Genomic DNA, 43303 nt, shown 5'->3' with positions numbered 1-43303 from the left:
TCGGATAATGGCTTTACGTACTTCACGCAGGCTCCTCGTAGAGGCTTTGACATTAACATCGTAATATCACTTATCCGATTTCGTTCATCATATCAACTTTGTTTGAAAATATTTGCTTGGGTACTTATGTTCTCCTGGCGGCGGCTCTCGGCTTTCTTTTCCAGCGAATGCCCACCGCTTACCTCCCCAGTGAAGATCAGGGGATCATGTTTGTTCAGGCAGCGATGCCTGAGGGTTCAACTCTGGAGCAGACCGAGCAGGTCATGAATCAAGTACGAAACCATTTTCTGGTGGATGAAAAGGAAGCGGTAGGCTCCTGCTTCACGCTTGCCGGCCGGAGCTTTTCAGGAACAGGGCAGAACGTGGGGCTGGCATTCGTTCAGCTGAAGGACTGGAACTTGCGCCGCAGGGCCGACCTGAAAGTCAATGCCCTGGTGAAACGCGCCATGGGAAAGTTCTCTCAGATTCGTAATGCCAGGGTATTCGCCTTCCCACCGCCGGCAGTCCTGGAGCTCGGACAGGCGGGTGGATTCGACTTCCAGCTGCAGGACCGGAGCGGACTGGGTCATGAAGCCTTGATGGCGGCCCGCAACCAGTTGCTCGGCATGGCCTCCAAGGATCCGAGGCTGACCCGTGTGCGCCCCAACGGCCTGGAGGATGTCCCCCAATACCGCATCGATGTGGATTGGCAAAAGGCCGGTGCATTGGGGGTTCCCATTGATTCTATTCACACGACCATCTCTGCGGCATTTGGCGGCGCCTATGTCAATGACTTCATCCAGGGAGGGCGAGTCAAACGGGTATACGTTCAGGCCGACGCCCCGTATCGCATGCTGCCAAAAGATCTGGAACGCCTTTATGTCCGCAATGGTGCCGGCACAATGACCCCTTTCACCTCTTTCGCCACCGGCCACTGGTTTTATGGATCGCCGAGGCTGGAGCGTTTCAACAGCTTTCCATCATTGAACATCTGGGGTGAACCGGCGCCGGGGAAGAGCTCGGGGGAGGCGATGCAGGCCATGGAAGAAATCGCCTCGAAATTGCCCCGGGGCATCGGGTTTGACTGGACAGGCCTCTCCTACCAGGAACGGATGTCGAAGTCCCAGGCTCCGCTGCTGTACGCCTTTTCCATGATCGTGATTTTTCTGTGCCTTGCAGCCCTTTATGAGAGCTGGACGCTTCCCATTTCCATCATGCTGACTCTGCCGCTGGGGGTGATCGGCAGCATTGCGGCCGCATCACTCCGTGGATTCCCCAACGATGTCTATTGCCAGATCGGGCTCCTCACCGTCCTCGGTCTGACGACAAAAAACGCCATCTTGATCGTTCAGTTCGCCATGGACAAGGTCAAGGAAGGCATGGGACTGATCGAAGCCACGCTGGAAGGTTCCAGGCTGAGGCTTCGCCCGATTGTCATGACATCACTTGCCTTCGGCTTCGGTGTTCTTCCCCTGGCGCTCGCCACCGGTGCCGGTGCGGGAGCGCAAACGGCCATCGGCACCGGCGTTCTGGGCGGGATGCTGGCCGCCACCTTCCTGGCGACTCCATTCATACCGCTGTTCTACGTGGTCGTGGTCCAGCTGTTCGGACGGATGTCTGGAACTACGCTGCCCGTGTCTCCATGCCGATTTTTGACCCTCGCGCCTGGTCGGCCCTCAAAGTGACCAAGGTACAGCGGGAGCTCGCGGTCTCACAATATGAAGGGGTGATCCAGGCGGCTTTCAGGGATGTGGCCGATGCCCTCGCCTTCAAGGGCACCGTGGGGACCAGCTCCTGGCACAGGAGTCTCTCGTGGAAGCTACCGAGGAAACCTACCAGCTCTCGTTCGCCAGGTACGAAAAGGGCACCGACACCTATCTGAGCGTGCTGGATGCTCAGCGCTCGCTCTATTCGGCGCAGCAGGGGCTCATCAACATTCGCCTGGCCAAGGCCGGCAACGCGGTGCGGCTTTACGCGGTCCTGGGCGGCGGGGCGGATTAGGGTGCGGCGATTTGCCGGCGATCTGCTTTTTTCTCTGGCTCGGTGCGGCGCCGTTTGTGCTATATTTTTAAACTATGAATCGCCGGCACATCCACCGTAAGCGTTTTGCCGCCTACCCCAAAAATAAGCGAGTCGAAAAGCGATGGATCAACACATGAACAAGCTACGCATTGCCATTGCCGCATGGGAGCCGGGCCGCGCCAAGACCGGCCTGGGAGCTCAGATCGGAGGTCTGGGAGTCATCATCGAGGAGCTGCCCGCGGAGCTCATCAAGGCCGCCGCCAGGCAGGGAATAAAGCTGGAAATCGAAGTCCTCACCCCCTGCTTCGCTCAGTACGACAGGACCCGTTTGAAGAAGCTTAGCGGTCGCTATCCGGCTAAATTGTCGGACATAACCTTCGAATTCGACGCCTACGAGCATGTCTTTGACGACGGGATCAAACAGGTTTACTTCTGGGACGAAGGGCAGCTGAACTGGACCACGTCCAGCGCCATCTATCCCCAGGATCCACAGATGGCCCTGCGTCTTTACGCATCCGTTTCTCAGGCCATGGCCGGGTACATCCGGGGGCACTCTTTCGACACCATTCACCTCCATGACTACCACGTGGGGCTCCTGCCCTTCTACCTGGGAGACGACATCCTCGAGAAAACCCCCATCCACCTGACCATTCACAACGCCACCTACCAGGGGATCACCCCCCTGGTGGACGGCGGCTACAGTTCCCTCGACCGGATCGCTCTGCCCGGCAGGGACCTCTTCCACCAGTATTTCGACTTTTTCGACAACCTCAACCTCATGAAAGCCTGCATGCTCAAGGTGCACCAGTGCGGGGGGAAGATCACAACGGTCAGCGGCGACATTGCCGGGACGTGGGGATATGCGGCGGAGCTCCGGCAGAACCACGCGGAAATCTACAGCAGGGCCTTCATGCAGAAGGGCAGCGCGCCGGGCGAAGTCTTCGTGCCCAACCTCCACCTGAACCTTTTTGAAAAACTCCCCATTGCCGGCATTACCAACGGCATGAGCGACCGAAACCGGCCGGAGAACCTTCCCGAGCTCAAGAGCGAAGTGTTGAATGCTTTGCAGGAGCAGCAGAAAAAGGCCGGCAGGGAGGAGCCGCTCTTCAGGAACCCTGTCACCCAGAGAGAAATGCTGACGCGTGACCACTCCTTCAATGCGGAGCAGATGGAAGTCAAAGGGGAGTTGAAGCGGCTGCTCCACCTGGAAGCTTTCGGCTCCGAGCCCGAGGGTGACCCTATCCTCCTGACGGCGGTAGGCCGCCTCGTGGACCAAAAAAACCTGGGCCTGGTGGCCTCCATCGTGGAGCGGACGCTCTGGTACGACCCCCAGGCGAAATTCATCATCCTGGCTTCCGCCACCTCAGGCGATCCCGCCGGTATGGCCGACGAAGCGGAGTTCGCCCATCTCGCCTACTGGTACCGGGACCGGGTTTTCTTCCATAACACGTTCAACCTGCCCCTTTCCAAGCTCATCCTGGCGGGGGGCGATTTCTGCCTCATCCCCTCGCGCTTCGAACCGTGCGGCCTCGTGGACTACGAGGCCAGCCTCCTGGGCAACATCGTCATCGGCAGAGCGACGGGCGGCCTGACGAAGGTGAGCCACTGCGCCTATCTCTACGATTGGCTCGACATTTCGGACCGCATGGGCGAAGCCGGCGCCTTCTTCAGCAGAATCACGGCAGCTATCGACAATTACCGGCGCCACCCGGAATGGCACAGGACGCTCATACGCACCGCCATGGACATCGACGCCTCCTGGGACACGTCCGCCGCTCAATATCTGGGCATGTACCGCTATGGGTTTCTCATGAAGCAGTGGCACGCAAAGCGGAAAAGCCTCATCTCAGACTTCACCGGATCGTTGGGCAAGAACCTGGAGACTTTCGCGGCATTTTTCATTCCCGGCAAGGAAGAGTATGGCGACGCCTTCGACTGGCAGTTGAAAAAAGCTTTGACGGCTGGCACAAGGGTATAGAGCATCACCCAGGTAAAGAAGTCTCACTTGAAGGGAGGGAGGATATGAACCTCGAAGTCTTCGAACAGATGGAAGCCCCCGAGCTGCGCAGCTACGTGGAATTCCTGCTGTGGCATTACAGAGTTGTGGACGCTTTCTGGTTCATTCGAACAGAGGAGAGATTCGACCTGTCAACGGCCGAAAGCATCAACCAGGAAGTGTGGGGAAAGGTGGCGGGCATGGCAGCCCGGGCCATCAGGGAACGTTTCTCCATCCGTGAAGGCGGACTGTCGGGTTTTCTGAAAGCATTGAAGCTCTTTCCCTGGACACCCCTGGTGGGCTACGACATTCGGGAGATGCCCGAGGGCATCCTCCTCACCGCTCCCCACTGCCCCCCTCAAGAGGCCCGTATCAAACGAGGGATCGGCGAATACAGCTGCAGGGAAATGCATTACGATGAGTTCTCGGCCTTCGCCAGGGAAATCGATCCCGCCATCCGTGTGGAATGCCTCTACGCACCGCCCGATCCCCACCCGGACGACCATTTTTGCAAATGGCGGTTTACAGTGTAGCGTTTCCTCAACAATAATGGGGGGTTTAGGGTTTGCTTCCAGCCACTTACACCCCCCTATCCCCCTCAAGGGCGGAATCGGATTAGCCACGTCACGCTAATCTGCGATGAACCAGAATTTCCTCCGCAAGCACCCAGTCTTCCAGCTTGTCCACATCGACAGCCGCCTCAGGTTGGGGCATCCAGACGACTCCCGCACGAGCACCCATGAGGGTGGAAAGGCGGGCAAGGCCCTCCTGGAGGGTCAGGCGCCCCAGCAGATAGCGCAGAATCGCCCCGAAGCCCAGCGCCTTGACTATTTTCAGGGGATGCTTGCGCTGCTCCTCCACCCTCCGCCAGAATGTCGCCGCCTGTCTGCCCCTGGGCGTGAGAAAGGCAAAGAGATTGCACCCACAGTAGCCTCCGTCGCGCAGGCGGGTGACGGTGCGACGGCTCCCGGGAAAGGCCGATGCGACGAGATCGGAGTGCGCCAGACCTGCAACGACGTCACAGCTGGATGCCATGGCCTCGAGACAAAAGCCGTCCACCATTTGGGGGGTCAGCAGCGCATGGTCGGCGGTGGTCACCAGCACGGGCTCATTCTGAGGCAGCGCGTTGCAGGCAGCCCGGGTGCTCAAGCTCGGTGACGATTCGTTCTCTACCCAACGGACTTTTCCTGAAGCAATCAACCCGTCGAGCTCCGGTTCCCGACCGCGAAGGCGAGAGGAGGAGCCGCAGACCAGGCGGGCATCGATGCTCGATGCCTGCTCCAGGGCATGGAGCACCCGCAGGATCATGGGGCGCCCACCCACCGGCACCAGGGCTTTACAGTCGACTCCCGCCGCCCCGGCGACGGGGTCCTCAGGCCCTCGGTCCCCCGCGAGGACAACGGCAGCGAATTTCCCGCACGGATCGATCATATCTCTCTCAGGCCAGGTCTTTCTGATAGATGCGATAGCGCTTATAAGGCTCTCCACCGATGGATTCGATGATGCTGCACATGCCCTTGTTGCTCTCCAGGATCCAGGACAGCTCGACATCTTCAATGCCGTGACGACGTCCCGCTTTCTGCAGGGAGGTGATCATCATCAACGCCAGCGCGGCGCCCATCCGGCTTCCCTGGAAACGCCGCCGCACGCCCATCAGGGGCACACGGGCGCTCTTCACGCCTCTGACCTTGAGACGCCACAACAACTTGAGCCATCCCAGCGGCAGGAGTCGCCCGTTCAGATCCCTGATGGCCTCGTTGAGGTTTGGGAAGAGCAGCATCATGGCAGCCGGTTCACCATCGACCTCGGCAATGCGGACAAATTCGGGGGGCACAAGGAGCTTGAGATTCCTGCCCATCTCGGAGAATTCCTCCGCCGTGAAGGGCAAAAACCCCCAGTTGTTCGACCACGCATCTTCGAAGATGTTCTGGATGATGGCCAGATCTTGGGAGAATTGCCCAGGATGGAGCGGACGAAGGTGCACGCGCGCCGCAAAGCGGCGCATCAGCGCCTCCAGATGGGGCGGCGTCGCAAAGTCGTACCGTATGCGGTACGCCAGGAGATCCTGGGCACCGGTGAACCCCAGTTCTTCCATGCGCGTGGAATAACAAGGCAGGGCATGCCCCATCATAATCACCGGCGGAGTGTCGAAGCCCTCCACGAGCAGACCGCATTCCTCGTTGATGGAAAGGTTGAAGGGCCCAAGGATGCTCCGCATCCCCTGCCGGCGCAGCCAGCCCTGGGCTGCCTCGAAAAGACCGTGAAAAACCGCCTCATCGTCCCGCGCCTCCAGCAGGCCGAAAAAGCCTGTTCCATCGCCGTAGCGCTGCAGGTGCAGGCGGTCTACCTGGGCACTGATGCGCCCCACGGTCTCTCTCCCGCGCCGGGCGATCCAGGCACGGAAATCCGCGTGGCGGAAATAGGGATTGCCTTTGGACAGGTGATGCCTGCGCTCGAGGAGTAAAGGCGGGACCCAGGCTGGATCGTGCCCGTAAAGAGCCCAGGGAAGGCGCAGGAAATCGCGGAGATCTTTCTCCCGGTGCACCGGAATGATTTCAACCGGTTGGATGATCAAACGCGCTCCTCTGAAGACTCTTTCAGGCCAGTGCACCGCACCGACTGCTCTTTTGTCTTCCAGCAATGCCGCGCACCACGTCCTCGGCATGCTCCAAATCGGCGGGGCAATCCACCTCCCCCCAGGCCAGTCCCTGAATGCAGCAGGTCCAGACGGGCTTCAGCTGCGCCAGTTCATCGATGACCGAAAGGTACCAGCGCTTCAGAGCCGTCGGTTCACGCAGAGCTTCCTCCACGCTCCTGCGGAACAGGCCGGGCCCTTCCCCGCGGAACAGGAGCATGCCGATGGATTCCGCCTGGACCCGGTCGGAGGGAAGGTTTTTGCCGATGCGCACCAAGCGCTCGCCGTCAAGGATCACCTTCATATCGTCCGCGTCATAACGGTTCTTGCGATCGATGGTGACTGTGATGGGATATGGCGGTGAGTCAAGGAGCTTCTCCAGCACCGGAAACTCAAAGAGTGTATCGCCGTTGAGGAGGATGAAATCCTCCCGCATCTCTTCCCGGGCAATCCAGCAGCTCGCCAGGTTATCGGACACCGAAGAAAAGGGATTGAACAGGGTACGGATGCGGCCCTGGCCATACCGTAACTCCAGGAGCTTTTCGGCCTTGTCGGCCCCATAACCGAGAACGACGCAGATGTCTTCGACACCGCATCCAAGCAGCTCATCAATCTGCCATTCGATCATCGACTGACCGTAAAGGGTGATGGCGCATTTGGGTCGATCAGCAGTCAGGGGAAGCAGCCTCTTGCCCTGACCGGCACTGAGAATCAACGCTTTCAAGCTTTTTCGATCTCCACTTGGGTTCTTGGCAGCCGGCAGTCTTGTCGTATACCATCCGGCATGATAGGATACGCTGGATTTTTTTAAATAAAGAAAATACTGGCAGGGGTCAAGAAGAATTCCGGTCCCACTATCCCTTGTGCTCCTTGCGGGCACACGATTCGACACGAGCGACATTGATCCTGGAACGATACATAATTCGGGAGATTTCCACGCCCCTGGTGGGTATCTGCGCGGTATTGATCATGATCTTCGCCGGATACAGCGCCGTCAAATTCCTCAACGATGCCGTCAACGGCCTGCTCTCGGGCGGAACGGTCGTCAAGCTGGTCGCCCTCAAGGTGATCATCGCCTTTGAAGTCCTGCTTCCGGTGACACTCTACCTGGCCGTCGTCCTCGCCCTGGGCCGACTCTACGCCGACTCCGAGATCACCGCCATGGAAGCCTGCGGTTTCAGCCACAAACGGATCATCCTCTCCATTCTGCTCCTCGCTCTGCCTCTGTCCCTGGGCGTGACGGGGCTTTCTCTCTATGCCCGCCCCTGGGCTTACCAGAAATTCTATGCGTTAGAGTCCGGAGCCCGGGATGCCTTCGATTTCGCTAAGGTGGAGGCCGGCCGATTCTACGAAATGGATGAGCACCTGGTTTTTTTTGCCGAAGCGTTTGACCAGGCAACAGGCCAAGCCCACCATGTGTGGATCTGGGAGCTCCGGTCCAGCAGGCGGAAGGTCACCTGCGCCCGGAATGCTTACCAGATCAACGGCCCTGGGGAGGGGCAGCGGTCCATAGTCATGCAAAACGGCCACCACTACGTATTGAATTTGAAGACAGGCGCCGACAGTGTCGTCCGCTTCCAGGAAAACATCCTTCACCTTGAGCCCAGTCGGACCCCCCCCCCCAATACCGGCGCAAGGCCGCACCGACCGTCGAGCTGGCCCGATCCCCAGGTCCCGAGGATACGGCGGAGTTTCAGTGGCGTCTTTCCACCGGCCTTACGACCGTCCTGATGTGCCTGCTGGCAATTCCCCTCGGCCGCGCCGCTCCACGGGGCAGTAAGTACGGCAAGGTCACCGCAGCCATCATCCTCTTTTTTGTCTTTTACCACCTCAGCCTCATTGCCAAGACCTGGGTGGAAAAACAGATGGTGGGCACTCCGCCGGGAATCTGGTGGGTCACCCTCCTGCTGGCGGTCCTTGTGCTCGCGCTGCTCCCCGATCCATCCCCCCTGCGGCGCAGCATCCTGCGCCGCTTTCGACTCCGAAAGAGGATAGAGGCATGAAGATCCTCGATCGCTATCTCGCCGGGAGATTTTTCAGCAGCTGGCTCAGCGTGAACCTGGTCCTGGCGGGGCTCTTCAGCTTCCTGGAACTGGCCAGGCAGCTGGACGACGTCGGCAAGGGGCGCTATGCCGTGCGCGACGCCCTGCTGTACGTGGCCCTCACCCTGCCCGGGCGCATGATGGATCTGGCCCCGCCCTGCACTCTGATCGCCTGCATCATCGCCCTGGGCCTGCTGGCCAGGAACCTCGAGCTCCTCGCTTTGAGGACGAGCGGAATTTCCATGCAGCGCGTCGGCTGGGCCTTTGCACGGCCCGCCCTCCTCATGGTGCTCTCGCTCCTGGTGGGGGCTCAGTTCATCATCCCCATCCTGGAGCAGGCGGCATGGACCCTGCGAGAGACGGCCCTGGCGGAGTCGGGAACGATGCTGCCTCATGGAGGCTTCTGGACCCGCGATGAAAAGCGATTCGTCAACCTGCGCTCAGCCCGGGACACCGGACTGCAGGACGTCGACATCTATGAACTGGATGACCAGGGGCAACTGAGCGCATACATCCATGCCCGGGAAACGCATATCGATGCGGAGGGAAACTGGTCACTTCACGAGGTGCAGCGGAAGGTCATCACCGATCGGGGAACCTCGGCCGGCGAAATGCCCCAGCTCGTTCTTTCCGATCTCCTCACCAGCAAACAGGCCGCCTTGCTGGCTATGCCTCCTCAAACCCTTTCTCTCACGGAACTGCTCACCCTCATCACCAATCTCCAGAAAAGAGAGCAGAATGCCGAACGCTACCGGCTGGCCCTTTGGCAAAAGTTGAGCCTTCCGGTCATGGCGGCGGCAATGATCGTCATCTCCCTGCCCTTCGTGTGCGGACCAACCCGCGGCGGCAGCCTCGGCAGGAACATCATGGTGGGCTCCATCATGGGCGTGGCGATCTTCTTTCTCAACCAGATCCTGGGCTACACCGGCCTGATCCTAAACATTTCCCCCTTCTGGACGACTCTGTTCCCCGCAGCCGCCGTTTTGGCCGCCGGGATCTTCCTGACACGGAAAATGGACTGAGGCAAGTCATTGGCATCCTCTGCACGGGAAAAACCTCACCGGGGCTCTCATCAGGGCCTCTGGACCGGCAGGAAGAGCTCCCTTTCCCGGGCCATGACAAACCGGTCGTCGGCGGCAGAGTAAACGCGCTCTGTCAGCAGCATCACCCATCCGTCCCCTCTGCGCTCGAACCGACACAGATGATAGCGGGCGGCACGCTGCCGATTCGAAGGGGAATGGGAGGCCGACGGGACACCGAAGACGGGAATATTCTTCGTCCCGGCAACCAGCCGGTGCGCCATGGAAAGGTGCGCATGCCCGTGAAGAATCACCTCGGCCCCCTGACGGCCGAGGACCTCGGCAAGTAGCCCGGCATCGGTCAAGCGCTTGCGCCGGGCGATACTGCCTGGAACCGGTGGATGGTGCAGCAAAACAATGCGCAGGAGCCCCCGTCGCCCCGTCTCCTCCAGGATTTTTTCAAAGCGCGCCAACTGCCCGCGTCCGAGACTCCCCACGGCAAGAAAGGGGGCGCTGGGCCGGGCGCTGGAAAGTCCGATCAATGCCGCAGGACCTCGCACCCGAAGCATCGGGTAGGTCCCGTCCGCCGCAGGTTCATCGCCGGCCAGGTAGGCCGCCCATTCCCTGAAGGTCTCTTCCCAGGGCTCAGGGACATAAGCATCGTGATTGCCGGGAATGACGGTGATCCTGTCCGGCGCGCCGAGCTGCTGCAGCCATCGGGCGGCCTGGCGAAATTCATCGGGCAGTCCCAGGTGCGTCAAATCGCCCGTCACGGCCACATGGTCGGGGGACACCTCCCCTATGTCACGGAGCAGCGCATCGAGGATATGCGGGCAGTGGACATGGCGCCGACGATGATACCAGGAGAGGTAGCCCAGGAGACGTTTGTTGAGGAGGGCTGTAAAAGGGACACCCTTCAATGAAGAGAGATGGGGATCGGAAAAGTGGGCGAGGACAAAGACATTCCCTCCGCCCTCGTCGGTCGTTACGCTTCTTTCTCCCGGCGCCTCGCAAAGATTCGGCTTTACAGCGATTGTTTCCATGGAATAAAGTACTGTGCTATTTTTGCAACAGGATAGATCCATAGCCATAGATCCCGAGAACTTGCGAAAGCTCATCCATGACCGTACATGCCCATATCATCCATGAGTCGCCTGTTCAACTGTGGGGGCTCTCCAATCGCCGGCGTCTCCAGCGCACGCTGAAAAAAATGAACGTCGTCAGCTGGATCGACGACCCCGGTGCGGCCGGCCCGGGAGACTCCATTCTTTTCCTGCGCGGGGATTACCTGTACGACGAGCGTCTCCTTCGGAATCTCGCTCAAAAACCCGGCACGGTGCTTCAAACCACCGCGGCGGATGGGAACACGTCCGTCGCCGCCCACGTCGCCGCCCTGGACGCAGCCGTCATCCGCGATTTTCTGACCGGAAGCACGAGCGCTGCGCTTCCCCCCTCCCTCTCTTTTGCAACCCCCCAGAGCCTTGGCGCGACGTATCACAAAGAGCTGCGCAAGATCGATCCGCCCTATCTTCTACCCATCACCGAAGAAAACAAGGAAAAGCTGGAAAAACGCTTGTTTTCAGGTTCATACAAAGGGGTTACCGACCTGGTGACCAAATGGATCTGGCCGTGGCCGGCTCAGCTGGCAACTCATTTCTGTGTCCGCAAGGGGATCACCCCCAACCAGGTCACGTCTCTGAGCCTGGTCCTGGTGCTGGTCGCAGCGTTGCTTTTCTACAATGGTTTTTTTGCCCTGGGACTGGCGGCGGCGTGGCTCATGACCTTCCTCGATACCGTCGACGGCAAGCTGGCGCGGGTCACGGTCAATTGGAGCACCTTCGGGCATTTCTTCGATCATGCCATCGACCTGATTTCTCCCCCTTTCTGGTACCTCCTCTGGGGATGGGGACTGGACAGCTGGCACCCGGGGATTCCCCTCTCATTGAACGCCGTACTTTGGCTGATTTTCGTCGGGTACATCGCTGGGCGCCTGGCCGAGGGAATCTTCAAGGGATTTCTCGAGCCGTCGGGCATTTTTTGCTGGCGCCCCCTCGACTCCTATTTCCGCCTCATCACGGGAAGGAGGAACCCCAACCTCATCCTGCTCACCACCGGACTGCTCGCCGGGCGGCCCGATCTGGGGCTCCTCGCCGTAGCCCTGTGGACGGCCGCTTCCAGCATCTTCCTGACGGGACGGCTGATCATGGGCTTTCGAGAGCACCGGAGGACCGGTTCCCTGCGCTCCTGGTTTCTGGACATCGATCCCGAAGCGAAAACACCCACACTGGCCCAGCGATGCTTCACCAACCGTCGGTCGTGAGGCAGCACATGCCCATCCGAGAAGACATCCTTCGACCAGCCCGCGGAAACCACGCCCCGCGCCGCCCCATGACCCTCGGGATGATCACCAATCCTCTCAGCGGGGGGAACAAGAAAGGGATCCAAGGGGTCAGAGCATTCCTGGCCCAAAATCCCGGGATGCACCACGGCATGGCCGTCACGCCGGCGGATGTGAGCGGACTTCTGGCCGATTTTTCCGAGCGGGGAGTCGAGCTCCTGGTCGTCAACGGCGGTGACGGCACCGTTCAGGCTGTCCTGACAGCCCTTTTCGGGCGATCGCTTTTTCCCATCCCCCCCGTCCTGGCACTCCTGCGGGCAGGAACCACCAGTATGCTGGCCCGCGACGTCGGGGTGCGGGGAAAGCCGCCCGACGCCCTGGCCAAGATCCACGCATGGAACATGGACGCAGGCCGGAGCAATCGCGCCATTCTCGAACGTCCCATTATGAGGGTCAGTCAAGAAGGCCGGTCGAAACCTGTCTGCGGAATGTTCTTCGGCTCCGGCGCCATCCTCCAGGGCATCGATCTCTGCCACGGCAGCATGAATCCGAGGGGCATACGCGGCGAGCTCATGCCCGGGCTGGTCATGGCCAGACTGGTGTCGGCCTTCCTGGCGGGAAACGAGAAGCTCCTGCCCCCAACCGAAATGCTGATAGGTCTCGAAGGAAGGCAGGCGAGCCGGCAAAGATATCTCTTCGCCCTGGTCACCACCCTGGAGCGCCTCTTTCTCGGCCTGCGCCCTTTCTGGGGGAACGAACATGCACCGCTGCACTTCACGGCGGTAAAATCCAAGTCAGCGCATTTGCTGCGCAACCTGCCCTTTCTACTGCGCGGCCGGCACACTGCCACCGCCTCGCCCGAGAACGGTTTTTTCAGCCACAACGTCCAGCGCGTCCGCCTCGATTTCAGGGGCCGGTTCACTCTCGACGGCGAGATCTTCGAGGCAGGAGCGCCCCTGACGGTTGAGTCAGCCGGCCCGGCCCGGTTTCTCCACATTTGACCTCCGGGAGGGCAAATCCCCCGTGAAGAAGGACGATTCCTTAAAAAACCGGGTGCGAGAATGGAGCACCCGCACCCCTCCGCCGGAGATCGCCCCTCTGCTCGAGGCGGTTCGGCGGCGTCATGACGGCATCGCCGCCGTGCTGTTCTATGGCTCCTGCCTGCGCACGCTTCGAGCCGATGAGGGCATCGCCGACTTGTACCTCCTCGTGGACGATTACGGCAAAGCCTTGCGCTCGCCCCTCCAGGCCCTCCTGAATCGCCTGCTGCCGCCCAACGTTTTCTACTTCCAAGTCCCATGGGACGGGAAGACGCTGCGTGCCAAATACGCTGTCCTCACCCTCCGGGATTTTGCGAAAGGAGCGGGCCGCTGGTTTCATTCCTATATCTGGGGGCGCTTTGCCCAGCCGTCCGGCCTCATCTACGTCCGGAGTGCCCGAGACGCTCTGCAGGTGCAGGAAGCTCTCGCCCGCGCCGTCTGTACCTTCATCGAAAAAGTCCTGCCTCAGGCCCCGGAAACCTTCACCATCCGCGACCTTTGGGCGACAGGGCTGAGTCTCACCTACCGCTGTGAACTGCGCTCGGAAAAACCTGCAGCCGTCGCCCGCCTCTTCGACGCCGCCCCGGAATACTATGAAGCCGTCACGCGGGAGGCTCTGAAAGCCCTCGGCCTTCCCGTGGAGATCCTGCCCGGTGAGGGCCCCGTCCGCTTCCGATCGGGCATTTCTCCCCGGGAAAGACGGCGCAACGGCCTCGCCTGGCGCCTCCGCATGGCGCAGGGAAAAGGGCTTTCCGTCCTGAGGCTGCTCAAAGGCTCGCTCACCTTTGAAAACGGGTTGGATTACATCCTGTGGAAGATCGAACGGCATTCCGGCGAACGGATCGCGGTGGGTCCCACTCTGCGCCGCTTTCCCCGACTGGCCGCCTGCGTGACACTCTGGAGGCTGTTTCGCAGAGGGGCGTTCCGTTAAACCTCACTTCCAACTGTCCAATTTTTTGCGTGCCCTCTCCAGATCCTCTGCTTCCGAGGCGAAGGTGACCGGCAGGGCCAGCGCGAGCCGCAACTGCTGGAGCGCCGCTTCACGCTTTCCCATGCGATAGTAGACCTTGGCCAGGCTGTACCGATGGACTATGCGGTCTTTTTTTGCGATGGCCTCCAGCAGAAGCTCTTCAGCCTTCTTCAGCGAGGCTTCCGGCAGGCTGCCATAGACAAGTGTCACCAGCGCCCTGGTCCAGCCATCCAGGGAGGCGACCTTATAATGCCACCGGCTGAGCACCAACATGGAAATGTCGTCGTCGGGATCGAGAGAGAGGGCTTTTTCGATATTTTCCTTGATCTGTAGTGAAAGGCGGATCTGTGTCTCCACATCGGCATCTTCCGCCTGCGCCCCTTGGGCAACGGCCAGCCATTTGTACCCTTCATCGCTTTGGGGATCGGCCTGGATAGTCTGCCGGGCCAGTTCCGCCGCTCGACAGAAATGGGCCGATCGCTCCTTCCTGTCTGCACTAGCAAGACCGAGCTCATATTGATCATATGCTTTGCGCCAGAGCTCCCCCTCTACCCTGGAGGACTCGCATTCCATCCGACTCTGCTGCCGGAGATCCGCTTCTCCCTTCCCTCCCTCAAGGGCGGCGAGAAAAGCAGCCGATGACGGATCAGTGCCGCCGATGATGACCAGGGAACAAGCTAAATAAATCATGCAAAAAAGAGTCTGCTTCAATTTCTACCTTTCTACATGCCTCCGGCTGAAGCCCGAGCGGAAACAGACCGATCCACCGACACCGTTTTGTCCTGGATGCGGTAGACCCGGTCCACAACCTCCACCAAGGCTGGCTGATGAGAGATGGCAAGCAGGGTGACCCGGCCGCGCAGGCCCATGAGCGTGCTGCAGATGGCCCTTTCGCTCTCGGGGTCGAGGGCACTGGTGGCCTCGTCGAGAATCAGGAGCGCCGGGCGATGGGCAAGAGCCCTGGCGATGGCGATGCGCTGGCGCTGTCCACCCGAAAGCCTGGAACCGCGCTCCCCCACGATGGTGCGCATGCCGTCCGGCATGGCCGCAACGAACTCCCAGGCCCCGGCGGCACGCAGCGCATCCTCGGCCTCGGCCTCCCCGATGGACGAATCCCCCAGGGTGACATTGGCCAGAATGGAATCGTGAAGCAGCACCGCGTCCTGCGGAACATAGCCGATCTGCCGCCTCCAGAATTTCACATCCATTCGTCCCATGGGCACGGCGTCGACGAGCACTTCTCCCCCTTGGGGACGCAGCAGTCCGCACACCAAGTCCACCAGGGTGGTTTTTCCCGCGCCTGAGGGCCCGACGACCGCCGTGAAGCTGCCGGCGGGGATCTCCAGGGACACCCCTTCCAAAACCGGAGCCCCCGCGTAACTGAAGCTGACGTCTTCTAAGCGGAGGCTCTTCTTCAAGCTCACGGTTTCCCGCCCCAGGTCCACCTCCTTCTGCCCCCGTGCTTCGTCGATTTTTTTCCGCAGGGACCAGAAGGCACTCTCGCAGCTCGCCATTTCCTGCTGCCTGCCCTGCACCTTTCCCAATTCCTTCAGCAGGCGGGCCAGCAGGAAGACCAGCACCATGACGGTTGGAAGGCTGTGATTCCACACCACCAGGGTCGCATAGAGTCCGACCACGACCAGCAGCATCAGGATCGGCTCCTGCATGCTCTTGAGCACCGCTTTGCTGTACACCTGCCTGCGCAGGGCGTGGTTGAGCTTGACGGCATCGGTCTCGAGCAATCCTTCGGCCAGCTGCTCACGCCCCATGGCCTTGAGAGGCTTGACCGATTGCAGACTGTCGGTCAAACGGGCAAGGAGGGACTGCAGCAGGGCGGTCTCCTGCCTGCCGGCCCTTTTGGTTTGACGCACCAGACGATTGAGGACAGCCAGCAGCAGGCAGCCGGCGGCAAATGCCGCCATGCTCGCTTTCCAGGAGACCAGCAGCGCCACGGTAGCATAAACGACGGACTGCACCAGATACGTGATGGCCAGGGACCCGTGAAAGTAGGCCTGGGAAGCCCGCATGACCTCCGTGGCCGCGGCATTCGCCAGGCTCCCCATGGACTGACTCAGGTAGTATTCCCATCGGGTGCCAAGCAGAGCACGCAGCAGTTCGAGTCGCAGGTCGGTGGCCACGTGGGCAACGGTGTACCCGACTTTTTTATCGGCCAGCAGTACCAGTGCGCTTTTCAGAAGCACCCCGACAAGAACGACCATGAGGAGCGATGGGACCGTCGGCGTTATCCCCAGGGACTGGAGGGCGTTCGTGACGACCTGCCCCATCCCTGATCCGGGTGCCCCGGCCGCACCACCCCCGACTGCGAGGTTGAGGATCGGCAGGAGTGCCGTCAGGCTGAACCCCTCCACCACTCCGGCCAGAAGGAGGGCCAGGAGCATGACCAGGGTGTGGCGGGGGTAGGCCCGGGCAAAATGCAGCATGAGACGCATGGAATTATCCTTGAACTTTTCAGATGAAAGAATACTATTCCAGATCGAAGACTTTTATAACACAGCAGCTTCCGCGGGAGAAACGGACACGACCCTTCCCTCCCCAAAAGGTCGAATTATACTCCAAACGGATGGGACACTGACTCATTGATGATCCTGTAGGAACGGCTTCCAGCCGCGATAGAAACAGCCGGCTCTCCATAGAGTCGCGGCTGGAAGCCGCTCCTACAAAAGTGAAGATTTTAACCGTTCTCAGATACATCCAGGGAAAAGAGTCCCTTTGCGCCTGGTGCAGCGGATTTCCATGATATCACCTTTTGGACAAATCACTCCACCCTGCCGCGTCTTTTTTGGAGGACCGGACCTCCCACCCCGCGCGCTGCGCGATCTGCTGCATTCTCACGTCTCTTCCGTGCCGGCCGGTGGTGAGATTTTTTGGGCGACTTATTATTTCCGCGACGAGGCACTGGCCGGTGCCCTCGTGCAGGCCAGGAAACGCGGTGTCTCGGTCCGTTTGACCCTGGAAGCCCACCCGCGCACACCGCAGGTTAATCGCCCCGTCATGGAAATGCTCCAGCGCGCGGGCAACCTCGGTGATCATGTCAGGCCGCTGAGGCACATCTGGCCGGACAACTTGGCCCCAAGGATACCCCGCTTGCACATCAAGCTCTATTATTTCAGTCATCCCGAACCGCATGCTCTGGTCGGCACCTTCAACCCTTCCGGCAACCAGCCTGAAGATCCCGATGTCATCGCGGAAATCGGCGATCAGGACCGCGGACACAACTATCTCGTGGAGATCACCGACAGCCGGCTCGTCCAGCCCCTCCGAGATCATGCCCTCCTCCTGCACACCCAGCTCCACGGTCCCTGGGAACGCCTGCTGCCCAGCAACAACAGGGTCCTCCAGGCAGGTGACACTTGCCTTTATCTTTTCCCGCGCCTGCTGCGCGATGTCCTCCGGCAAGAGTTACTCACGCTGCCGACAGGAACGACTCTGCGCATGGCGGTTTCCCACATGAACGATATGAGGATAGCTAAAACTTTGGGCCTCTTAGCAAAGCGCGGGATAAGCTTGGAAATTCTCGCCCACGATACGGAACGACGGGTCCCACGGCGGATTGAGGATCGGCTCGGCGAACATCTCGTCTTTCGCCGCTACTCCCATCCCGAAGGACTGCCCATGCACAACAAATTCATTCTCATCGATACCCTCCGATGCCGGAAGGTCGTTTTCGGCAGCATGAATCTGTCCAAAAGCTCTCTTCACGCCAACCACGAACTGCTGGCGATTTCGACCTCGCCCTTTCTGTACGAGGCATTTCGAGATCGATGGGATCAGATGATGCACGAGGCAGAGGCGATGAGGTCATGAGCCTCTTGAATGAAGGGGGCAGCCAGCCTGTTGAAATGAAAACCGAAGGGCGACCGCTTAAAATCGTTATGGTCGATTCCCACGCCTCCGTCCACCGCGGCGGTGCGGTGCAGTGCGCCTCCCTCGCCCACGCCCTCGCCCGACGGGGCCACAGGGTGACCTGTATTTTCGACGGGCCAGCTCACCGGCCTCTGGTCGGAGCCTGGTTTGAAAACCTGCAAAACGTCGGTGTCCAGGTTCTCCGCCTCGGCCTGAAAAACCCTGCCGGCATGGTGCGGCTGCGGCGGTTCCTGTCTGAAGACCCGCCGGATATCCTCCACACCCACAAGAACCGGGCTCTTTTTTTCGCCTATTTCGCAACGCTGGGAATGCGCCGCCCTGCCTGGGCGGCAAACCGCGGCACCGTCTATCCCCTGTCCCGCAACCGCCTCGCTCATTTCATCCACCGTCGCCATGTGCAGCGCATCTGTGCCGTCTCACACGCCGTCAGGGACGCTCTCCTGGCCGATGGCATCATGGGGGAGAAGGTGGACGTCGTCTATGGAAGCTTCGACCCGGATCGCTTTCATCCCGGCATTTCCGGGGACGCTGTGCGCCGCGCCTGGCAGATGCCTTCACAAACGACCCTTGTAGGGCTCATCGGTTCCCTGAGCACTCCCAAAAAAGGGCATCCCATTCTCATCCAAGCGGCCGCGCATCTCAGGGAAAGACGTCCCGACGTGCATTTTATGCTCATCGGCGAAGGCGACCCCGGCCCCCTTCAGTCTACGGCATCTTCCCTGGGGGTGGCCGATCGCGTCATCTTCACGGGCTTCATCGAAGATATTCCCTCCGCCCTGGCCGCTCTGGATATCGTCGTCTGCGCCTCCCTGCGCGGCGAGGGGCTGACGGGAGCCCTGCGCGAAGCCCTCGCCATGGCCCGCCCCGTCATTTCCAGCGATGTGGCGGGAAACCGAGAACTGGTCATAGACCAACGCACCGGCCTGCTGGTCCCTCCCGGCGACGCCGCAGCCCTGGCCCAAGCCATCGACCGGATGCTCCAGGACGGGGAATTGGCACGGGGCTGTGCCGCCAGGGGCAGAGCGCGTGTCCTCGATCTCTGCACCGACGCCAGGCGGGCAGACCATGTGGAAAAAATCTACCACGAACTGCTTTCGGGGCCGTCCGGGGGGTAATGTTGCTGACCTAACGTCACCCCGGTGAAAACCGGGGTCCAGAAAGTCTTTATTTTCCTGGATTCCGGCTTTCGCCGGAATGACGAACGTTGGTTAAGTCAACAACATTGCCTCCAAGCGGTAGGACTCATTCCGGAAACACGACCCATGGACATGGATATCAGGAAGAATGACAGACCTTTTTCACCCGACCGGGTGTGGGTGCTGACCAATCCGCATCCCGGCAATCGGATCCAGGCAATCGGCCTGGCCGATGCCTTGGGATGGCCGTATGAGGTCAAGGAGCTTCATTTCACAAAAAGAGCCCGATGGCTGGGCTTCCTGCCGTTTCTGCCCCTCACCTTTGGACTGGACCGCAGGAAATCGTCTCCCCTGAAGCCCCCATGGCCGGATCTGGTCATCGGGGTCGGGCGAAGCACGGCGTCCATCACCCGCTGGATTGGCCGTGCCAGCAAGGGAAGCACACGCACTGTCCAGCTCGGGCGTGGTGGAGGAGCCGTGGCCGGGCGGTATGACGCGGTCGTCACCCCGCTGCACTGCCGGATGCCGCCCGATGCCAGGCGCTACGATACGCTTGCGCCCCTCCATTCCATTGCGTTGCAGCAGCTTGCGGAAGCAAGCAGGCAGTGGCCCGAGCTTTTAAACAGCGCGCCACGACCCGTCGTGGGTCTTGTGGTAGGGGGAGATGCTCCCCGTTTTCGGCTGAACGCCGAGGCCTCGGCAGAGATGGCTTCACGCGTGCGGGAATGGGCTGAAGCGAGCGGCGGATGTGTCCTGGCCGTCACCAGCCGGCGCACCAGCCGGGGAGCCACAGAGGCGTTGCAGTCGATACTCGTCCCGCCGCACCGCGTTTACACCTGGCAGCCCGAGGGGAGGGCAAATCCCTACCGCGCCCTGCTGGCACAAGCCGACGTGCTGGTTGTTACCGGCGAAAGCGAATCCATGCTGGCCGAAGCGGCGGCTACGGCAGCGCCTCTTTACATCTACCCGGTGGTTGAGATCAAATCCAGGCGGATCGGCAGTCGCCTGCGCGAAGAGTGCGCTCGTCGGGCTCACGCGGCTTTTTCCAAAGAGAAAAAGCAGGGAAAAGCCCCCGGCCTCGTGGACGCGGCATGCGCCTGGATGCTGCGGCACGGTCTCCTTCGCCCGCGCCGGGACATGAACATGCTGCACCACGCCCTGTTTGCCTGCGGCCGGGCCCGCCCCTTCGGAGAACCGCTGCAAACGGCGCGTCAGCAGCCCCTTCCGCCTGAAGCGCCTCAAGTGGCGGCCTGGCTCAAAAAAATCCTGGTGTGAAACCCACACACCTATCCGCTCTGCCTTCCCCCAGACAGCCGGCTCCTCATAGAGTCGCGGCTGGAAGCCGCTCCTACGAAAGTCAAGATTCTAACCGTTCGCAGTGTAGCATTTCATTTATCTCTGCTTCGGATCAGGCCGACTCATGCATGGGGCAAGCGGTCGGAGTCAATCGCGGAACGACAAGAAACATACCTGAAGCAGCCAGGATGCCCATTACCCCCCCAAAATAGAAGGGAGCTTCGGGACCGATCATCTTCCACAGGAATCCTCCAATGAGCGAAGCGGGCAGCAGTCCAATCCCCACGAGGGTCGCATGGATCCCCAGCATTGTGGCACGGCTTTCACTGGGGCACAGTTCAGCCACCAGCGCTTTTTCCACTCCCTCCGTCAAACCGCTGTATAGCCCGTAGACTCCGAACAGGAACCAAACGTGAAATCTCTGGGATGCAAGGGCAAACCCAAAGTAGACCAGTCCGTAAAAGACATATCCAAGTACAAGGAGGGTTTTCCTGCCGATATGATCTGAAAGTCGCCCTGCGGGATAGGCACTCACCGTATAGGCGATGTTGCTCACCAGGTAGGCCAGAATCACGTCCGCCGCCTCAAATCCCAGGTGGTTTGCCCGAAGGAGCAGGAACTGGTTGGATGAGTTGCCGAGGGTGAAAATAAAGGCCACGAGAAAAAAGGCCTTCAGGCGCGGGCTGAGAGACCTCCATCCTGCCAGGGGAAGGACCTTGACTGCTCCCTTGCCCGGCTTTTCTTCCTGAACCCGGAAAAGCAGGAGGACCCCGATGATAGCGGGAATCATGGAAAGCAAAAAAATCCTCCTGTACTGCCCCTGCGTCGCCGTGAAAAGATAGTACGCAACGGCGATACCGACCACGGCTCCCAGAGTGTCCATGGCCCTGTGGAGCCCGAAGGAATGGCCCAACCGATTTGCATCGGATGCCTCGACGATGAGAGCGTCTCTTGGGGCTGTTCGCAGCCCTTTGCCGAACCGGTCCACGACACGCCCGGCAAGCACCCACCCCCAGGAAGCGGCAAAATAGAGAAACAGCTTTCCCACCGTGGCCGAACCGTAACCCAGGATGGCGAGGGGCTTCCGCCTCTGCATCCTGTCGGACAGGTAGCCCGAATAGGTCTTGAGAAGACTGGCGAGGCTCTCCGCAATGCCTTCGATGATGCCGACGATGGCCGGTGTCGCTCCTAAAACGCCTGTAAGGTAAAGAGACAGGAGCGGATAGACCATCTCACTGCTGACATCGGTCAAAAGACTCACCATGCCCAGGAGTAGAACCGTATTCATTTGTCCTCCTTACCTCATCCCATCCCAGACTGTTGGAAATATCCACGAAGGAATGCGGCGAGCTTTCCGGCGGGCTGAACACAATGGCTGTCGGGAGCAGATCCTCTCCCAGGAGCGCGTTGGTGAAGGTGGATTTGACCCGCTTGAACTGTCCCAGGATCACCAGGTTGAATGCCTCCTCTTTCAGCTTCGTCCCTATCTGGTCGAGAGCCTGCCGCTGTTCTTCACGGACCAGCGGCTTCAACGAGTCCACAGTAGTGAGCAGGCCCTGCTTTAAGAGATCATAATCGGCCATGAGTGTATCTCCCTCTCGGAAACGGGAAGAGAAATTCGGGCGCACGCCGCATGAGCTGAAGGGATCAGCATCCCCTAAAACAAAAAAACTTCTACCCCCTATGCGGAAGTAGAAGTCATCAGCCCCGAGCTTCTGGACGGTTATCCGGCAAACTTCATCACCTGACATATTTCGCGTGTGAAGTTTAGATTATCATCAGCATTGTGGAAACGCAAGAAACCTCCTGGGTCTTTGAGTCTTGTGAACACCCATTCATGGAAAAGGCCCACTCACCCGTTGCAACGGCTGAAGGCCTACAAAAAAAAGCCACCGCTTGGCATCTCCATCCCCACTGCAGCGGCGAGCTCCCCCAGGCGCCGTCTCCGTCTGAGCAGACTGTTCGAGGGCCGGGCGCGCAGCCCCAGCAATCTCCTCAGGAAGGTGTTGTTCTTTTGCATGAATTTGATTTCACGGCTGGCTTGAAGATGCTCGATTTTTGGCTCCAGCTTGGGATATTTTGATTTGAATTTATCAAAAATATAACAATACTCTGCAGGAAGTAAATCTACTTTGATTTTTTCAAATTTAATCCATTCATCCAGTATTTCCTGAAGCACGAATTGATCATACTTACCTCTGTTCTCAGGAAAATAAACCCTCGATCTCCACTCTTGCAACAAATCATGTACAACTTGATTATCCGCTAGATATATTGTTCCGGAAAGCAGCTCAAACTTTGATCCATTTTGGATGTAATGGATTGCAATGTCATGTTCAATATTGTTAAAGAAATATTCATCAATATCATGTATATACGCATCAATATCCAGGTACAATATGGGACCTGAATATAGATCTCGCATTTCGCATAAAAATGATGGTTTGTATGCCGTAGCTTGCAGCCACTCTGCCTTTTTTATTTTTCTGATATGGGCGGACCATCCGAGAAGAGATAACGACTTCTGGAATAACTCCACATGGAATCCATAAACTTCGTCATCGGTATAGAACGCAACAATTTGCATACAGTCACCTGCAGGATGGACGGTCTATTCCTTGAGGGCACGGAAGGCGGAGCAAATTCTCGTAATCTGATCCTCCGTGTGCGCCGCACTGACACTGCAACGCAGGAGACTCTTGCCTTCGGGGGCTGCCGGCGGCAGCACCAGGTTGACGTAGATTCCCTGATGGAGAAGCTGTTTCCAGGCGCCGAGCGTCTCTTCCTTCGATCCCATGTGGACGGCGACCACCGGCGTCGGTTCGGAACCGAGGCTGAAGCCCAGTTCCTCAAGCCCGTTATAGAGCCTGTGGGCATTCTGCCAGAGGCGTTCCCGCAGGTCCGTCCCGGCCGCGAGGATCTGCAGCGCCTGGCGAACTGAGGCGACCGTGGCCGGAGAAGGCGACGCGGTGAAGAGGTACGAACGGCTGGCATAACGCAACAGATCGAACTGGGGATGACTGCTGACGCAGAATCCGCCGATGGCCCCCAGGCTCTTGCTGAAAGTGCCGATGATGAAGTCCACATCCCCCAGGCAACCCGCTTCTTCGGCCAGCCCCCTGCCCTTTTGGCCGAGGACTCCCAGCGAATGCGCTTCATCCACCATCAGCCATGCGCCGTATTGCTTCTTCAGTGCAACGATTTCGGCCAGGGGAGCCCGGTCGCCGAGCATGCTGTAGATCCCCTCGACGATGATCAGCGTGCTCTTTGTTCGGTCTCCCAGGCGGCGAAGCCGCTTTTCGAGATCAGCAGCGCTGTTGTGACGGAAGCGGAGGATATCGGCGCCGCTCATGCGGCAGCCGTCATAGATGCTGGCATGACAGTCGGCGTCAATGAGGACGACGTCACCCGGACCGGTCAGGGTAGAAATGACTCCGAGGTTGGCGATAAATCCCGTGGAAAAGACAATGGCTTTGGGGCAGCCGAAGAACTCGGCCAGCTCCCTCTCCAGGGCCCGGTGGCCGGCGAAAGTTCCGTTGGCCATGCGCGAGCCCGTGGTTCCCGTCCCTTCCGTGCGGGTGGCGCGGCAGGCGGCTTCGATACACCGGGGATCGAAAGTCAGGCCGAGATAGTTGTTGGTGCCGGCCAGAAGGACTTCACGGCCGGCGATGCGGGCCTCTGTCGGCGACAGGATCTGTTCCATCTCCACGTTGAACGGATCGACGCCCAGATCCTCCAGAGCTTTGCGGGCGAGGCCGATGGCGTCAAACTTCTCGAAAAGTCCCATACCTCAAGCCTCGATTTCCTGCTGGATTTGCAGAACGAAATCCCTGACCGTCCGAATTTGTGAAAGCTCGTTCAGGGGAAAGGATATGTCGAAGGCGTCCTCCACTTCTTCCACAAGCTGCAGGGCCGCCAGAGAGTCGAGGCCAAGATCGTTGACGAGCTCGGTCTTTTCCTCGATGCGCACCGGAGATTTGACAACGCGCCCGAGGAGTCGCCTCACTTCTTCCAATATCTCTCCATAATCCGCTGTGGACATCGCCTTCAACCCTCCATCATTCCTCGACACTCCCTCACCCCAGCGTGCGAAGCAGCCCCTCGCGCAAATCGACTTCGGGACCCCACCCGAAGGCGTTGCTGAACCGGCCATTGCCGCAGGTCCAGTCCGTGTGGCAGAGCTCCCTGACCTTACCCGGCGTCAGCATGGGACGGTAGCCGGTTACTCGGGCAGCAGCGGCATTGAGGAGCGCCGCAGCGTGCAGGACCGTCCGCGGGATATCGATCCGACGAACCGGGCGTCGGTAGAGATTCGCAACGATTGTCCGAACCTCTTCCCAGCAATATCCACCCGGCTTTCCATCATGAATTTCAAAGGAGGCGGCGTTCCCCTCGCCGCTCCTGATCCAGACTTGGATCGCTCGCGTGAGATCGGTGATGAAAACCAGCGAAAAACGCCCGGATCCTCCTCCCGGGACAAAAATCATTCCCCGCCGCATCCACCGGAGCATTGGGAGCAGCTCACGGTCTCCCGGCCCGTAAACGGCTGGAGGACGGAGGATCGTCCAGTGGAGGCTCCCTCCGGCGCTCCGCAGGATCTCTTCCCCCTGCCGTTTGCTTGCGGCATAAGGTGAAAGGTCGGGAGCCCCGGCCGCCAGGGAGGAGATCAAAAGAAAGCGCCGGCACTCCTTCGAGCTCCGGGCCGCCTGCACGAGCCTTTCAACCCCGACGACGTTGGCGGCCGCAAAGTCGACGGGAGAAACCCCGCGCACGGCCCCCGCACAATGGACAACAGCTGAGGCACCGTCCACCAGCCGTTCCAGAGCCTCCAGGCTGCTCAGTTCGCCGCAAACCCAGGAGAGGCCGGGGGCCTCGAAGCGGAAATGGAGAGAAGCCGGACGCACCAACGCCCGAACACGCAGCCCTCCGTCCAGGAGGCAGCCAATGAGGGCTCGCCCGATGAAGCCGGTCCCCCCCGTGACGGCAATCGTCGCAACCGGCTCGGATGGCCAATTTTCTTTCAGGGAGCACCCCATCAATCGGCTAGCCTCCCATCTGAGCGGCAGCAGAAAAAGGAGATGCGAACAGTCCGACATTGCGCTTCAGGAAATCGGCTCGGGCCATGGTCCTGGAAACCTTTCCCGACGATGTCAAGGGCAGGGTATGTGGGGAAACGAGCTCAACCATACAGTCGAAGCCGAACGCTTCCCGGACGCGTCCACGAATGACCTCCACAAGCCGACGGCGTGCTCCTTCATCCGACTGGCGACACTGCACCACCAGGACCACCGTCTCCTCATCATTCAACCCCGCAATGGAAAAGGCGGCAACGTCGCGCGAGCGGATTTCCGGCAGCTGCTCCACAAGAAATTCAATGTCCTGAGGCCAGATGTTCCGGCCGTTGATGATGATCAGGTCCTTGCGGCGGCCGGTGATGACCACCTGACCTCCCACCAGATAGGCCAGATCGCCGGTGTTGAGCCAGCCATCCGGGGAGAGGACCTCGCGGGTGGCTTGGGGATCGTCCAGGTAGCCGGCCATGATGCTGGGGCCGCGCACATGCACTACTCCGCACTGCCGCTCGGGCAGAGCGCGCCCCTCCTCGTCCCGAATCTCCAGTTCATGCCCGGGAAGGACCGATCCGCACATCACCAGCTCCTTGGCCTCCCGGCAGGAGGCAGCGCCCTCCACGGGAACAGCTCGGCCGCTCCTGGTCAGGGCCTCCACGTCGATCCGGTCGACTTCGATGCCCCTGCCGATGGGCGCAAAGCTGATCGCCAGGGAGCATTCCGCCATTCCGTAGGAGGCGACAAAGGCGCGGGAATTGAAGCCGGCCGGCGCCAGAAGCTGAGCAAACCGATGGAGGATATCCGGGCGCACGGGCTCAGCGCCCGTGCCGGCGATGCGCCAGGAGCCGAGATCATACTGCTCCACATCGGACGGGCGGATCCGGCGCGCGCACAGGGCGTACCCGAAGGTGGGGCTGTAAGATATGGTGCTTCTGTTCCTGGAAATCAGCGCCGGCCAGAGGCGGGGGCGCATGGCGAAATCGTTCGTGCTGAGGTAATCGACAGAGAGCTGTGACGCCATGGGAGCCAGGAGAAAACCCACCAGCCCCATATCGTGATAGAGGGGAAGCCAAGAGGTGCACCGGTCTCCCGGACGGATACGGAGGCCGTACCGGATGATGGCGGACAGGTTGGCCATGACCGCTTTTTGAGTGATCACCACGCCATGAGGGAAATGTGTGCTGCCGGAAGTGTACTGCAGGTAAGCGATTTCATCGGGGCAGGGGGAATGCAGGGGGAGACTTGCCTCCGGCAGCGCATCATAACTCTCGGGCTCCCCAACGTATTTCAAATGCAGGCCGGCGACGGCCTCGGCGAGGAAGCGATAAAAGAAGCCAGTGGCCATGGCCGCGTGAGCCCGGCAGGATCGCACAAATTTGCGCAGGTTCTCGATGATGGCCTGACGTCCGCCCAAGTGAATCGAGGCGGGAAGGGGCACCGGAATCAGGCCGGCGTATTGGCAGGCAAAGAAAAAACGGACGAAATCGGCGTCGGTGGAGGCAACGAGGGCCATGCGACTGCCCGGGGGCAGGCCCAGTCCCATGAGCCTGCGGGCCAGCCGGCGAGCCCGTTCCCGCAACAGCGCATAAGTAAGTGGGACTGCAAGCTCCCCTCTTCCTGAATAGAAATTGATCCCCGTCTTTCCCTCGGCGGCATAATCCAGGGCTTCCATGAGGGTCCGGAAATCGCCCGGGCGCAAGGAGAGGGTGTTTTCAGTGGGAGTTTTTTCCCCTTCGTTCATAAACCTGAAACCTCAAGAGAATGGAAGATCATTCATAGCTGGAGCGTCGACGATCCCAACCGTCATGAAGGCCTCCTTGAAATCAAATATCGTACACGTGGTAATCTTCAGCGGGAACTGAGTTTTTATCACATGTTCATTCCCGAGTCCATTGAGAAATCTCCCCTTTTGCGCCGGGAGCGGGCGGATATCCATTGACACTCTCTACCATTTTTTATACTCATTCCGGAAGAATCAACGACTTGTCAACCCACCAATTGGAATCGCGCGCATGAGAGTCCACCAGCTCGAGAGAAGCATCCGCCAGGTCAGAAACATGCTTCTGTTCAACGTATTTTCCCTGCTGGGGAAAGAATTCATCCCCGACCCGCGCAAGGCTGTCAACATCGAAGTCACGAGCATTTGCAATCTGAAATGCCGCTTTTGCGCCTACCAGAAAAAAGTGGCCCCGAAGGTCCGCATGTCCAACGAGTTTTTTGCCGGATGCGTCGAGCAGGCCGTCCGGATGGGGTTTAAAGCCTTTCACCTTACGCCCGTCACCGGGGAAGTGTTCATGGATGGGCAGATCTTCGACAAACTGCATCTTCTCGAAAGCCACCCGGGAGTAGAGTCCTACGACTTCTTCACCAATTTCACCCTCCCAAGCCATGACGACATCAACCAACTGATGACACTGAAGAAACTGTCTCACCTGACCCTCAGTGTCTACGGCCACGACCTGGAAAGCTTCATGGCCGTGACTCAGGCCGGGGAAAATGTCTACGGCCAACTGGTCGACCATCTCCAGTTCCTGCTGGACAACGTGGACCGTTGCCCCTGGGCTCTGGAAATCGGCTGGAGGTCCTATCACAGGATTCCACGCGGGCTGCAGAGCGAAATAACCCGGCTGCTGGATCAATTCAGGGGCAGGGGGATCAAGGTGAGGAGATCCCAGGTCTACAACAACTGGGGAGGATACGTCAGCAACGAGGATGTGAAAGGCCTGGACATCGATATCAACAGCCGGCCGTCCTACAAGAAGGGGGCGTGCACCATGCTCTTCGACAGCATCATGATCATGGCCGACGGCACGGTCAACGGGTGTCCCTGCCGGGACGCCGACGCCTCGTTGAAGATCGGGGACCTGCACCGGCAGCCCCTGGCGGAGATCCTCTCGAGCCGCAACCAGGCCTACACGCAGCTCATCGATGGACAGCAGAAAGGAATCTATCCTCCCGTTTGCAGGAATTGCGACTTCTACAAGAGCATTTACTCCTACCGATCGTCAAGAAAGCACGGACGCCCGCCCATGTCGCTGCGGGAATTCCACGAAGTGATTGCAAGGGACGCATCGGAAAGGGGTTGAACGATTCCTCCCTTGTAGGAGCGGCATCCTGCCGCGACGGCGCTCCAGTCGCGGCAGGATGCCGCTCCTACAAGGGACAAAGGCGATCAGATCAAAAGATCCGAACCCCAGCGCAAATGCCCCCGGGTCTATTGAGGCAGGGAGCCCATGACGGCTTTTGCCGCATCATGGGCTTCCGGACTGACTTCGAGAAGCTTGCTCAAGAAGTGTTTGACGTCCTTGCGAAAATTGTGTCGAAACCAGGGGCTGTCGAATCGATGAATCCGCATATGGTCCAAATCGATCAATACGGGGGCGTTGTCGATGAAAATCATATTCCTGTGCTGAAAATCATCATGGGTGACCCGCGCCGCACGGAGCTGCTTCAACAACCCTTCAACGTTCTTCAAGGCCGGCTCCCAGGCATCGTCGTGCGTCTTACCCTCTGCGAAGAGATCCCGCCCCTGAACCCCGTCGACATACTCAGCAATGAAGCACGTTACACGACGTATGGGACCAAAGCGCCTGATGAGGACTGCCACGGACCTCGGTGTCGGGATGTGATGCTCTGACAGGTAATGGCTGTTCTTCCAGGAGCGCAAGGCACGGCTTCCGCGGAACGACTTTTTCAGATCGTACCAGAATCCCCTCAGGTTATATCGTTTGACGACGAATTTTTTCCCGTCGATGGACACCACGCCGACCGTCGATGTGTCACCGGATATCCCCTTGAAAAAGGGACCGGAGCTTTTGGCCAGATGCGCATCGGGATCGGCAAGCAATTGCTGCATCGCCGGTGTGAGATATTCACGCCTGCAGACCGAAAATACACGTAGAGATTTATGGACGACCATTTCCGAGCTGTCTTTATACCCCATCCAAAACGTCTCCTCAGAAGTAAGCATGGCAATTGTGTGGAAATTTGCCGTTTTTTTCAAGCAGGATCGCGTCAGGCTTCTGCCCCTGAAGCATATCTCTCTTCCCGTTCCCCCTTAGACTGTTGATTGGCAACGATCCCAGCCAGTGATTAGCTTAAATTTCATAGTGGTAATTTGCTGTTTCCAGAAAAGTCGGACCATAAGACTGAAAGGTGGTGTTAGAATTGGAAAAAGCCAAACTTCAGAGAATGGATTACAGGACCCTCATGGATCTTGCCCTCTCGAGGAACATCAGAGTGCTGGAAGCCAAAGGACTGGATATGAGAAAGGGCATCCGATTCCACAAGGACGGCACGGATTGGATTGCAGTGGATAGGGACCTGCCCGTCAACGAGAAGACCAGATCACTGGGGTTTCTTTTGAATGAAGACTCCCGGTTCACCGCAGACGCCATGGAAAAGATGGGAGAATTTGAAAGGGCGGTCCCCATGACACCCGTTCTCACCTTGTGCTGCTGATAGACAGGGACTTGAACTGTAGTAAAGCGTTCGGCGGGTGGCGAATGCCGGCCCGCCGAGCTGTTTTTTGTAAGGAACAAGCAATGACTCGCTCCGGCGGCTTCGCCGCAGCTCCCGCGCCTGCGCGAGCCTCACCGATTTATACCGGTTTCCGTTAAGAATTGAACATCAACCTCAAACGAACCAGAGGAGGATCCATTGAACAGGGTAAAAGCTTCCATTGCACGCCTGCTGTTCCTGTCCATGTTCGCTTCAGCACTAACAGCCCCCGGTACTACAGCCGCACAGCCCATGGCTGATTCCAAATCGGCTGCCACACCCCCCAAACGAGAGATCAGGCTTCCCGAGCGCATAGCACCCTCCGCCGTGAAGCAGCTGATCATAGACCTGCCGGGCACCTTCGACCTGGTGGACATTCGGCCGCCGGAGCAGTTCAAAGATTACAGCATTCCGGGGTCCGTCAATGCCGATGTGGCGGACGTCCTCTCCAATCCGGCCTATCTCACGGGCGCGGGGCCCCTCATCCTGGTGGACCGGGACGGGTCCCTGGCCATGGCCGTAGCAGGGATCCTTTCCCAGAAGACCCAGCGGCCCATCAAGGCGTTGCATGGAGGACTCCAGGCTTACTGGGAAGCTTCGGAGCTCAAACGGGCCGTCCAGGAAGTTCCCATGGGGAGTCCAGGCGGCGCGCCCGCTTCCATGGGCCAGCAGGATAAGCTGAATGCGCCGCAGCAGGCCGCTCCGACGCCGGCAGGCCCGGCGCCGGTTCCTCCTGTCCCCCTTACACCGGCCCCGGCCAAGAGCAAGAGCGCGGGGTGCTGACCATGAGCCGAGACATGAAAAAGAACCCACTCAATGGGGAAAACATGAATCCTTACCTGGCGGGAGTCCTCCTGGGGTGCACCCTGCTGGCGTCGTTCCTGGTCCTGGGCGCAGGGCTGGGAGCCTCCGGCGGCCTGGCAAGGTTTGCGGCAGCCTTGGAAGGCTTCGTCGCCCCCGGGCACACCCTTTCCAGCGAGTACTTCGGCCGCTGGGGAGCCCATCCCCTGCACTATTATCTCGTCTTCATGCTCCTGGGGACGTTTGCGGGCGGCTTTTTCTCGGCCCTTCAAGCCAATCGGCTGAGCATCCAGGTCGAAAAGGGCTTGAAAGCCTCGCCGCGTCTGCGACTGGGCCTGGCACTCGCCGGCGGCATCCTGGTGGGGTTTGCAAGCCGCCTGGCCCAGGGCTGCACCTCGGGGCAGGCCCTCACAGGAGGCGCCATGCTGCTCACGGGAAGCATGGTCTTTCTCGTCTGTGTCTTTGCAGGAGGATACGCGGCAGCTCACCTGGTGAGGAGGCAGTGGAATGATTGAGACTTTCTTCGGACTGGGACAGTTGGATTCACCTGCCGGTTATTTTGCCGCACTGGTGCTGGGGTTATGCTTCGGATTCTGCCTGGAGCGAGCGGGCTTCGGGAGCTCCAGGAGGCTCGCCGGCATTTTCTATTTCACGGACATGGCGGTGCTCAAGGTCATGTTCAGCGCCATGATCACCGCCATGCTCGGCCTGGCCTACTGCCTGGCGCTGGGATGGATCGAGCCCGGGAGCCTGTATTTCATGCCTACGGTTTACGGCGCCCAGGTCGTCGGGGGACTCCTGTTCGGAGTGGGATTCGTCATGAGCGGCTGGTGCCCGGGAACAGGAGCCGTCGGCGCAGCCTCGGGAAAGCTCGATGCCCTCGTCTTCCTGGGAGGGGCACTGGTGGGCTCGATCCTTTTCAACAAGCTCTTCCCCGTCATCAAGCCCCTGTATGCCTGGGGAGAGTCGGGCGTCCTCTTTGTTTACGACAGCCTGGGCGCCTCCAAGCCGGCCTTTGTGCTCGTTCTGACCGTCGTTGCCGTGGGCTGCTTCTGGGGTGCCGAAGCCGTTGAAAAGAAAAGAGTCGGTGGAGGGCACTACCTCAACAGCCCCTTTCTCAAAACCTTCAGCGCCGTTCTCGTCTTCCTGGCGGCCGCACTCTTCATTTTGCCGAGCGCTCCCGGGAACCTGGCAGGAGCATCGGCCGGAGAGTCGGGAGCCGGGCGCGCCGGCGCTGCCCTCCCCGCCCGGGAAACCAGTCTTCTCCAGCAGATCGAAAGTGCCGGCGACCACATGGACCCGGTGGAACTGGCGGATCGCCTCATGTCCGGAGAGCAGGGCCTGCAGGTCATCGATCTCCGCACCCCCGATGAATTCAAAGCGTTTCACATCCGGGGGGCGGTTAACGTTCCCCTGTCGCAACTGCCGGACTATCTTGCCCCCACCCGAAACGAGGGGATCGTCGTCCTCTATTCCAACGGCATGACGCACCCCGCTCAGGCGAGGGACGCCCTCAGCCGGCTCGGCTTCGAGAACGTTTACATCCTGACGGACGGCTTGCAGGGATTCATGGATGCCTGTCTGAAGCCCGCATCCCTGCGCTCGGAGCCCCTGCCGGCCGAAATGGTGTCACGCATCGACAGGTGGCGGCGCTATTTCACTTCTCCTGCAGAGACGGCCAAAGCAGGGGCGGAAACGCTCCCTCCCCTCCCCGCTGTCCCCCTGCCTGGAATCATCCCCACCGACTGGCTGGGCGAGAATCTCGGCAAGAACGGGATTAGGGTCATCGATGTCCGCAGCCAGCCGGAATACAACACGGCGCATATTCCTGGATCCATCTATCTCTCGGTGGACAGTTTTCGCGGAGTCGTGGGGGGGCTGCCGTCCATGCTCCTCCCGGCGGAAATGCTCGCCCTGCACCTGTCCCACATGGGGATCACCCCTTCGGACCTCGTGGTCGTGGTGCCGGGCGGGGACAAGACCCAGGACGCCACCCTCGTGGGCATGGCCTTCGAGCGGCTGGGGCACAAGCGCTACGAAATCCTGGGGGGCGGGTTCGGAAAGTGGGTTGCGGAAAAAAGGCCCCTGGACAACCGCCTGCCCCAAATCACCCCGTCACATTATCCCCCCGTGGGGAACTCCGACACCTTCACGGTGGACTATCGGGCGGTTCTGAAGGTGGTCCGGGAAGGCGGGGGAATCATCCTGGACGTGCGGCCGGCGGACTATTTTTCCGGCAAGAAGTCGGATGAAGCCCGTGGAGGCCACATTCCCGGTGCCATCAACCGGCCCTTTACCGAAGACATCCGGAAGAATGAATCCTTCAGCGCCTTCAAACCGGTGGATGAGCTTGCGGCTGCCTATGAAAAGCTCATCCCGACGAAAGCCACGAAGGTCATCGTCCACTGCCGCACCGGCCACCAGGCCAGCCAGACCTTTTTTGTCCTCAAGAACCTCCTCGGCTACACCCACGTGCTCTATTACGACGCCGGATGGACGGAATGGGCGGCCCGCCCTGAACTGCCGGTGAAGTAGGATCCCGGGGGCTGCCTGGAAAGCAATGGAGCCATACATTTCTCGCAGAACGCAGGGTAATGATTCCGAACGTCGTCCCTCTGCTCAACGGGAAGGAGTTCTCGGCTATGACCTTTGTGACCTTTTTGGCCGCCTGGATAGCGCATGGATTTCTTCTTCCCGAGCTTGACTACTCCCGGTCCATCAGAGGAAGGCGGTTTGGATGAGTTTGTCGCGGCAGGATGCCACGCCTACAAATACAAAGAGATAAAGTCATACGCTTGCGTAAAGGTGATCCTCGGTACCAGGCGGTAGAAAAGAAGGGCCTATCCATGAAACGCATACGACTGATATTTCAATCCCTGCTGCTCAGCTTCCTGATGCTTACCTCCGCCCAGGGGCAGGAGGTCAAACAGGATTCCGCGACGGGGGGACAACAGAGGACGGCTGAGGATGCCGATTTTCAGCCCTTCATGAATGTCAATGTACAGCTCTACGACCTGGAGCTGGTGACCCAGGAGGGCAAGCGGGTTAAGTTCAAGAGCGATGTGGTTGCCGACAAGCTGGTGGCCATGACCTTCATTTTCACGACCTGCACCACCATTTGCCCCATTTACAATGCCATCTTCAGCCAGCTCCAGACCCTGCTGGGAGAGCGCATGGGAAAAGATGTCGTCATGGTCACTCTCACCCTGGACCCTACGCGCGATGTGGTTGGGAGGATGAAACGGACGGCTCAAAAATTCGGGGCCCAGCCGGGATGGCTCTATTTGACAGGGGAAAAGCCCAATGTGGACCAGGTACTGAAGGGGCTTGGAGCCTATTTTCCGAATTTCGAGGAGCATCCACCCATGGCTCTCGTGGGGGATGGGAAAACGGGAACATGGAAGCGCTTCAACGGCTTTCCCAGTCCCGAGCAGGTCCTCGCCATGATCGACGAGCTGCAGGCGGCGCGCGGGGCAGGTCGTTAGGAGGACAGAATGAGACATTGTCCTCCTGCGTAGGGTGGGCTGTTGCCCACCCTACAATACTTTCGGCGCAGAGTGGTGGGCAGAGCCCACCCTGCGGCTACAACGCTTCCTCCCTTGCCGGCAGGCTCCAGCAGGAGGAGACGGACGTGCTGTTCTACCTGGGAACCGGCGGACTGAAGGCCCTGCTGGAAGAGGCTGGAAAGCTGAACCGGTTCCCGTATGTCTTCATGCCGGGGGCTCATGTTCAGGAGGAGATGTTCCAGGTTCCCCCGGCGTTCCAGAAGAAGATTTACCTCTCCTACCCCATCCTGCCTTCGGATCAAACGCCGGGCGGCATGTCCGAATTGAAGGCGCTCCTGGAAAAGCACAACATTCCCATGAAGCACTGGACCTCTCAGGCTTCCGCCCTGAGTGCGGCGAAGGTATTGGTGGAGGGACTGAAGGGGGCGGGAAGGGATCTCAGCCGGGCAAAGCTCATGCGCTCCCTGGAGCAGCTCTACCAGTTTCAGACCGGGCTCACCCCGCCCATCACCTTCGGCTCAAACCGGCGCATCGGTGCGTTGGGCGCACACGTGGTGACCCTGGATCTCGAAAAGAAGGATTTCGTGCCTGTCGGCGGATGGGTTGCGGTATCCGGGATGTAAACGGTTAGACTCATCCGGCAAAGGGAGAGAAGGAGCAGGGTCCGCTTCCCTGCGGTATCACTTCTTGTCCCCCTCCTCCACCAGCACCAGCAGCTGCTGGTCCCCCAGGGAAAAGGCCTCCTTCACCTTGCCCTGCACCGTGATCTGTGCCCCCTTGCGAGGCAGGGTTTTATCGGTCACCACGGCGATCTGCCCGGTCTTATCCCGTACGACAAAATACTTGATCACCATGAAGCTGAAGACTTCCGTGACTTCTCCGGACACGGATACCGACTGGTCTGCATACTTGCGAGGGTCTTCCAGGATTTTGGCAATGGGCGTTGGAAAAAGCGCATCACAGCCTCCCAGCAGAAGACAAAGCAACATGAAAATACTCCACGACCTCAAGCTCTTTTTCACCGGAATCCCTCCTCGGCGCATCCAGGGGAACGTTGACCTCCTCAGTAACACTCGTTGAATTCTAGAGAAATGGCGCTGATTGTCAATGCTCATCGCGCAGATGTGGATGCCCGTGCTCCTGAATGGACGCTGGTGGAGGAGAGCGGTTCGGACAGAGGGAGGACCCTATAAAAAAGTGGCGGCGTATTTAGGATCCTGGGCGGACGAGCTGCCGGAGGGCGGCAGCTCGCCCGCCCAGGATCGGTCTAATTTTTGGAGGAACCGGTACGGAACCATCCCGTCTGCTTGTTCACCTGGATTTTTTCCACCTGAGAGCCGTCCTTGCCGAGGATCTGGGCTTCGTAGTACTCTTTTTCATCTGTCAGGGTGCCGAGCTTCAGGTTGGCATCTCCCTTTTCGTTCAAATAATCCTGGAGCAATCCCCTGGCTTCGTCCTGAGAAACAGATTTCCCCTGCCGGTAAGGGCAATCCGCCTGGCGGGGACAGTTCTTCCAGCCCTGAGGCCCCATGCCCTTTCCCATGCCCTTGCCATGGTGCATCCTGCCCCCTCGCATGCCGGAATCCGCCCAGGGACAAAACCAGCCGTCCGCAGTCGCCGCGCCCTGCCCCATGCGTGGACAGTTCCAGGTTGTCCCCTGGGATTGCCCTTGAGATGCATCCTGCGCGTAAACCATCCCCACGAACGGCGAGGCAAACCATGCACACAAGACGACCCATACCATAAGCTTCTTCATTTTTTTCTCCTGTCGCTTTTCCTGAGACTCATTGACTGTTCGCGCCATCCTGGCGCCTTGACGATTCCTTTGCTCACTTGCGGAGGCTATAGAGCAGGAAGAATGCCAACAGGGGGGAAACGGGATATCGCGTTCAGCCGCTGCAGGTCCTCCAGCCAGGGAAGGGGTGGGTGCAGGCGCACGGATGAGCAAGCATAAACATCTTAAATGAATATATTTTTTGCTTTAAATCCTCTGGAGTGCATGAAGGAACGGCGGCGCCCCCCGTATGCTCCATCCTCGTCCGTTCTCTCCATTCTGAAACGAAAGGAGGCTCATGGAGCTCCTGCCGGCTGGATAAAATCTATCCAACTGTTCGGGGTTCAAGGCGACGGATTGGATAAAAAGTATCCAGATCCCCCGGGACTGCAGAATTCAATCCCAATAGATTGCTGGAGACAGGCGGCGACAGAGTGTCGCCGATACAGGTTTTTCTTTTCGCACGGAATGTGCACAATGATGGTGACACGTTCTGTCTGTCCTTTAACATACGACTTGATGCTTACGTGTTTTTTGTAGGAGCGGCATCCTGCCGCGACAAAGAGCCAGTCGCGGCAGGATGCCGCTCCTACAAAAAAGAACTTTTCAATCCTTAATGCGTATAGTTGCCCTTTCCAAGGAGTCGACACTATGTCTTCCCGACCTGCTTTGCCCGAACGGTGGGCGTGGTCTTCCCCCTGGATGATCATGGGATCCGTGTGCATCCTGGCGGTGGTTCTCATCATCCTGGCGGCCAAGAACATCAATCGCGAGCAGGAGTTCATGCTGCGGGCGCTGCTTTCCGAAGCGAAGATCCTCAGCAACTCCCTGGAGGCCAGCAGCCGCACCGGAATGATGGGAATGGGCTGGGGGAAGAGCCAGCTGCAGCTGCTCCTGGAGGAAACGGCCCAGCAGCCGGAGATCCTCTACGTGGCCATCGTTGGGGCATCGGGACGGATTGTGGCTCACAGCGATGCGAAGCAAACGGGGGGAAGCATATCCCTGACGCATCCCGCCGCCGACCAGTTCTCCTACCGCTTCGTGGAAGAGCCTAAACGCTCCTTCGAGGTCCTGAGTGCCTATAAGCCCTGGTTCCAGGGGAGGGGGAAAGGCCCCCACCGCATGGCCTGCCCCTTTCCCGGTGAATCTTCCTCTCAGAGCAACAACGATTTTTTTCTGGTTCTCGGGCTGGACCCGTCCCCCTTTGAAGCGGCTCAGCGGCAGGACATCCAGCAGACTGTTCTCCTCTTTGGAATCATGTTTCTGGTGGGGGCCGGGGGATTGATCTCTCTCGTTTGGGCCCAGCACTACCGGGAGGCCCGAAAATGCCTCATGGACGTCGAGGCATTCACGTCGACCCTGGTCCGGCAGATGCCCGTCGGCCTGGTTGCCACCGACCGCAGGGGACAAATTCAGAGGACCAATGCGGCGTCCCTCCAAATCCTCAAGTCCCAGGCCCTGGCGGGGAACATCTCCCGCTTCCCCTGTTTTGCATCCATCATGCGGGAATTGGAGAAAAAAGAACGGGTGATGGAGCAGGAAGTTCAGTGTCCAGCGGGCGGGACAGCCCGCATTCCGCTTCTCGTCAATGCCGTTGTCATGCGGAACGGGATCGGGGAGGCGGTGGGAAACGTCTTTCTTTTTACGGATATGACCAATATCAAGCAATTGGAGGAACAGCTGCGCCGCAGTGAGCGCCTGGCGGCTTTAGGGCGCCTGGCGGCCGGGGTGGCCCACGAAATTCGCAATCCCCTCAGCTCCATCAAGGGCTTTTCCACCATACTGGCAGGGAGAGTGAAGGATGACGAGCGGGGACGGAGGATTGCCGAGGTCATGGGGCAGGAAGTGGAGCGGCTCAACCGTGTGGTCTCGGAGCTCCTCGACTATGCGCGGCCGACAGAGTTGCGAAAGTCACCGCAGAATTGCCTGGAGCTCCTGCGGCACAGCGTTCACCTGGTGGAAATGGACGCCCGGCATCAGGGTGTAGCCATCGAATCGCGCGTTGAGCCCCTAGACCTGCAGGTGCAGGTGGATCCGGACCGGTTCTCTCAAATCCTCTTGAATCTTTACCTCAACGCCCTGCAATCCATGGAGAGGGGAGGAACACTCCAGGTGCGGGCCTGCGAAGAAGCGGACCAGGTGGTCCTCAAAGTGACAGATTCGGGAGAGGGAATTCCGCGTGAAGACCTGCCCCACATCTTCGATCCCTACTTCACGACCAAGCCCCGAGGGGTGGGGTTGGGGCTGGCAAACGTCCACAAGCTGGTAGAGGCACACGGAGGCGACATCGAAGTCGACAGCCATCCCGGAAAAGGCACGACATTCACCCTGCGGCTTCCCGGGCTTCGACTTGAATCAGCCGTTGTCGAACACTGACCCACGCTATCCCGGTCATGGGGGGGTGATTCATCAACATCCAGGGCCAGGAAAGGCGGAAGAAGAATTTTTTGACTTTTTCCGTACATTCGGCCAAAATTTCTCCCTGTTGCAGAGGAAAACGCCTGAAGCGGTGCAAGCGTCATCGCCCCTGTCGTCACGGGCAAAAGCCACCCCCACACATTTCACATTTTAAGGAGACGTATGAAGAGCACGGACGCAAATCCTGTCGTAGTGATGGAAACCTCGGAAGGCACCATCAAAATTGAGCTTTGGGCCGATCAGGCCCCCATTACAGTGGAAAACTTCCTGGCATATGTCGACGAGGGCTTCTACGATGGAACCATCTTTCACCGGGTCATCTCGGAATTCATGATCCAGGGCGGGGGACTCACCCCGGACATGAAGGAAAAGGCGGCCAAGCCACCCATCCAGAACGAAGCCAGACCGGAGCTCCAAAACAAGCGCGGATCCATCGCCATGGCTAGAACGCAGATGGTTCACAGCGCCACCTGCCAGTTCTTCATCAACACCGTGGACAATGATTTCCTCAACCACAAGAACACCACACCCATGGGGTTCGGGTATGCCGTTTTCGGCGAAGTCATCGAGGGAATGGATGTGGTGGACAAGATCAGAAAGGTCGCCACAACGACCGTCGGATACCATCAAGATGTCCCCGCAACCCCTGTCGTCATCAACAGTGTCAAGCGGCTGGCCTGATGCCACAGGGCCTGGCAGCCGTCCCCCAGTGAGCGGCTCACTCCCACAATGAAAATGCAGGTCGGGCTCCCCACACAAAGTCACAATGCATGAGAATGACAACGAGAGAGCCCGGCTGGTTGACAACGCCCCACCCGCTCAAAGGCGCGGGTGGGATTTTCAAAGGGCTTGTGCAGGAAAGTTTTGGACTTTGTCAACGGGTTAGAAGAGGAGGGGAAGCCTGTCGGCCACCAGGAGCCCCTCGGGAGTCGGCCTCACTCTCCCATCCCTCAGGCGGACCCGATTGGATTTTTCCAGGTCTGCAAGGACAGCATCCGCTCCTTCCATCTCCCGAAAAAAATTCACATCGATCCCTGCATGCGTTCTAAAGCCCAGGAAGAGCGTCTCCAGTCCAATCTGTTCAGGCGTCAGGGCTTCCCGCTCCTCCACCGGCATCTCGCCCCTCACCAGCCTGCTGCGGTATTCGGCGACGGATCTCACGTTCCACCATCGTACGCCATCCTGGAAAGAATGGGCTGCAGGGCCCAAGCCCAGGTAGGGCGTGTGATTCCAGTATTTGCCGTTGTGGCGGGAAAGGTGGCGGGGACTCCTGGCGAAATTGGACACCTCGTAGTGGAGGTAGCCCCGATCCCTCAGGAATCGGGACGTGAGGCTGAAAAAACGGCTCTCGGCCTCATCCCCCGGCGAGTGCAGACGCCCCTCGGCATGAAGTTTTCCAAAAGGGGTCCCATCGGCCAGGGTCATCTGGTAACAGGAAAGGTGCTCGGGCTGGAACCGAAGCGCCCGTTCCAGGTTTTCTATCCAGCGGGCTGCGCTCTGTCCCTGAAACGCATACATGAGATCGATTCCCACATTTTCGAATCCTGCCGACCGTATGAGATCCAGGGCCTGCTCCGCGCGCGCGCCTGTATGCCGCCTTCCCAGAAAACGGACTTCGTCTTCGTGGAACGACTGAACCCCCAGGCTGAGGCGGTTGATCCCCAACTCCCTGTAGAAGGAGAGCTTTGACGGGGTCACGTCGTCGGGGTTGACTTCCAGGGTGATTTCCGTATCGTCTGCAAAAGTGAAATGGCTGTCCAGAGTCTCCATGACGGCCGACAGTTCCTCATGGCTGAGGAGGCTCGGGGTGCCGCCTCCCAAATAGAGGGTGTCGAAGACGGCAAACCGAGGGCTGTAGTGCCGGGCTTCTCTCTCCAGGGCTCCCACCCAGGAGTGGATCTGCTCCAGAGTAGTCACGGAGTAGAAATCGCAGTAAGGGCACTTGGACCTGCAAAAGGGAACATGGACATACAGGCCGGGCCTCGGAGTATCATTCATCGTTGGTCTTCAGCACGGCCACAAAGGCACTCTGAGGAATCATGACGGCCCCCACCATCTTCATGCGTTTCTTGCCGGCTTTCTGTTTTTCCAGCAGCTTGCGCTTCCGGCTGATGTCACCGCCGTAGCATTTGGCGGTGACATCCTTGCGGAAAGGCGTAATGGTGGAACGGGAAATGATCTTCCCCCCCACGGCCCCCTGGATGGCGATCTTGAACTGGTGCTTGGGAATTTCCTCCTTGAGCCGGTCGCACACCTGGACTCCCCACTCGCGCACTCGTTCCTTGTGCACAATCATGGAAAGCGCATCGACCTTTTCACCGTTTACCAGGATATCCAGCTTGACCAGTTCACCCTGTCGGTACTCGATCATTTCATAGTCGAAGGACCCGTACCCCTGGGTGATGGTTTTGAGCTTGTCATAAAAGTCAAAAACGACCTCCGAAAGGGGCATGTCCATGATGACCTCGATGCGGCCGGGGGAGGGATAATTGAACCGGGGATTCGTCCCGCGCTTTTCCATGGCAAGCTTCATCACGGCCCCCATGTATCGCTCGGGAATCATAACGCTCGCCTTGATGTAGGGCTCCTCCGACTTCTTGATCTTCAGGGGATCGGGGTAATATTGCGGGTTGTCCACCACGACGACGCTGTCGTCGTTCAGCGTGAACCGATACTGCACACTGGGAACCGTCATGATGATGGACTGATCGAATTCCCGCTCCAGTCGTTCCTGGACGATTTCCAGGTGGAGCAGTCCCAGGAAGCCGCAGCGGAATCCCTGGCCCAGGGCCACCGACGAATCCTTTTCATAAATGAGGGCGGCATCGTTCAGCTTGTATTTTTCAAGCGCGTCCACGAGGGAGGGATAGTCATCGGAGGAAATGGGGTAGATGGATGAAAAGACCACCGGCTTCACATCCCTGAAGCCGGGGAGTGGCGCTGCAATGGGATTCTTGTCCAGGGTGACGGTATCCCCCACGCGCGTGTCGCTGAGGGTCTTCACACCCGAAATGATGTAGCCCACCTCCCCTGCCCTGAGCTCGCTCCGGGCTTCCCGGGTCAGGCGAAACACCCCCACTTCCTCCACCCGGTAGGTCGAACCGTTGGACATGAACCGGATGACATCCCCCTGCCGGACCCGGCCGTCGAAAACACGGCAACTGGCGATGATCCCCCGGAATGAATCGTAATGGGCATCGAAGATGAGGGCGGACAGGGGTTTTTCCGCGCTGCCCGACGGCGGCGGGATGCGATTCACGACGGCCTCAAAAATATCCTCGATGCCGAGCCCCTCCTTGGCCGAGCAGAGGACCGCCTGGTCCGAATCGAGCCCCAGTTCCGTTTCGATCTGCTCCTTTGCCATGTCGATATCGGCCGAAGGCAGATCGATTTTATTGATGACGGGAATGATGGTGAGGTCGTGCTCCATGGCGGCATAGAGATTGGCGAGCGTCTGGGCTTCCACCCCCTGGGAGGCATCCACCAGGAGGAGCACCCCTTCGCAGGAGGCCAATGCCCGGGAGACCTCGTAGGAGAAATCCACGTGCCCGGGAGTATCGATCAGGTTCAGCTCATAAACCTGCCCGCTTTTACTCTTGTAGGGCAGAGAGATGGTCTGGCTCTTGATGGTGATGCCCCGCTCGCGTTCAATGTCCATCGTATCCAGAAGCTGGTCGCGGAATTCCCGCGCGCTCACCATCCCCGCATGCTGGATGAGCCGATCCGCCAGGGTCGATTTCCCATGGTCGATGTGGGCGATGATGCTGAAGTTCCTTACCTGTTCCATATTGTTTTACTTTTCATCTCGGTAAACGTTTAAGTGATCCTGGAAATGCAATCCTTTAAGATATCTGATTCATGGAGATACGTAAACTCTCAAGTCGAGGCTTCGGTGATTTGATCATGCAATTCAAGTTCGGAAGCAGGAACTCGTGCATTGTGCAGGTATCGCATATTTCCGCATGGCTAAAGCTGGATTTCAGGGTGGTGAAGTGCCAGTAGATGAACCCATTGTTATCACTTCACGACCATGAAATCCAACTTTAGCCAAAAAGAATTTCAGATTTGACAATGGACAGATTCGACCAAACAGAGTAAAAGTCTTGGAATGGTTGTCAATTATGCGTGCACGGATCGTTAGGATCCTTACCGAGTCGAGGGAGTGTTTCAAACAAGAACAGAAGGATGGAGGGAAATCATGAAAGCAGTGCGTTTATGTGTGGTCCTTTGTTTTGCACTCTTGCTTGCATCGTGTTCGCTCAAACCCAACTGGGATCTGATGGGGAAGTGGCAGAAAGTTGACGGGACCGAAATGCTCGAGTTTACAGGCAAGGGGACAGTGGCCCTCACAGACGGCCCCATTTCCATCAACACGACCTACAAGCTGGTGGATGGAAAACTGCTGCAAATCAACGTGGGAAGCCTGGGAGCCGTGGAGCTCAAGGTTTCCATCGCCCAGAACACCATGACCCTCACCGATTCCCGAGGTCAAGTGACCACTTTCAAAAAAGCACGCTAAATTTCATCGGACGCTGCCACCGTCGAGCGTTCTACGATTTGCTCCGCAGTCATCCCCAGGCCCGACCTCGCCACAGTAAAACCTGTGTGCAGGCCGGGCTTGTTTATGCACTCTTCGACATCTATACAAAAGAAAGAGCCCGCCCTACGCCCACCCACCAGCATGGGCACGAAGCCGATCTTGACGCATATGAGGAAGCAATGGACTCGAAAACACTTGAAAAAGAACTGAGTGAGGAACTGATCGAGCACTGGGATATCACTCCCACGGGGAATGGCTATCTCATTGCCACGGACTGGCAATGGCCCAACCACGAACGCATCGAAATTTTTGTCAGAACAGTCGGTGGCAGGGACGA

41 protein-coding genes, 2 pseudogenes and 1 riboswitch (1 of these 44 running past the window's edge) are annotated in these 43303 nt (G+C 59.0%); of the genes and pseudogenes, 24 read left to right on the top strand and 19 right to left on the bottom strand.

The features are described from left to right. Positions 1 to 125: 125 nt before the first annotated feature. From MWC30_RS11895 to MWC30_RS11880, 4 genes and pseudogenes are all read left to right on the top strand, one after another. A pseudogene (locus MWC30_RS11895) lies at positions 126 to 1664 on the top strand (efflux RND transporter permease subunit); the annotation flags it as partial. 127 nt (positions 1665 to 1791) lie between these two features. Beyond that, complete coding sequence (locus tag MWC30_RS11890; RefSeq protein WP_244084401.1) at positions 1792 to 1980, top strand: TolC family protein; 189 nt, start codon at positions 1792 to 1794, stop codon at positions 1978 to 1980. Between the two features lie 154 nt (positions 1981 to 2134). Continuing rightward, positions 2135 to 3979 (top strand): glycogen/starch synthase, encoded by a 1845-nt coding sequence (locus tag MWC30_RS11885; RefSeq protein WP_244084400.1) that lies wholly within the window; start codon positions 2135 to 2137, stop codon positions 3977 to 3979. Between the two features lie 44 nt (positions 3980 to 4023). Further along, positions 4024 to 4530, top strand: coding sequence for a DUF6125 family protein (locus MWC30_RS11880; RefSeq protein WP_244084399.1), 507 nt, complete (start codon positions 4024 to 4026; stop codon positions 4528 to 4530). Positions 4531 to 4621: 91 nt separating this feature from the next. Here MWC30_RS11880 and MWC30_RS11875 read toward each other — a convergent pair whose 3' ends face one another. The 3 genes from MWC30_RS11875 to MWC30_RS11865 are packed head-to-tail and all read right to left on the bottom strand — an operon-like array spanning position 4622 to position 7356. Beyond that, entirely contained in the window at positions 4622 to 5428 is an 807-nt protein-coding gene (locus MWC30_RS11875) for a nucleotidyltransferase family protein (RefSeq protein ID WP_244084398.1), read from the bottom strand. Positions 5429 to 5435: 7 nt separating this feature from the next. Further along, entirely contained in the window at positions 5436 to 6572 is a 1137-nt protein-coding gene (locus MWC30_RS11870; protein WP_244084397.1) for a hypothetical protein, read from the bottom strand. 22 nt (positions 6573 to 6594) lie between these two features. Then, entirely contained in the window at positions 6595 to 7356 is a 762-nt protein-coding gene (locus tag MWC30_RS11865) for a sugar phosphate nucleotidyltransferase (RefSeq protein ID WP_244084396.1), read from the bottom strand. A 176-nt stretch (positions 7357 to 7532) separates the two neighbouring features. Between MWC30_RS11865 and MWC30_RS11860 the strand changes: the two genes are divergently transcribed. From MWC30_RS11860 to lptG, 3 genes are read left to right on the top strand one after another with little or no spacing between them, the layout of a single operon-like run. Then, positions 7533 to 8363, top strand: a complete 831-nt coding sequence (locus MWC30_RS11860) for an LptF/LptG family permease (RefSeq protein WP_254006169.1) — start codon at positions 7533 to 7535, stop codon at positions 8361 to 8363. Continuing rightward, positions 8363 to 8635 carry an LptF/LptG family permease gene (locus MWC30_RS22480; RefSeq protein WP_254006168.1) on the top strand — a complete coding sequence of 91 codons (273 nt, stop codon included), beginning with the start codon at positions 8363 to 8365 and terminating at the stop codon, positions 8633 to 8635. Before MWC30_RS11860 ends, MWC30_RS22480 begins: the two co-directional genes overlap by 1 nt. Beyond that, on the top strand, positions 8632 to 9696 hold the full coding sequence (gene lptG, locus MWC30_RS11855; protein WP_244084395.1) for an LPS export ABC transporter permease LptG: 1065 nt from the start codon (positions 8632 to 8634) through the stop codon (positions 9694 to 9696). The genes MWC30_RS22480 and lptG overlap by 4 nt, the downstream gene beginning before the upstream one ends. Positions 9697 to 9746: 50 nt before the next feature. Here the strand turns inward: lptG and MWC30_RS11850 are convergent, their stop codons facing one another. Further along, positions 9747 to 10736: a metallophosphoesterase gene (locus tag MWC30_RS11850; protein ID WP_244084394.1), complete on the bottom strand. Its 990-nt coding sequence runs from the start codon at positions 10734 to 10736 to the stop codon at positions 9747 to 9749. 77 nt (positions 10737 to 10813) lie between these two features. On the opposite strand from MWC30_RS11850, the gene MWC30_RS11845 reads away from it, so the two are divergent. Genes MWC30_RS11845 through MWC30_RS11835 form a run of 3 tightly spaced genes read left to right on the top strand, consistent with a single transcriptional unit; the run spans position 10814 to position 14002 of the window. Next, entirely contained in the window at positions 10814 to 12013 is a 1200-nt protein-coding gene (locus MWC30_RS11845) for a CDP-alcohol phosphatidyltransferase family protein (RefSeq protein WP_244084393.1), read from the top strand. 8 nt (positions 12014 to 12021) lie between these two features. Further along, the gene (locus MWC30_RS11840) at positions 12022 to 13032 is read left to right on the top strand and encodes a diacylglycerol kinase family protein (protein WP_244084392.1); all 1011 of its coding nucleotides are present in this window, start codon (positions 12022 to 12024) and stop codon (positions 13030 to 13032) included. A gap of 22 nt (positions 13033 to 13054) precedes the next feature. Next, complete coding sequence (locus MWC30_RS11835; protein ID WP_244084391.1) at positions 13055 to 14002, top strand: hypothetical protein; 948 nt, start codon at positions 13055 to 13057, stop codon at positions 14000 to 14002. Positions 14003 to 14005: 3 nt separating this feature from the next. Here the strand turns inward: MWC30_RS11835 and MWC30_RS11830 are convergent, their stop codons facing one another. After that, entirely contained in the window at positions 14006 to 14731 is a 726-nt protein-coding gene (locus MWC30_RS11830; RefSeq protein ID WP_244084390.1) for a hypothetical protein, read from the bottom strand. A 32-nt stretch (positions 14732 to 14763) separates the two neighbouring features. After that, positions 14764 to 16491 (bottom strand): ABC transporter ATP-binding protein, encoded by a 1728-nt coding sequence (locus MWC30_RS11825; protein ID WP_244084389.1) that lies wholly within the window; start codon positions 16489 to 16491, stop codon positions 14764 to 14766. A 304-nt stretch (positions 16492 to 16795) separates the two neighbouring features. Between MWC30_RS11825 and MWC30_RS11820 the strand changes: the two genes are divergently transcribed. From MWC30_RS11820 to MWC30_RS11810, 3 genes are all read left to right on the top strand, one after another. After that, on the top strand, positions 16796 to 17866 hold the full coding sequence (locus MWC30_RS11820; RefSeq protein WP_244084388.1) for a phospholipase D-like domain-containing protein: 1071 nt from the start codon (positions 16796 to 16798) through the stop codon (positions 17864 to 17866). Then, entirely contained in the window at positions 17863 to 19041 is a 1179-nt protein-coding gene (locus tag MWC30_RS11815; RefSeq protein WP_244084387.1) for a glycosyltransferase family 4 protein, read from the top strand. The genes MWC30_RS11820 and MWC30_RS11815 overlap by 4 nt, the downstream gene beginning before the upstream one ends. 147 nt (positions 19042 to 19188) lie before the next feature. Further along, a complete protein-coding gene (locus tag MWC30_RS11810) occupies positions 19189 to 20337 on the top strand; it encodes a mitochondrial fission ELM1 family protein (RefSeq protein ID WP_244084386.1) in 1149 nt (382 codons plus the stop codon). A 133-nt stretch (positions 20338 to 20470) separates the two neighbouring features. On the opposite strand, the gene MWC30_RS11805 is transcribed toward MWC30_RS11810, so the two are convergent. The 7 genes from MWC30_RS11805 to MWC30_RS11775 all read right to left on the bottom strand — a co-directional run bounded on the left by MWC30_RS11805 (position 20471) and on the right by MWC30_RS11775 (position 27168). Next, positions 20471 to 21646 carry an MFS transporter gene (locus MWC30_RS11805; protein ID WP_244084385.1) on the bottom strand — a complete coding sequence of 392 codons (1176 nt, stop codon included), beginning with the start codon at positions 21644 to 21646 and terminating at the stop codon, positions 20471 to 20473. Continuing rightward, positions 21591 to 21941 (bottom strand): hypothetical protein, encoded by a 351-nt coding sequence (locus MWC30_RS11800; protein WP_244084384.1) that lies wholly within the window; start codon positions 21939 to 21941, stop codon positions 21591 to 21593. Before MWC30_RS11800 ends, MWC30_RS11805 begins: the two co-directional genes overlap by 56 nt. A gap of 102 nt (positions 21942 to 22043) precedes the next feature. Next, positions 22044 to 22112: riboswitch (Fluoride riboswitch) on the bottom strand. A 122-nt stretch (positions 22113 to 22234) separates the two neighbouring features. Continuing rightward, complete coding sequence (locus MWC30_RS11795) at positions 22235 to 22945, bottom strand: hypothetical protein (protein ID WP_244084383.1); 711 nt, start codon at positions 22943 to 22945, stop codon at positions 22235 to 22237. A 24-nt stretch (positions 22946 to 22969) separates the two neighbouring features. Beyond that, on the bottom strand, positions 22970 to 24145 hold the full coding sequence (locus MWC30_RS11790; protein WP_244084382.1) for an aminotransferase class I/II-fold pyridoxal phosphate-dependent enzyme: 1176 nt from the start codon (positions 24143 to 24145) through the stop codon (positions 22970 to 22972). Between the two features lie 3 nt (positions 24146 to 24148). Beyond that, positions 24149 to 24400, bottom strand: a complete 252-nt coding sequence (locus MWC30_RS11785; RefSeq protein ID WP_244084381.1) for an acyl carrier protein — start codon at positions 24398 to 24400, stop codon at positions 24149 to 24151. Between the two features lie 34 nt (positions 24401 to 24434). Next, entirely contained in the window at positions 24435 to 25394 is a 960-nt protein-coding gene (locus MWC30_RS11780) for an NAD(P)-dependent oxidoreductase (protein ID WP_244084380.1), read from the bottom strand. Between the two features lie 7 nt (positions 25395 to 25401). Continuing rightward, positions 25402 to 27168, bottom strand: a complete 1767-nt coding sequence (locus tag MWC30_RS11775) for a fatty acyl-AMP ligase (protein WP_244084379.1) — start codon at positions 27166 to 27168, stop codon at positions 25402 to 25404. Between the two features lie 271 nt (positions 27169 to 27439). On the opposite strand from MWC30_RS11775, the gene MWC30_RS11770 reads away from it, so the two are divergent. Further along, entirely contained in the window at positions 27440 to 28513 is a 1074-nt protein-coding gene (locus MWC30_RS11770) for a radical SAM/SPASM domain-containing protein (protein ID WP_244084378.1), read from the top strand. 128 nt (positions 28514 to 28641) lie between these two features. Here the strand turns inward: MWC30_RS11770 and MWC30_RS11765 are convergent, their stop codons facing one another. Further along, positions 28642 to 29370 carry a lipopolysaccharide kinase InaA family protein gene (locus tag MWC30_RS11765; protein ID WP_244084377.1) on the bottom strand — a complete coding sequence of 243 codons (729 nt, stop codon included), beginning with the start codon at positions 29368 to 29370 and terminating at the stop codon, positions 28642 to 28644. 224 nt (positions 29371 to 29594) lie between these two features. Between MWC30_RS11765 and MWC30_RS11760 the strand changes: the two genes are divergently transcribed. The 4 genes from MWC30_RS11760 to MWC30_RS11745 all read left to right on the top strand — a co-directional run bounded on the left by MWC30_RS11760 (position 29595) and on the right by MWC30_RS11745 (position 33263). Then, on the top strand, positions 29595 to 29888 hold the full coding sequence (locus MWC30_RS11760; protein ID WP_244084376.1) for a hypothetical protein: 294 nt from the start codon (positions 29595 to 29597) through the stop codon (positions 29886 to 29888). A 198-nt stretch (positions 29889 to 30086) separates the two neighbouring features. Further along, entirely contained in the window at positions 30087 to 30710 is a 624-nt protein-coding gene (locus tag MWC30_RS11755) for a rhodanese-like domain-containing protein (protein ID WP_244084375.1), read from the top strand. A gap of 14 nt (positions 30711 to 30724) precedes the next feature. Then, positions 30725 to 31243: a YeeE/YedE thiosulfate transporter family protein gene (locus MWC30_RS11750; protein WP_244084374.1), complete on the top strand. Its 519-nt coding sequence runs from the start codon at positions 30725 to 30727 to the stop codon at positions 31241 to 31243. Beyond that, positions 31236 to 33263: a rhodanese-like domain-containing protein gene (locus MWC30_RS11745; protein WP_244084373.1), complete on the top strand. Its 2028-nt coding sequence runs from the start codon at positions 31236 to 31238 to the stop codon at positions 33261 to 33263. The genes MWC30_RS11750 and MWC30_RS11745 overlap by 8 nt, the downstream gene beginning before the upstream one ends. An 80-nt stretch (positions 33264 to 33343) precedes the next feature. Here MWC30_RS11745 and MWC30_RS11740 read toward each other — a convergent pair. After that, positions 33344 to 33478, bottom strand: a pseudogene (locus MWC30_RS11740) (DUF6444 domain-containing protein); the annotation flags it as partial. A gap of 96 nt (positions 33479 to 33574) precedes the next feature. Here MWC30_RS11740 and MWC30_RS11735 point away from each other — a divergent pair. Both MWC30_RS11735 and MWC30_RS11730 read left to right on the top strand, forming a co-directional pair. Continuing rightward, positions 33575 to 34213 (top strand): SCO family protein, encoded by a 639-nt coding sequence (locus MWC30_RS11735; protein WP_244084372.1) that lies wholly within the window; start codon positions 33575 to 33577, stop codon positions 34211 to 34213. Positions 34214 to 34230: 17 nt separating this feature from the next. Continuing rightward, complete coding sequence (locus MWC30_RS11730) at positions 34231 to 34857, top strand: ABC transporter substrate-binding protein (RefSeq protein ID WP_244084371.1); 627 nt, start codon at positions 34231 to 34233, stop codon at positions 34855 to 34857. A 57-nt stretch (positions 34858 to 34914) separates the two neighbouring features. Here MWC30_RS11730 and MWC30_RS11725 read toward each other — a convergent pair whose 3' ends face one another. Beyond that, positions 34915 to 35223 carry a hypothetical protein gene (locus MWC30_RS11725; RefSeq protein ID WP_244084370.1) on the bottom strand — a complete coding sequence of 103 codons (309 nt, stop codon included), beginning with the start codon at positions 35221 to 35223 and terminating at the stop codon, positions 34915 to 34917. Between the two features lie 278 nt (positions 35224 to 35501). Beyond that, on the bottom strand, positions 35502 to 35990 hold the full coding sequence (locus tag MWC30_RS11720) for a hypothetical protein (protein WP_244084369.1): 489 nt from the start codon (positions 35988 to 35990) through the stop codon (positions 35502 to 35504). A gap of 669 nt (positions 35991 to 36659) precedes the next feature. On the opposite strand from MWC30_RS11720, the gene MWC30_RS11715 reads away from it, so the two are divergent. Together MWC30_RS11715 and MWC30_RS11710 are read left to right on the top strand one after the other, a co-directional pair. Further along, on the top strand, positions 36660 to 38384 hold the full coding sequence (locus MWC30_RS11715) for an ATP-binding protein (RefSeq protein ID WP_244084368.1): 1725 nt from the start codon (positions 36660 to 36662) through the stop codon (positions 38382 to 38384). Between the two features lie 204 nt (positions 38385 to 38588). Beyond that, positions 38589 to 39107 carry a peptidylprolyl isomerase gene (locus tag MWC30_RS11710; RefSeq protein ID WP_244084367.1) on the top strand — a complete coding sequence of 173 codons (519 nt, stop codon included), beginning with the start codon at positions 38589 to 38591 and terminating at the stop codon, positions 39105 to 39107. Positions 39108 to 39308: 201 nt separating this feature from the next. Here the strand turns inward: MWC30_RS11710 and hemW are convergent, their stop codons facing one another. Next, on the bottom strand, positions 39309 to 40424 hold the full coding sequence (gene hemW / locus MWC30_RS11705) for a radical SAM family heme chaperone HemW (RefSeq protein WP_244084366.1): 1116 nt from the start codon (positions 40422 to 40424) through the stop codon (positions 39309 to 39311). Beyond that, positions 40417 to 42213: a translation elongation factor 4 gene (gene lepA / locus MWC30_RS11700; RefSeq protein WP_244084365.1), complete on the bottom strand. Its 1797-nt coding sequence runs from the start codon at positions 42211 to 42213 to the stop codon at positions 40417 to 40419. The genes hemW and lepA overlap by 8 nt, the downstream gene beginning before the upstream one ends. A gap of 411 nt (positions 42214 to 42624) precedes the next feature. Between lepA and MWC30_RS11695 the strand changes: the two genes are divergently transcribed. After that, on the top strand, positions 42625 to 42945 hold the full coding sequence (locus tag MWC30_RS11695) for a DUF5640 domain-containing protein (RefSeq protein ID WP_244084364.1): 321 nt from the start codon (positions 42625 to 42627) through the stop codon (positions 42943 to 42945). A 200-nt stretch (positions 42946 to 43145) separates the two neighbouring features. Further along, on the top strand, positions 43146 to 43303 hold the 5' portion of the coding sequence (locus tag MWC30_RS11690; RefSeq protein ID WP_244084363.1) for a hypothetical protein. 259 nt of this gene lie beyond the right edge of the window; the window shows 158 of its 417 coding nt (coding positions 1-158); it begins with the start codon at positions 43146 to 43148; the stop codon falls past the right edge of the window.

The sequence above is a fragment of the Desulforhabdus sp. TSK genome (assembly GCF_022836495.1).
In the GTDB taxonomy this organism is placed as follows: Bacteria; Desulfobacterota; Syntrophobacteria; order Syntrophobacterales; family Syntrophobacteraceae; genus Desulforhabdus.
Note: the sequence above shows the minus strand (reverse complement) of the source record. Positions and strands in the feature narration are given on the sequence as shown.

Bases quoted from the DNA above. Each gene is read 5' to 3' on its own strand.
- MWC30_RS11885 (WP_244084400.1), top strand. From the start codon at position 2,135: ATGAACAAGCTACGCATTGCCATTGCCGCATGGGAGCCGGGCCGCGCC.
- MWC30_RS11880 (WP_244084399.1), top strand. From the start codon at position 4,024: ATGAACCTCGAAGTCTTCGAACAGATGGAAGCCCCCGAGCTGCGCAGC.
- MWC30_RS11875 (WP_244084398.1), bottom strand. From the start codon at position 5,428: ATGATCGATCCGTGCGGGAAATTCGCTGCCGTTGTCCTCGCGGGGGAC.
- MWC30_RS22480 (WP_254006168.1), top strand. From the start codon at position 8,363: ATGTGCCTGCTGGCAATTCCCCTCGGCCGCGCCGCTCCACGGGGCAGT.
- lptG (WP_244084395.1), top strand. From the start codon at position 8,632: ATGAAGATCCTCGATCGCTATCTCGCCGGGAGATTTTTCAGCAGCTGG.
- MWC30_RS11850 (WP_244084394.1), bottom strand. From the start codon at position 10,736: ATGGAAACAATCGCTGTAAAGCCGAATCTTTGCGAGGCGCCGGGAGAA.
- MWC30_RS11845 (WP_244084393.1), top strand. From the start codon at position 10,814: ATGACCGTACATGCCCATATCATCCATGAGTCGCCTGTTCAACTGTGG.
- MWC30_RS11840 (WP_244084392.1), top strand. From the start codon at position 12,022: ATGCCCATCCGAGAAGACATCCTTCGACCAGCCCGCGGAAACCACGCC.
- MWC30_RS11830 (WP_244084390.1), bottom strand. From the start codon at position 14,731: ATGATTTATTTAGCTTGTTCCCTGGTCATCATCGGCGGCACTGATCCG.
- MWC30_RS11825 (WP_244084389.1), bottom strand. From the start codon at position 16,491: ATGCGTCTCATGCTGCATTTTGCCCGGGCCTACCCCCGCCACACCCTG.
- MWC30_RS11820 (WP_244084388.1), top strand. From the start codon at position 16,796: ATGATATCACCTTTTGGACAAATCACTCCACCCTGCCGCGTCTTTTTT.
- MWC30_RS11815 (WP_244084387.1), top strand. From the start codon at position 17,863: ATGAGCCTCTTGAATGAAGGGGGCAGCCAGCCTGTTGAAATGAAAACC.
- MWC30_RS11810 (WP_244084386.1), top strand. From the start codon at position 19,189: ATGGACATGGATATCAGGAAGAATGACAGACCTTTTTCACCCGACCGG.
- MWC30_RS11805 (WP_244084385.1), bottom strand. From the start codon at position 21,646: ATGAATACGGTTCTACTCCTGGGCATGGTGAGTCTTTTGACCGATGTC.
- MWC30_RS11800 (WP_244084384.1), bottom strand. From the start codon at position 21,941: ATGGCCGATTATGATCTCTTAAAGCAGGGCCTGCTCACTACTGTGGAC.
- MWC30_RS11795 (WP_244084383.1), bottom strand. From the start codon at position 22,945: ATGCAAATTGTTGCGTTCTATACCGATGACGAAGTTTATGGATTCCAT.
- MWC30_RS11790 (WP_244084382.1), bottom strand. From the start codon at position 24,145: ATGGGACTTTTCGAGAAGTTTGACGCCATCGGCCTCGCCCGCAAAGCT.
- MWC30_RS11785 (WP_244084381.1), bottom strand. From the start codon at position 24,400: ATGTCCACAGCGGATTATGGAGAGATATTGGAAGAAGTGAGGCGACTC.
- MWC30_RS11780 (WP_244084380.1), bottom strand. From the start codon at position 25,394: ATGGGGTGCTCCCTGAAAGAAAATTGGCCATCCGAGCCGGTTGCGACG.
- MWC30_RS11775 (WP_244084379.1), bottom strand. From the start codon at position 27,168: ATGAACGAAGGGGAAAAAACTCCCACTGAAAACACCCTCTCCTTGCGC.
- MWC30_RS11770 (WP_244084378.1), top strand. From the start codon at position 27,440: ATGAGAGTCCACCAGCTCGAGAGAAGCATCCGCCAGGTCAGAAACATG.
- MWC30_RS11765 (WP_244084377.1), bottom strand. From the start codon at position 29,370: ATGGGGTATAAAGACAGCTCGGAAATGGTCGTCCATAAATCTCTACGT.
- MWC30_RS11750 (WP_244084374.1), top strand. From the start codon at position 30,725: ATGAAAAAGAACCCACTCAATGGGGAAAACATGAATCCTTACCTGGCG.
- MWC30_RS11745 (WP_244084373.1), top strand. From the start codon at position 31,236: ATGATTGAGACTTTCTTCGGACTGGGACAGTTGGATTCACCTGCCGGT.
- MWC30_RS11735 (WP_244084372.1), top strand. From the start codon at position 33,575: ATGAAACGCATACGACTGATATTTCAATCCCTGCTGCTCAGCTTCCTG.
- MWC30_RS11725 (WP_244084370.1), bottom strand. From the start codon at position 35,223: ATGTTGCTTTGTCTTCTGCTGGGAGGCTGTGATGCGCTTTTTCCAACG.
- MWC30_RS11720 (WP_244084369.1), bottom strand. From the start codon at position 35,990: ATGAAGAAGCTTATGGTATGGGTCGTCTTGTGTGCATGGTTTGCCTCG.
- MWC30_RS11715 (WP_244084368.1), top strand. From the start codon at position 36,660: ATGTCTTCCCGACCTGCTTTGCCCGAACGGTGGGCGTGGTCTTCCCCC.
- MWC30_RS11710 (WP_244084367.1), top strand. From the start codon at position 38,589: ATGAAGAGCACGGACGCAAATCCTGTCGTAGTGATGGAAACCTCGGAA.
- hemW (WP_244084366.1), bottom strand. From the start codon at position 40,424: ATGAATGATACTCCGAGGCCCGGCCTGTATGTCCATGTTCCCTTTTGC.
- lepA (WP_244084365.1), bottom strand. From the start codon at position 42,213: ATGGAACAGGTAAGGAACTTCAGCATCATCGCCCACATCGACCATGGG.
- MWC30_RS11695 (WP_244084364.1), top strand. From the start codon at position 42,625: ATGAAAGCAGTGCGTTTATGTGTGGTCCTTTGTTTTGCACTCTTGCTT.